At 71.9% G+C, this 57671-nt stretch carries 46 protein-coding genes and 1 pseudogene (2 of these 47 cut by a window edge); 27 read left to right on the top strand and 20 right to left on the bottom strand.

Annotated features, from left to right (window positions below; all coding sequences use genetic code 11):
* A protein-coding gene (locus OIB37_RS30125; protein ID WP_330460764.1) for a DUF3320 domain-containing protein crosses the window boundary here: on the bottom strand, positions 1 to 6641 show its 5' portion. The gene continues 133 nt to the left of window position 1, outside the view; only the first 6641 of its 6774 coding nucleotides appear in the window; its start codon is at positions 6639 to 6641; its stop codon lies beyond the left edge, outside the window.
* A 605-nt stretch (positions 6642 to 7246) separates the two neighbouring features.
* Between OIB37_RS30125 and OIB37_RS30130 the strand changes: the two genes are divergently transcribed.
* From OIB37_RS30130 to OIB37_RS30160, 7 genes are all read left to right on the top strand, one after another.
* Entirely contained in the window at positions 7247 to 8563 is a 1317-nt protein-coding gene (locus tag OIB37_RS30130) for an ABC transporter substrate-binding protein (RefSeq protein WP_330460765.1), read from the top strand.
* Positions 8564 to 8568: 5 nt separating this feature from the next.
* Positions 8569 to 9561: a carbohydrate ABC transporter permease gene (locus OIB37_RS30135; protein ID WP_330460766.1), complete on the top strand. Its 993-nt coding sequence runs from the start codon at positions 8569 to 8571 to the stop codon at positions 9559 to 9561.
* A gap of 22 nt (positions 9562 to 9583) precedes the next feature.
* Positions 9584 to 10423: a carbohydrate ABC transporter permease gene (locus tag OIB37_RS30140; protein ID WP_330462018.1), complete on the top strand. Its 840-nt coding sequence runs from the start codon at positions 9584 to 9586 to the stop codon at positions 10421 to 10423.
* A 29-nt stretch (positions 10424 to 10452) separates the two neighbouring features.
* Positions 10453 to 11817, top strand: a complete 1365-nt coding sequence (locus tag OIB37_RS30145) for a GH1 family beta-glucosidase (protein ID WP_330460767.1) — start codon at positions 10453 to 10455, stop codon at positions 11815 to 11817.
* A gap of 274 nt (positions 11818 to 12091) precedes the next feature.
* Positions 12092 to 12631 (top strand): hypothetical protein, encoded by a 540-nt coding sequence (locus tag OIB37_RS30150; protein ID WP_330460768.1) that lies wholly within the window; start codon positions 12092 to 12094, stop codon positions 12629 to 12631.
* A 96-nt stretch (positions 12632 to 12727) separates the two neighbouring features.
* The gene (locus tag OIB37_RS30155; RefSeq protein WP_330460769.1) at positions 12728 to 13375 is read left to right on the top strand and encodes a hypothetical protein; all 648 of its coding nucleotides are present in this window, start codon (positions 12728 to 12730) and stop codon (positions 13373 to 13375) included.
* A gap of 40 nt (positions 13376 to 13415) precedes the next feature.
* On the top strand, positions 13416 to 14177 hold the full coding sequence (locus OIB37_RS30160) for a YcnI family protein (protein WP_330460770.1): 762 nt from the start codon (positions 13416 to 13418) through the stop codon (positions 14175 to 14177).
* Positions 14178 to 14642: 465 nt separating this feature from the next.
* Here the strand turns inward: OIB37_RS30160 and OIB37_RS30165 are convergent, their stop codons facing one another.
* On the bottom strand, positions 14643 to 15434 hold the full coding sequence (locus OIB37_RS30165; RefSeq protein WP_330460771.1) for a CDP-alcohol phosphatidyltransferase family protein: 792 nt from the start codon (positions 15432 to 15434) through the stop codon (positions 14643 to 14645).
* 107 nt (positions 15435 to 15541) lie between these two features.
* On the opposite strand from OIB37_RS30165, the gene OIB37_RS30170 reads away from it, so the two are divergent.
* The 5 genes and pseudogenes from OIB37_RS30170 to OIB37_RS30190 all read left to right on the top strand — a co-directional run.
* On the top strand, positions 15542 to 16525 hold the full coding sequence (locus OIB37_RS30170; protein WP_330460772.1) for a zinc-dependent alcohol dehydrogenase: 984 nt from the start codon (positions 15542 to 15544) through the stop codon (positions 16523 to 16525).
* A gap of 114 nt (positions 16526 to 16639) precedes the next feature.
* Positions 16640 to 17038 (top strand): 6-pyruvoyl trahydropterin synthase family protein, encoded by a 399-nt coding sequence (locus tag OIB37_RS30175; protein ID WP_330460773.1) that lies wholly within the window; start codon positions 16640 to 16642, stop codon positions 17036 to 17038.
* Positions 17035 to 18216, top strand: a complete 1182-nt coding sequence (locus OIB37_RS30180; RefSeq protein WP_330460774.1) for a glycosyltransferase family 4 protein — start codon at positions 17035 to 17037, stop codon at positions 18214 to 18216. Before OIB37_RS30175 ends, OIB37_RS30180 begins: the two co-directional genes overlap by 4 nt.
* Positions 18217 to 18332: 116 nt before the next feature.
* Positions 18333 to 19280 (top strand): class I SAM-dependent methyltransferase, encoded by a 948-nt coding sequence (locus OIB37_RS30185; RefSeq protein WP_330462019.1) that lies wholly within the window; start codon positions 18333 to 18335, stop codon positions 19278 to 19280.
* Positions 19277 to 20449 (top strand): annotated as a pseudogene (locus OIB37_RS30190) (lysylphosphatidylglycerol synthase transmembrane domain-containing protein); the annotation flags it as partial. The gene OIB37_RS30185 and the pseudogene OIB37_RS30190, both read left to right, overlap by 4 nt.
* Before the next feature lie 95 nt (positions 20450 to 20544).
* Here the strand turns inward: OIB37_RS30190 and OIB37_RS30195 are convergent.
* Positions 20545 to 21351 carry a creatininase family protein gene (locus OIB37_RS30195; protein ID WP_330460775.1) on the bottom strand — a complete coding sequence of 269 codons (807 nt, stop codon included), beginning with the start codon at positions 21349 to 21351 and terminating at the stop codon, positions 20545 to 20547.
* Positions 21352 to 21389: 38 nt separating this feature from the next.
* On the opposite strand from OIB37_RS30195, the gene ribA reads away from it, so the two are divergent.
* Entirely contained in the window at positions 21390 to 22049 is a 660-nt protein-coding gene (gene ribA, locus OIB37_RS30200; RefSeq protein ID WP_330460776.1) for a GTP cyclohydrolase II, read from the top strand.
* Between the two features lie 50 nt (positions 22050 to 22099).
* On the opposite strand, the gene OIB37_RS30205 is transcribed toward ribA, so the two are convergent.
* The 3 genes from OIB37_RS30205 to OIB37_RS30215 form a co-directional block, all read right to left on the bottom strand.
* Positions 22100 to 23323 (bottom strand): serine hydrolase domain-containing protein, encoded by a 1224-nt coding sequence (locus OIB37_RS30205; protein WP_330460777.1) that lies wholly within the window; start codon positions 23321 to 23323, stop codon positions 22100 to 22102.
* Between the two features lie 117 nt (positions 23324 to 23440).
* Entirely contained in the window at positions 23441 to 24928 is a 1488-nt protein-coding gene (locus OIB37_RS30210; RefSeq protein ID WP_330460778.1) for an MFS transporter, read from the bottom strand.
* Between the two features lie 11 nt (positions 24929 to 24939).
* Positions 24940 to 25527 (bottom strand): TetR/AcrR family transcriptional regulator, encoded by a 588-nt coding sequence (locus tag OIB37_RS30215; protein WP_330460779.1) that lies wholly within the window; start codon positions 25525 to 25527, stop codon positions 24940 to 24942.
* Between the two features lie 115 nt (positions 25528 to 25642).
* On the opposite strand from OIB37_RS30215, the gene OIB37_RS30220 reads away from it, so the two are divergent.
* Entirely contained in the window at positions 25643 to 26080 is a 438-nt protein-coding gene (locus OIB37_RS30220) for a PPOX class F420-dependent oxidoreductase (protein WP_330460780.1), read from the top strand.
* 202 nt (positions 26081 to 26282) lie between these two features.
* On the opposite strand, the gene OIB37_RS30225 is transcribed toward OIB37_RS30220, so the two are convergent.
* The 7 genes from OIB37_RS30225 to tkt are packed head-to-tail and all read right to left on the bottom strand — an operon-like array spanning position 26283 to position 35253.
* Positions 26283 to 26876: a histidine phosphatase family protein gene (locus OIB37_RS30225; protein ID WP_330460781.1), complete on the bottom strand. Its 594-nt coding sequence runs from the start codon at positions 26874 to 26876 to the stop codon at positions 26283 to 26285.
* A 6-nt stretch (positions 26877 to 26882) separates the two neighbouring features.
* Positions 26883 to 27761: a phosphogluconate dehydrogenase (NAD(+)-dependent, decarboxylating) gene (gene gnd / locus OIB37_RS30230; protein ID WP_330460782.1), complete on the bottom strand. Its 879-nt coding sequence runs from the start codon at positions 27759 to 27761 to the stop codon at positions 26883 to 26885.
* A 6-nt stretch (positions 27762 to 27767) separates the two neighbouring features.
* Positions 27768 to 29456, bottom strand: coding sequence for a glucose-6-phosphate isomerase (gene pgi / locus OIB37_RS30235; RefSeq protein WP_330460783.1), 1689 nt, complete (start codon positions 29454 to 29456; stop codon positions 27768 to 27770).
* 1 nt (position 29457) lies between these two features.
* Positions 29458 to 30384 carry a glucose-6-phosphate dehydrogenase assembly protein OpcA gene (gene opcA / locus OIB37_RS30240; protein ID WP_330460784.1) on the bottom strand — a complete coding sequence of 309 codons (927 nt, stop codon included), beginning with the start codon at positions 30382 to 30384 and terminating at the stop codon, positions 29458 to 29460.
* Entirely contained in the window at positions 30381 to 32000 is a 1620-nt protein-coding gene (gene zwf, locus OIB37_RS30245) for a glucose-6-phosphate dehydrogenase (protein ID WP_330460785.1), read from the bottom strand. The genes opcA and zwf overlap by 4 nt, the downstream gene beginning before the upstream one ends.
* Positions 32000 to 33142 carry a transaldolase gene (gene tal / locus OIB37_RS30250; RefSeq protein WP_330460786.1) on the bottom strand — a complete coding sequence of 381 codons (1143 nt, stop codon included), beginning with the start codon at positions 33140 to 33142 and terminating at the stop codon, positions 32000 to 32002. The genes zwf and tal overlap by 1 nt, the downstream gene beginning before the upstream one ends.
* 35 nt (positions 33143 to 33177) lie before the next feature.
* Positions 33178 to 35253, bottom strand: coding sequence for a transketolase (gene tkt / locus OIB37_RS30255; RefSeq protein WP_330460787.1), 2076 nt, complete (start codon positions 35251 to 35253; stop codon positions 33178 to 33180).
* A 144-nt stretch (positions 35254 to 35397) separates the two neighbouring features.
* Here tkt and OIB37_RS30260 point away from each other — a divergent pair, with 144 nt between their 5' ends.
* Entirely contained in the window at positions 35398 to 36303 is a 906-nt protein-coding gene (locus tag OIB37_RS30260) for a helix-turn-helix domain-containing protein (RefSeq protein WP_330460788.1), read from the top strand.
* A 155-nt stretch (positions 36304 to 36458) separates the two neighbouring features.
* Positions 36459 to 37412: a hypothetical protein gene (locus OIB37_RS30265; protein WP_330460789.1), complete on the top strand. Its 954-nt coding sequence runs from the start codon at positions 36459 to 36461 to the stop codon at positions 37410 to 37412.
* A gap of 74 nt (positions 37413 to 37486) precedes the next feature.
* Here OIB37_RS30265 and OIB37_RS30270 read toward each other — a convergent pair whose 3' ends face one another.
* Positions 37487 to 38935, bottom strand: a complete 1449-nt coding sequence (locus tag OIB37_RS30270; RefSeq protein WP_330460790.1) for a glycoside hydrolase family 16 protein — start codon at positions 38933 to 38935, stop codon at positions 37487 to 37489.
* Between the two features lie 351 nt (positions 38936 to 39286).
* On the opposite strand from OIB37_RS30270, the gene OIB37_RS30275 reads away from it, so the two are divergent.
* The gene (locus OIB37_RS30275) at positions 39287 to 40624 is read left to right on the top strand and encodes a 6-phospho-beta-glucosidase (RefSeq protein ID WP_330460791.1); all 1338 of its coding nucleotides are present in this window, start codon (positions 39287 to 39289) and stop codon (positions 40622 to 40624) included.
* 168 nt (positions 40625 to 40792) lie between these two features.
* Here the strand turns inward: OIB37_RS30275 and OIB37_RS30280 are convergent, their stop codons facing one another.
* Both OIB37_RS30280 and OIB37_RS30285 read right to left on the bottom strand, forming a co-directional pair.
* On the bottom strand, positions 40793 to 42475 hold the full coding sequence (locus tag OIB37_RS30280; RefSeq protein WP_330460792.1) for a carbohydrate binding domain-containing protein: 1683 nt from the start codon (positions 42473 to 42475) through the stop codon (positions 40793 to 40795).
* A gap of 80 nt (positions 42476 to 42555) precedes the next feature.
* Positions 42556 to 43200, bottom strand: a complete 645-nt coding sequence (locus tag OIB37_RS30285) for a PadR family transcriptional regulator (protein ID WP_330460793.1) — start codon at positions 43198 to 43200, stop codon at positions 42556 to 42558.
* Between the two features lie 89 nt (positions 43201 to 43289).
* On the opposite strand from OIB37_RS30285, the gene OIB37_RS30290 reads away from it, so the two are divergent.
* A complete protein-coding gene (locus OIB37_RS30290; RefSeq protein ID WP_330460794.1) occupies positions 43290 to 44453 on the top strand; it encodes an FAD-dependent monooxygenase in 1164 nt (387 codons plus the stop codon).
* Between the two features lie 106 nt (positions 44454 to 44559).
* Here OIB37_RS30290 and OIB37_RS30295 read toward each other — a convergent pair whose 3' ends face one another.
* Positions 44560 to 45690, bottom strand: coding sequence for an ATP-grasp domain-containing protein (locus OIB37_RS30295; RefSeq protein ID WP_330460795.1), 1131 nt, complete (start codon positions 45688 to 45690; stop codon positions 44560 to 44562).
* Between the two features lie 318 nt (positions 45691 to 46008).
* Here OIB37_RS30295 and OIB37_RS30300 point away from each other — a divergent pair, with 318 nt between their 5' ends.
* Both OIB37_RS30300 and OIB37_RS30305 read left to right on the top strand, forming a co-directional pair.
* On the top strand, positions 46009 to 46914 hold the full coding sequence (locus OIB37_RS30300) for a metallophosphoesterase family protein (RefSeq protein ID WP_330460796.1): 906 nt from the start codon (positions 46009 to 46011) through the stop codon (positions 46912 to 46914).
* Positions 46862 to 47554: a 4'-phosphopantetheinyl transferase family protein gene (locus OIB37_RS30305; protein WP_330460797.1), complete on the top strand. Its 693-nt coding sequence runs from the start codon at positions 46862 to 46864 to the stop codon at positions 47552 to 47554. Before OIB37_RS30300 ends, OIB37_RS30305 begins: the two co-directional genes overlap by 53 nt.
* Positions 47555 to 47706: 152 nt before the next feature.
* Here OIB37_RS30305 and OIB37_RS30310 read toward each other — a convergent pair whose 3' ends face one another.
* The 3 genes from OIB37_RS30310 to OIB37_RS30320 form a co-directional block, all read right to left on the bottom strand.
* On the bottom strand, positions 47707 to 47934 hold the full coding sequence (locus OIB37_RS30310; protein ID WP_330460798.1) for a hypothetical protein: 228 nt from the start codon (positions 47932 to 47934) through the stop codon (positions 47707 to 47709).
* 448 nt (positions 47935 to 48382) lie between these two features.
* Positions 48383 to 48943, bottom strand: a complete 561-nt coding sequence (locus OIB37_RS30315; protein WP_330462020.1) for a toxin-antitoxin system, toxin component — start codon at positions 48941 to 48943, stop codon at positions 48383 to 48385.
* Between the two features lie 32 nt (positions 48944 to 48975).
* Entirely contained in the window at positions 48976 to 49632 is a 657-nt protein-coding gene (locus OIB37_RS30320) for a helix-turn-helix domain-containing protein (RefSeq protein ID WP_330460799.1), read from the bottom strand.
* Between the two features lie 241 nt (positions 49633 to 49873).
* Between OIB37_RS30320 and OIB37_RS30325 the strand changes: the two genes are divergently transcribed.
* The 7 genes from OIB37_RS30325 to OIB37_RS30355 form a co-directional block, all read left to right on the top strand.
* Positions 49874 to 50545 (top strand): MmyB family transcriptional regulator, encoded by a 672-nt coding sequence (locus tag OIB37_RS30325; protein ID WP_330460800.1) that lies wholly within the window; start codon positions 49874 to 49876, stop codon positions 50543 to 50545.
* Between the two features lie 129 nt (positions 50546 to 50674).
* The gene (locus tag OIB37_RS30330; RefSeq protein ID WP_330460801.1) at positions 50675 to 51673 is read left to right on the top strand and encodes a LacI family DNA-binding transcriptional regulator; all 999 of its coding nucleotides are present in this window, start codon (positions 50675 to 50677) and stop codon (positions 51671 to 51673) included.
* Between the two features lie 129 nt (positions 51674 to 51802).
* Complete coding sequence (locus OIB37_RS30335; RefSeq protein WP_330460802.1) at positions 51803 to 53161, top strand: ABC transporter substrate-binding protein; 1359 nt, start codon at positions 51803 to 51805, stop codon at positions 53159 to 53161.
* A 5-nt stretch (positions 53162 to 53166) separates the two neighbouring features.
* Positions 53167 to 54120 carry a carbohydrate ABC transporter permease gene (locus OIB37_RS30340; protein ID WP_330460803.1) on the top strand — a complete coding sequence of 318 codons (954 nt, stop codon included), beginning with the start codon at positions 53167 to 53169 and terminating at the stop codon, positions 54118 to 54120.
* Positions 54117 to 54992, top strand: coding sequence for a carbohydrate ABC transporter permease (locus OIB37_RS30345; protein ID WP_330460804.1), 876 nt, complete (start codon positions 54117 to 54119; stop codon positions 54990 to 54992). The genes OIB37_RS30340 and OIB37_RS30345 overlap by 4 nt, the downstream gene beginning before the upstream one ends.
* Positions 54993 to 55027: 35 nt before the next feature.
* Positions 55028 to 56644, top strand: a complete 1617-nt coding sequence (locus OIB37_RS30350; protein ID WP_330460805.1) for a glycoside hydrolase family 13 protein — start codon at positions 55028 to 55030, stop codon at positions 56642 to 56644.
* Between the two features lie 53 nt (positions 56645 to 56697).
* Positions 56698 to 57671: the beginning of a discoidin domain-containing protein gene (locus OIB37_RS30355; protein WP_330460806.1), read on the top strand. The gene runs 1204 nt beyond the window's last position; only the first 974 of its 2178 coding nucleotides appear in the window; the start codon lies at positions 56698 to 56700; the stop codon falls past the right edge of the window.

A 57671-nucleotide genomic window follows, 5' to 3' on the forward strand; every position in this document is an offset into this window, starting at 1 on the left:
AAGAACCGGGCGGTCTCCCTGGCGAGTTCCTCACGGGTCAGCCCGGGAGACTCGGAGAGGACGCCCAGCAGGGCGACCTGCCGCTCGGCCGGGGGAACGTGCGAGACCTTCTTGCGGTCGAAGTCCGCGCTCGGCGTACGGGCCGCGGTCACCGCACGGTCCGGCAGGTCCCACGCCGTTCCCGCCCGCGAGGCCCGCTTCCTGTTCCCCAGGCGCTGCAACGCCTTGCGGACACTGGCCTGGACGATCTGCCCGGCACGGTCCAGGTCCCAGGCCTCCCGCATCCGGCCGATCAGGACGTCCTCCTCGACGGGCCCCTCGACCTCGATGATCTGCCGGGCCACCTCGGCCACCAGACCGAGCGCCTCGGGCTCGCGCAGATCGATGCCGCCCAAACCGGTCCGATGGCCCAGGGAACGCCGCAGCTCGTACAGTTCCTCGCGGCGCATCGCACGGTAGGGCATGCTCCACTCCGAGCGGTCCGACTCCTCGACGGGAACGATCTCGACCTCGGCGGTCACCGGCTCGGACACCGGCGAGAGGGCCGCCTTCGCGGCCGGCGCGTGCGGATCGACGGCGCACGCGGCCTCGACCGCCTCGCGCAGCCGTCGCTGCGCGTCCCGGCGGTTGCGGTACCAGTCGGTGCCCCAGATCCGGTGCAGGTTCCAACCCAGACCGCGCAGGATCTCCTCCCGCAGCCGGTCACGGTCGCGGGCCGCGCGCGAGGAGTGGTACATCGCCCCGTCGCACTCGATGCCGAGCGCGTACGAGCCGGGGGCCCCGGGGTGCCGGACCGCCATGTCGATCCGGAAGCCGGCGACGCCCACCTGGGGCTGTACGTCGTAGCCCCAGCCGCGCAGGGTGTCGAGCACGTCCTCCTCGAACGGACTCTCCGGAGCGGCGTCCGCGTCGGGTGCCGCCGTGGCCAGGACCGCGGGTCCCTGCTCGGCGTACTGCAGATAGCGCTTCAGGTGCTGGACGCTCTTGTTCGCGCTGTCCGGGAGTTCCGAGCCGTGGAAGGAGGCCACGACCTCCATGCGGTGCCGCGCGCGCGTCACGGCGACGTTCAGCCGCCGCCAGCCGCCCTCGCGGTTGACCGGACCGAACTGGGCGCGCAGCTTGCCCTCCGCGTCGCGGCCGTAGCCCACCGACAGGATGATCACGTCGCGTTCGTCGCCCTGCACCGTCTCCAGGTTCTTCACGAAGAACCCGCCGAGACGGTCCTCCGTGAAGTACTCGTCGAGGTCGGGACGGCCCTTGCGGGCCCGCGCGACCGCGTCCTCGACGGCCTCGGCCTGCGCCTTGGAGAGCGTGACGATGCCCAGCGTCAGATGGGGCCTGGTCGAGAAGTGATGGATGACCCGCTCGGCGACCACCGCGGCCTCGCGGACGTTGTCACGCCGGTTGCTGCGGTCGTACACGCCGTCGGCCTTGTAGAAGGCGACGCCCACGTCGTGCCCGGCGGTGACCGCGCCCGGGAACACGACCATGGAGTCGTCGTAGAACTCGTGGTTGCTGAAGGCGATCAGGTTCTCGTGCCGGCTCCGGTAGTGCCAGCGCAGCGACAGTTCGCGCAGGACGCCACTGGCCTTGCACGCGTCCAGGATGGACTCGAAGGAGTCGGGCGCCTCCTCGTCCCACTCGTCGTCATCGTCGGAGTCGCCGCCGGTGCTGAAGAACGACGTGGGCGGAAGCTGCCGCGGGTCGCCCGCCACGATCAGGGCGTCGCCGCGGTAGACGGCGTTGACGGCGTCCTGCGGCAGGACCTGTGACGCCTCGTCGAAGATCACCACGTCGAAGCGGAAGTCCGGGGGCAGGTACTGGCTGACGGTCAGCGGGCTCATCATGAAGCACGGCTTGAGCCGCTGGACCACGTCCCGTGTCTCGTCCAGCAACCGCCGTACGGGCTTGTGCCGGCGCTGCAGCTTGGCCTGCCGGCTCAGGACCGCGGCCTGACCCGTCGTCGCCCGGCGGGGACGGCGCGCGTTGCACGCGGCGATCACCGTGGCGTGGGCGGCCTGGACCAGGCCCTGGTCCAGGCGCCGGTAGCGCTCCACCAGTTGGTCCCGGTCGGTGGCCCGAACGGTCGCGAGCCGGCTGTCGGCCGACAGCTGATGCTCCACCCACGCCCGCAGCACGGTGCGCTCCACGGCCACCGGAAACAGGGACGACGGTACGTCGCGGTCCGCCAGCTGGGCCGGCAACTCCTCGAGGCCGTAACGGCTGAGCACCTCGCGGGCCTCGGCGGAACGGATCCAGGCGTCGGGGCCGTAGGGATCGTCGGACATCCGGTCCAGGAGCGCCTGGGCGGAGGGGAACCCGGTCTCCAGCTCGGCGCGGATCTCCGCCGCCCGGCCGGGTTCGAAGCGGCCGGTGAGCACCTCGGTGCGCTCCAGCCAGTCGCGGTGGCGGCGTTCCACCGACGAGTCGGGTTCGGCGCGCAGCAGCAGGCGGGCGGCCTCGGCTGCCAGGGGAGCGGCCGCGCCGGTGCCGGACGCGGTGCGCCTGGCGGCGAGGACCCAGTCCAGCGCGCCCAGGACCGTCTCGCGGGAGGTACGGATCCCCTCGTACAGATCGCCGAGCAGGAGGCGGTGCTCGGCCTCGGCCTTCAGGAGGTCCTCCTCGGCGGCGCGTGCCGCCACCACCGCCGCCACCGAGGCCCGGGCGGAGCCCAGGGACAGCCGGGCCGGGCTCCCTTCCGGCAGACCGGCGGCACGAGCCACCGAGTGGATCAGGGAAGCCGCCTCGTCCAGGGGGTCGAGGTGGGCGCGCAGCCAGGCCATGCCCGCGGGCAGGGAGCGGGCCCGCAGGCCGGGGGCGGCGGGGGCGAGGGCCGGGGCCTCGGTGAACGCCTGCCAGTCGGCGCACTCCGCGCGCAGGCGCGCGGCCGACTCCAGCAGGCCCGGAACGACGGGCCGGCCGGCGCACAGGGCGCCGACGAGGCCGCCGCGCACGGCCGGTTCCGTCAAGGTGGGTCCGGCCAGCCGGTGCGCGTCGGACGCGGCGGTCAGCGCCGTCGCCAGGGCGGCGGTGCGGGGCCGGCCGCCGGGGGCGTACGCGCCCAGGAGGTCCACCGCCGCGGACGCTGCGGAATCCGCGGGCCGTGCCTCTGTGCCGCCGTCGGCCGCAGGCAGCCGTACGGCCCGGCGCAGCAGTTCCTCCGCCGCGGCGGTGCCGTCGTCGCCGGTGGCCGGCCGGTCCGCCAGGCGCGTGTCCAGGCCCTCGTACCAGGAGCCCAGCAGTTCCCGGTCGTGGGTCTCCTCGGCGGCGAAAGCCGTGCTCTCCCGCTGCGCCGCGTGCGCCGCGACGACCGCGGCGCGCGCCGAGGCGAGGGTGTGCCCCGCCTCCTGACCGAACTCCCGTCCCCCGACGGACCGTACGACGTCGACGTACCGTACGGCGTCCCGCAGGACCGGCACGTGCGCGCGCAGCCACGCGGCGGCGGCCGCCGGCCCGAGACGGCTCAGGGCCGCCGTGTCGCACTCACGCAGGCGCCGCTCCTGGAGCGCCGACGTCCAGGTGGCGAGATCGCTCCGGAGCCGGCTGCCCAGCAGGGGGAGGGCGGCGTCGGGCGTGCGGCCATAGGCGAGTTGGGCGGCCAGACGACGGCGCCGGTCCGGGTCGGCGACCACGGCCGGGGCGAGCCGATGGGCGTCCTGGGCCTGACGCAGCGCGCCGTCCAGCGCGTCGAGGTCGGGCAGGCCGTCGACGGCGTGAGCGCCGAGCAGTTCCGCGTGCCCGATGACCGCGGTCCGCACGGCTTCGTACGCCTGCCACCAGGCGGCCGCCTTGGGGAGTTCCGCCTGCAGACCGCTGCTCCAGGAGCCGTTGGCGCTGACCGCGCCCACGAGCTTGCGGTCGGCCCGGACCTGGGAGGACAGCCCGGCGGCGAAGCGGCGGCCGTTCTCCGAGAGGCGGTGTACGGCCTCGGGCAGGCCCGCGGTGTGCGGAGTGTCGGGTCCGAACAGGCTCCGCGCCTCCCGCCGGGCCCTGTCGAGGGCGTCCATGAGGCCGCGCAGTTCGTCCACGGCGCGGGTGGCCCGCGGCAGTACAGCGGGGTCGAACCAGGCCTCGGGCGCCCGGTGTTCCCCGGACGCCAACACGGACAGGTCCGCGACCGCCTGTGCCGCGGACGCGGTGTCCGACAGCTCGTGGCCGAGCAGTCCGGCCGCCTCCGTCATGCGGTCGGCGGTGCCGGACAGCATGACGGCGAGGCGGTCCCAGTGGGAGGCGAGCGAATCGGCCTCCTCCCGGGCCAGGACGGTCAGTTCGGCGCCGGGCGGCTCAAGAGTGCCGAGCGACACCTCCGCGGCCTCCGGCTCCTCGGGGAGGTCGGACGGGATGTCCGCCCATCCCGGCCCGGCGTGCTCCCGCGCGGTCGTCCGCGCCGCGACCGTACGGTCACGGCGGACCACGAACGCTCCCAGCGAGGCGGTCACGAGCTCGGTGGCCGCCCGCTCCGCGGCCGCGAGACCCTCCGGGGTGAGCCAGGCCTCCAGCGGGCGGTGCGGGACCCCGGACAGGTCCGCCAGCTCGCACAGGGCCGTCGCCTCGGCGAGAGAGCCGGGTTCGCCGACGCCCAGCAGCCGGGTGACGTCGCGGGCCGAGGCGATGGCGCCGCCCAGCAGATCCACGGCACCTCGGACGTCACGGGCGAGGTCCTGGGCCCGCTCCTCGGTCAGCCCGCTCAGATCCAGACCCCGCGGTTCGAGGGAGGACAGCGCCAGCTCGGCGGCGGGCGGTCCGGAGCGAAGCCGGGGAGACACCTCTTGCCAGCGGTCGCCGACCAGATCCCGCGCGGAGTGTTCGGCGTTGCGGACGTGGCGCAGCGCGTCGAGGAAGGCCTCGACCGGATCGGTCACGGTATGCGCGACGTCGGCATCGGTGAGCCACCACTCGGGAACCGGCTGCCGTTCACCGAGCAGGGCGAGAAGCAGGATCAGCCGGTCGACCTGGTCCGGCGTGGCGAACGGCGCGCCGTCACCGTTGAGCGCCTCGTAGCCGTGCAGGGCGGACAGGAGCCCGCTCAGGGCCGTGCGCGCCTCCTCCAGCGCGGGACCGGGATGGGACTGGCCGGGGCGCAGGCCGCGCCACGGAAAGCCCGGGTCGGCCACGGCCTGCCAGGAGTCCGCGACGGCGTCGGCGGCGCCGAGAACGCGTTCCAGGTCGGCGGTGGAGAGGGAAGCGGCGTCGAAGCTGCGGGAACCGCCGTCGTCCGAGGCGGAGAGATAGGCGACCGGAGCGTCGTCGAGCCGGCCCACCTGGCCGATGACGTCGTGCAGCGTGCGGCCCAGCGGGGATCGGGTCTCGTTCATCGCGGCGGCGTAGGCGGACAGCGCCTCGCGGTCGAGCCGTGCCTGGGCCCGTTCCTGGGCGGCCAGTTCGGCGGCCTGGGGCTGCTCGGACAGAGCCCGGCCGAGTTCCTGTGCCACGGCCTTGCGGCTGGTGTTGCGGCTGTGCAGGGCGAAGGCGTACGAGTCCAGCCCCACCGATTTCAGACGCTGGAGAACGACGTCGAGCGCCGCCGCCTTTTCGCTGACGAACAGCACGCTGCGGCCGGCGTGCATCAGCCCGGCGATGATGTTGGTGATGGTCTGGCTCTTGCCCGTCCCCGGAGGTCCGTCGAGCACGAAGGACCTGCCCGCCACGGCGGCCGCGACGGCCTGCCGCTGGGAGGTGTCCGCGTCCAGGACCAGCGGGGCGTCCTCCGGGGGTGCCAGCTCGTCGACGCGTTCCGCCGGCACCTCCTCGAAGTCGAAGCGGTCCGAGGCGAGCGCTTCGCCGGGGCCGACCGCCACCGCGCGCACCAGGTCGCTCGCCAGGAGCCGGTCCTCGTTCTCGAGCAGGTCCCGGTACATCGACTCCTTGTGGGAGGCGAAGAGCGCCATGACGGCCCGCTCCTCCACCTCCCACTGCGACTTGCCGGACACTGCCTTGCGTACGGCCTCGATCACCGCGGTCACGTCACGGCAGTCGGCCTCGGCGACGGGGCCCCAGTCGATGCCGAACTGCTCCAGCTTGATGGGCAGCGCCGGATTGAGCTGCGGGTCCTCGTCCTCGTAGGCCTTGAGCAGCACCTGCCCGGTGGGTGTGCGCACCAGTTCCACCGGAAAGAGGATCAGCGGTGCCTGGCTGCCGGTGGCGGCGCCGTCCTCACGCCAGTGCAGGATGCCGACACCCAGGTGCAGGGTCCACAGACCGTAGTCGTTGAACACCTGCGTGGCCTTGGAACGCAGCGAGCGCAACGCCCTCTGCAGGGCCGGGGACGTGGTCTTCTGCGTGACGACGTCGTGCTCACCGGGAGGCGGGAGTTCGCCGTGCTCCTCGTGCTCCTCGCGTTCCTCGGCCTCCCTGCCTTCTGCGTCTTCCGCGTTCTCTGCGTCTTCCGCGTCCTCTGCGTTCTCCGCGGGCAGTTCGTCCGGGAGCGCGGCGAACGGCAGCGCGCGGCTCTCCTCCAGCAGACGCACCAGGGCAGCCGGCTCGGGGGCCGACACCTCCAGTGTCGAGGTGCGGGTGTGCCGGAAGTTCAGCAGCCGGTTGCGTCCGCTGAGGTCCACGAGTGACGTTCGCCAGCTCGCGAGGACCGTCTTGAGACGTTCCAGGTCGCCGTCGCCCCCGAATGCACCCGGATTGGTCGTCACAGTTGCCCCTGCTCTCACGTTGCGCCACTCAGGCCCAGGGAGGGGAAGCACGGACTTCTCCCAGAGGGTCACGGCCGCGCGGGCAGGCCCGGCGCTCTCCGATTGATTCCCTCTGTGCGGCATGTTCGCCTTGTCGCACTCGCCCCCCGTGGACGGACGGATTCTATGGTGACGGTGTGAAAATCAGAAGTGGACCTTGTGAGTACCGGCCTTCGGGTGCCTGAGAGGGCCATCGCGAGTGCGGGCCCGCGAGTGTGAGGGCCCCTCAGGCGGGGGCGCTCTTCCGGGGGTGGCCCGCTGGGGTCGGTCTGCCGGGGCCGGTCACCGGCGGGCCTTCAGGGATCGGTGTTCCGCGTTCACGAAGTGAACGGCGTGGGGCGGGAAAGTGCTCTGAAGAGCACTCTTGCGCAACCCTTCGCCTCGGTCGAGTCGAGCATGGTCGGCGACTGTCGATCGGCCCCTGCCGCATCCCTTGACGGGTCTTCGTCCAAGGGTTTAACTCACGTCCTAAATTAAGCCATGAGGGGATTGGGGAGCCGAACGGAGTGCCGGCACCCGACACCACCCCCCTGGTTCTCGACTCCCGGAAAGGGACACCAGGAGCCATGCGCAGCATCCGAGCCGCGGCCGTAGGTGCCGTCACCATGTCTCTCGCCCTCGCGGCCACGGCCTGCGGTGGGGGTTCGTCCAGTGGCGGGGGGTCCAACGCCTCGCCGAAGACGCTGACTTACTGGGCTTCCAACCAGGGCGCCAGCGTCGCCGTCGACAAGCAGGTCCTGCAGCCCGAACTGGACAAGTTCGAGAAGCAGACGGGTATCAAGGTGAAGCTGGAGGTCGTGCCCTGGTCCGATCTGCTCAACCGGATCCTGACCGCGACCACTTCGGGACAGGGGCCGGACGCGCTGAACATCGGCAACACCTGGAGCGCCTCCCTGCAGGCGACCGGGGCACTGCTGCCCTGGGACGCCAAGAACTTCGGGAAGATAGGCGGCCGCGACCGGTTCGTCGACTCCGCGCTCGGATCCACCGGGGTCGAGGGCAAGGACCCGGCCGCGGTGCCGCTGTACTCGATGGCGTACGCGCTCTACTACAACAAGAAGATCTTCGCCGACGCCGGCATCACCAAACCCCCGGCCACCTGGGACGAGTTGGTCGCCGACGGCAAGAAGATCAAGGCGAAGGGCAAGTCCCCGCTCGGCGCGGAGGGGGCGAACCTCTCGGAGAACATCCACCACGTCTTCGTCTTCGCCAAGCAGCACGGCGCCGACTTCTTCACCGCCGACGGCAAGCCGGACTTCACCAACCCCAAGGTGGTCGAGGCGGTCCAGCAGTACGTCGGCCTGATGGCGAAGGACAAGGTCATCCCGGTCGGTGACGCCGAGTACGCGCAGAACCAGTCCGTCAGCGACTTCGCCAAGGGCAACCAGGCCATGCTGCTGTGGCAGTCCGCCGCCGCCAACCTCAAGTCCCAGGGGATGAGCGAGGACGCGTACGGCATCGCGCCCGTGCCCGTGGGCTCCGGCACGCCCGGCACCGGAACCCAGGTCAACTCGATGGTCGCCGGCATCAACCTCGCCGTCTTCCGCAACAGCCACAACCTCGACGGCGCCACGAAATTCGTGAAGTTCATGACCAGCGACGCCGAACAGAAGATCCTCAACAAGGCCTACAGCTCCATCCCGCCCGTCAAGTCCGCCCAGGAGGACCCGGCGTTCACCGCACCCGCCAACGCGGTACTGAAGAGCACCCTCGCCACCAGTGCCGCCGCGCTGCCGCAGGTCGCCTCGGAGTCGCAGTTCGAGACGGCGGTCGGCACGGCCGTCAAGGACCTGTTCGCCGACGCCGCCGCCGGACGCGCGGTCACCACCGACTCCGTCAAGGCCAAGCTGGAGAAGGCCCAGCAGCAGATGCCGGCGGCCTGAACGCGATGACGACCACCACCACCGCTCTCGACGAGCCGGTGCGCACAGCCTCCCCCGGTGCGGCGCGCGGCCCGCGCCGCACCGGGCGGATCCAACGCGTCGGGCTGCCGTACCTGCTGCTCCTGCCCGCCCTGCTCCTCGAACTCCTCGTCCACCTCGTGCCGATGGTCATCGGCATCGTGATGAGCTTCAAGGAACTCACCCAGTTCTACATCCGCGACTGGGGCAGCGCCCCGTGGTCGGGCCTCGGCAACTACCGGATGACGGTGGACTTCGACGCGCCCGTCGGCGAGGCGCTGCTGCACTCGTTCCTCGTCACCGTCGGCTTCACCCTCCTGTCGGTCGCCCTGTGCTGGCTGATCGGCACCGCCGCCGCGGTCTGCATGCAGGACACCTTCCGCGGGCGCGGCCTGCTGCGCGCACTGTTCCTGGTGCCGTACGCGCTGCCCGTCTACGCGGCCGTCATCACCTGGGTGTTCATGTTCCAGCACGACAACGGCCTGGTGAACCACGTCCTGCACGACCAGCTGCACCTCACCGGCAAGCCGTCCTTCTGGCTGATCGGCGACAACAGCTTCTACGCCCTGCTGACCGTGTCGGTCTGGAAGGGCTGGCCGTTCGCCTTCCTCATCGTGATGGCCGGCCTGCAGAACATCCCGCGCGAACTGTACGAGGCGGCCGCCCTGGACGGCGCCGGGATGTGGCAGCAGATCCGGCGCATCACGCTGCCGTCGCTGCGCCCGGTCAACCAGGTGCTGATCCTGGTGCTGTTCCTGTGGACGTTCAACGACTTCAACACGCCGTTCGTCCTGTTCGGCAGGGCCGCACCCGAGGCCGCCGACCTCATCTCCGTGCACATCTACCAAGCGTCCTTCGTCACCTGGAACTTCGGCACCGGCTCCGCCATGTCCGTGCTGCTGCTGCTCTTCCTGCTGGCCGTCACGGGCGTCTACCTGCTGCTCACCTCGCGCCGCGGAAGGAGGGCGGCGGATGCGTGACACGCCGGCCTGCAACTCGCCCATGGCGCCGCCCCGTTCGTTCCTGTGGACCCGGCGGGTCTTCCTCACCCTGCTCGCCGGCTTCGTCCTGCTGCCGGTGTACGTGATGGTCTCCAGCTCGCTCAAGCCCCTCGCCGACGTCACGGGCAAGTTCCGCTGGCTGCCCAGCGAGCTGACCTTCCGCCCCTACATCGACATCTGGTCGACCGTCCCGCTCGCCAAGTACTTCGCCAACTCGCTGATCGTCTCGGGCGCGGCCACCGTCTGCTCGGTCGTCATCGCCGTCTTCGCCGCCTACGCCGTCAGCCGCTACGACTTCCGCGGCAAGCGCGTCTTCACGGTCACCGTCCTGTCGACCCAGATGTTCCCGGGCATCCTCTTCCTCCTCCCGCTCTTCCTCCTCTACGTCAACATCGGCAACGCCACCGGCATCGCCCTGTTCGGCTCGCGCGGCGGGCTGATCCTGACGTACCTCACCTTCTCGCTGCCGTTCTCCATCTGGATGCTGATCGGCTACTTCGACTCGGTGCCCCGCGACCTCGACGAGGCGGCGCTGGTGGACGGCTGCGGCCCGCTCGGCGCGCTGCTCAGGATCGTCGTTCCGGCCGCGATCCCCGGCATCGTCGCGGTCGCCGTGTACGCCTTCATGACCGCCTGGGGCGAGGTCCTCTTCGCCTCCGTCATGACCAACGACACCACCCGCACCCTCGCCGTCGGCCTCCAGGGCTACTCCACCCTCAACGACGTCTACTGGAACCAGATCATGGCGGCCTCACTGGTCGTCAGCGTGCCCGTGGTCGCCGGGTTCCTGCTGCTCCAGCGCTATCTCGTCGCCGGTCTGACGGCGGGCGCCGTCAAGTGACCCACACCCCCCGCTCCGAAGGGACTTCCGTGTCCGAACCCATCGACCTCGCCGCACTCCCGCACGACTTCCTGTGGGGCACGGCCACATCGGCGTACCAGATCGAGGGAGCCGTGGCCGAGGACGGCCGTTCGCCGTCGATCTGGGACACCTTCTCGCACACCCCCGGAAGGATCGACAACGACGATCACGGCGACGTCGCCTGCGACCACTACCACCGCTGGCCCGAGGACATCGGCCTGATGCGCCGACTGGGCGTCAACGCCTACCGGTTGTCCGTTGCCTGGCCGCGGGTGATGCCCGAGGGCAACGGTCCCGTCAACGCCAAGGGCCTCGCGTTCTACGACCGGTTGACGGACGCCCTGCTGGACGCGGGCATCACCCCCTCCGTCACCCTCTACCACTGGGACCTGCCCCAGGTGCTCCAGGACCGCGGCGGCTGGCCCGAACGCGAGACCGCGGAACGCTTCGCCGCGTACGCCTCGGTCGTCGCCGAACGCCTCGGCGACCGCGTCAAGCACTGGGCCACGCTCAACGAGCCCTCCTGCTCCGCCTGGATCGGCCACCTCGAGGGCAGGATGGCCCCCGGCCTGACCGACCTCACCGCCGCCGTGCGCGCCTCCTACCACCTGCTCCTCGGCCACGGCCTCGCCACCCAGGCGATCCGCGTCGCGGCGCCCGGCGCCCGGATCGGCATCGTCAACAACCTCTCCACCGTGCACCCCGCCACCGACCGCCCCGAGGACGTGGCGGCCGCCCGCCGCCACGACGGCCACGTCAACCGCTGGTGGCTCGACCCGGTGCACGGTCGCGGCTTCCCCGCCGACATGGTGGAGACGTACGGCGTCGAACTGCCCGAGAAACCGGGTGACTTGGACACCATCGCGGCCCCGCTGGACTGGCTGGGCCTGAACTACTACTTCCCGGCGTACGTCACCGACGACCCCGAAGGACCCGCCCCGCACGTCCGCTCCGTACGCCGTGAGGACGTGCCGCGCACCGGCATGGACTGGGAGATCGACGCCGGCGGGATCGAGGCCCTGCTGCTGCGGCTCACCGACGAGTACGCCGCGCGCAAGATCTACGTCACCGAGAACGGCTCCGCCTACCCGGACCTGGTCACCCCCGACGGCACGATCGACGACCCCGAGCGCCAGGACTACCTGGAGCGCCACCTCGCCGCCTGCGCCTCCGCGGCCCGCAAGGGCGCCCCGCTGGCCGGCTACTTCGCCTGGTCCCTCCTCGACAACTTCGAGTGGGCCTACGGCTACACCAAGCGCTTCGGCCTCGTCCACGTCGACTACGGCACCCAGGCACGCACCATCAAGGGCAGCGGACACCGGTACGCGGACATCGTCCGCAGGCACCGGAACCAGGGACGCCGGGCCGCCTGAGCCCGGCCCGGACGGCCGGCGGGCGGGGGCGGGGGAGCCCACGCCCGCCGGTCCGGGGGCGCCCATGCCCGCCGGTCCGGGGGCGCCCATGCCCGCCGGTCCGGGGGGCGCCCACGCCTGCCGGTCCGAGGCCGTCGGGGGTCTGCCGTCACCTCGCACCCGTGCGGTCACGCGTTCGGGTGACAATTGCCGATGTGGGGACATGACCGGATCGCGGCTCGTTCGGATCAGTGACGACGCACGACCGGATCAGAGATCATCCACGGGGGCACTCATGGGTCTGTCCTTCCACCGGAATCCCGACGGCACGACCACGGGTCGCAACGACAGCAGCGGCTTCACCGTCACGAACGCCGACCCGGAGGAGGTGAAGCGGCGTGTCTACGAGGACGCCGGGTGGGAGTACCACCCCCCACCGCCTCCCGTACCTCCAGGGCATCACCGGTTCACGCTGGTCGATGACGCGTTCGACGCCGCCGACTGTGATGACCCTCGCTATGCGAGCCTTCAGGAGAATCCTCCCGAGGGATGCAGGCCGGCCACGTGGGGGCGCTTCGCGCTGAAATGCGAGCGGCCCGGCGCCACGCTCCTCGACGCGGTGGCGGACACCGTCGCCGAGATCCGGCGCGAGCACGGGGTGGTCATGAACAGCCTCGGTGTCGAGAAGCCCGGCGAGTGGTCCGGGGAGGGGCGAGACGGCTACCAGGGGGAGATCGTGGCTCACCTGCTGCTGGCGGCGGTATACCGAGCCCGGCTTGTGGGCTGTGGCCGCCGTCCCCTGGTGCGGCTGCTCGACGCGACGGGCATCCAGTGACGGGCGGCGAGTCCCGGCAGCGAGCGACGGGCGCCGAGCGGTGAACACGAGGACCGTCCCCACGCGTATGCACCGTGCGTGGGAGGATCGGCCGTCATGAGCGCATCGCCGGCAGTCCGGGGCCTGCGGGCCGCGGTGTTCGCCGCGGTGTGCGTGCTGCTCGCGGCCGCGGGGCACGGGCTCGCCATGGGCGTCATGCCGCGGCCGGGTGTCGACGGCGTCGCGTTCCTGGCCGTGTTCGGGCTGGGCTGGCTCCTGGGCGGCCGGGAGCGGTCGCTGCCCGGGATCGGCGCGGTGATGCTCGCGACCCAGGGCGCTCTGCACGCCGCCTTCGACGCGGCCCGGCCCGGCGCACCTCACGCGCCCGTGCGCATGAACACCATGCGGATGGCTGACACGCACGGCCACGTCATGCACGGCCATGCCATGGACGCCATGCACGTCACGCCCGCCGGCACCGCCCATGTGCACGCCCTCGCCGCGCACGCCACGGTCGCCCACCTTCTCGCCGCTCTCATAGCCTCCTGGTGGCTGCGGCGCGGGGAGGCCGCGCTGTGGGGGCTGCTGCGCCGGGCCGGTGCGCTCCTGCCGGGACTCGCCGCGTGGTGGGGGGACGTGCCGCTCCCCGTCTCCCGGCCCGCCCCGCTCCGCTTCCCGGCCGATGCCGACCTGCCCCGCCGGCTTCCGCTGCGGCACGGGGTGAGCCGCCGCGGACCTCCGGCACCGATCCCGTACTCGGCCTGACCACCCCTCACTCTTCACTCGTACGGAGATCCACCCACCCATGTCCACGACATACACGCGCAAGCACACCCGCACGCACAGCCGCGCCCGCACCACCCTGCGCCGCGCCGCGACCCTCACCGCCGTGACCGCCGCCGGGCTCCTCGCCGCGGCCGGTGCCGCCTCGGCGCACGTCACCGTCCACCCGGAGAGCTACGCCAAGGGAGCCACCGACGGCGTCCTCACCTTCCGGGTCCCCAACGAGGAGGACACCGCCAGCACCGGCAAGGTGCAGGTCTTCCTGCCCACCGACCACCCGGTGCTCGGGGTGCTGGTCCACCCGCGGGACGGCTGGAAGGCCAAGGTGACCACCACCAAGCTCAAGACGCCGGTGAAGACCGACGACGGCACCATCACCGAGGCGGTGTCCGAGATCACCTGGACCGGCGGGAAGATCGGCGCGGGGCAGTACGAGGACTTCGACGTCGCCTTCGGACAACTGCCCGAGGACACCGGACAGCTGACGTTCAAGACGCTGCAGACCTACTCCGACGGCAAGGTCGTCCGCTGGATCGAGGAGCCCGCCGCCGGCGACGACGAGCCGGAGAACCCCGCACCGCTGCTGAAGCTCACGGCGGGCGACGGCGACGCCGCCCCGGCGGCGTCGAAGAACGGCTCGGACAGCGCGCCCAAGACCGCCGCGGCGAGCGGCGCGAGCGACTCGACAGCGCGCGGGATCGGCATCGCCGGGCTGGTCGTCGGGGCGCTGGGACTCGCGGCGGCCGCCTTCGCGATCGTACGGAGCCGGTCCGCGCGGCCGTAGCGGACGCGGACGGCCGCGATCCGGGACGCAGCCGCGACACGGTCGTGAGTGGGGATGCGCCCGCGACATGGTGGTGAGTCGGGACGTACCCGAGACACGGCCGCGAGCTGGGTCGCCCCCGAGACACGGCCGCGAGTGGGGACGTACACGAGACCCGGTGGTGAGCCGGGACGTACCCGAGACACGGCCGCGAGCTGGGTCGCACCCGAGACACGGCCGCGAGTGGGGACGTACACGAGACCCGGTGGTGAGCCGGGACGTACCCGAGACACGGCCACGAGTAGGGGACGTACCCGAGACATGGCCACGAGCTGGGTCGCCCCCGAGACACGGCCGCGAGTCGGGGCGTACCCGCGACACAGCGGTGAGCCGGCGCGCACCCGCGACATGGTCGTGAGCCCCGGCACATGAGAAGGTCCCGGACCGGTTTCCGGTCCGGGACCCGCGGCCCCTGGTGTCCTGCGCTCAGCGCGTGGCCAGCTCCAGTTCGAGATCCAGCTCCAGCTCCAGCATCCGTGGCTCGGCGGCCGGTTCCTCCGCCACGGCCGGCCGGGAGTTGCGCCACAGCCACAGCACATCCCGGCCGAACGACCACACCAGCGAGCCCAGGGACAGAAGGACGACCGCGAGGTCGGCCGCCTCCGGCAGCAGTTCCGCGCCGGCCACGAGGAGACAGATGCCCTGGAGGGCGGCGACCGTCTTGCGGGCGAAGGAGGGAGGCAGGGGGGCGTTCAGCCAGGGGGCGACGCGGGCGGCCGCGACGAAGACGTAGCGCATGGCGCCGATCAGCAGGACCCACGGGCCCAGCCTCATGGAGACGTACACGCTGAGCACGAGGATCAGGAACGCGTCGACCTCCATGTCGAACCGGGCACCGAGCGGGCTGGAAGTGCCGGTGCGGCGGGCGACCTTGCCGTCGACGCCGTCCAGGATGAGGGCGACGGCCGTCAGGCCGACCAGCAGGGTGACCGGGGGCGAGCTCTCGAAGGAGTCCGCGACCAGCGCCGTCACTCCACCGACCAGCGTGGCCCGGCCGAGCGTGACCCGGTTGGCGGGACCGAAGGAGCGGAGCGCGGAGCGGTGCAGGGCGCGGGCCAGGACCGCCCAGGTGGCGAACGCGAAGGCGAGCCCGGTCAGCCAGCCGGCGGGACCCATGCCGATGGCCGTGCCGAGCAGGGCCAGCAGCAGGATCTGTATCCCCGCCCCCACAGCGGTCTCCTGCTGGAGCCTTGCGTCATACGTGTTGTTCAGGGCCACCGCACATCCTCCGGCCGAGTGACAGAGTCGATCAACGCCGCGTACTGTGCGCGGCCTGTGCACTTCTCGGTACGTGAACAAGTTCCCGATCGTTCAGGAGGATGCCGATGAACCCTTCGGCGCGCGCGTTCTGGCTGCGCTCACCCGGCCACGGTGAGCTGCGCGACGTCACCCTCGCGGAGCCGGCCGAGGGCGAGGTGCTGGTGCGCGCCCTGTACTCCGGAGTCAGCCGCGGCACCGAGACGCTGGTGTTCCGCGGCGGCGTCCCGGCCGGCCAACACGGCGTGATGCGGGCGCCGTTCCAGGAGGGCGACTTCCCGGCGCCGGTGAAGTACGGCTACCTCAGCGTCGGAGTGGTGGAGGAGGGGCCGGATGCGCTGATCGGCCGTACGGTCTTCTGCCTGTATCCGCACCAGAGCCGTTACGTCGTTCCGGTGAGCGCCGTGACCGTCGTACCCGAGCGGGTTCCGGCCGCGCGGGCCGTGCTCGCCGGGACCGTCGAGACCGCCGTGAACGCCCTGTGGGACGCGTCCCCTCAAATCGGCGACCGCATCGCGGTGATCGGCGGCGGCATGGTCGGCTGCTCGGTGGCGGCACTGCTCGCCCGCTTCCCCGGCATACGGTTGCAACTGGTCGACGCCGACCCGGCCCGGGCGAAGACCGCCGAGGCCCTCGGCGTCGACTTCGCGGCCCCCGACGACGCCCTCGGCGACTGCGACCTCGTCATCCACGCCAGCGCCAGCGAACAGGGCCTCACCCGCGCCCTGGAACTCCTCGCGCCCGAGGGCACGGTCGTCGAACTGAGCTGGTACGGCGACCGGAGCGTCACCCTGCCGCTCGGTGAGGCCTTCCACTCGCGCCGGCTCACCGTGCGCAGCAGCCAGGTCGGCACCGTCTCCCCGGCCGCCCGCGCCGGCCGCGGTTACGCCGAACGGATGGCTCTCGCCCTGGACCTGCTCGCCGACCCGGCACTGGACGCGCTCATCACGGGAGAGAGCGACTTCGAGGAACTGCCCGAGGCCATGCCACGTCTCGCCGCGGGCGAGATCCCGGCGCTGTGTCACCGCATCAGGTACGGCGACCCGGCCTGACCTGAGAAAAGAGTGAGGAAGAGCTGAACGCGGGGAAGCGAAGAGCCGTACTACCCGGCAACCCCCGTCATGAACCGAGGGGCATCAGACGCGCCGCACCTGGAGGGTCGTCCGTTGTTCAGCATCACCGTCCGCGATCACATCATGATCGCCCACAGCTTCCGCGGCGACGTGTTCGGGCCCGCGCAGCGCCTGCACGGCGCCACCTTCCTGGTGGACGCCACGTTCCGCCGCGAGGCGCTGGACGAGGACAACATCGTCGTCGACATCGGTCTGGCCACGAAGGAACTGGGCGCCATCACCGGCGAGCTGAACTACCGCAACCTCGACGACGAGCCGGAGTTCGCCGGGATCAACACCTCCACCGAGTTCCTGGCCAAGGTCATCGCCGACCGCCTCGCCGAGCGCGTCCACAAGGGCGCCCTGGGCGAGGGCGCTCGCGGCCTTTCGGGGATCTCGGTGACGCTCCACGAGTCGCACGTCGCGTGGGCGAGTTACGAGCGTGGCCTGTGAGCGATCTGACCGTCGAGAGGGCCCCGCTGGCCGGCATGCCCACGCGGGCCTCCGTCTCCGAGAACGTCGGGATCATCCCCATGTCCCTGCGCACCGTGCACTTCGTCATGCCGGGCGGTGTCGACGACCCGGCCGCGCCCAGCGGCGGCAACGCCTACGACCGCCGGGTCTGTCTGGACCTGCCCGGGTTCGGCTGGCAGGTCGTCCGGCACGCCGCGCCCGGCAGCTGGCCGAGCCCCGGCACCGCCGACCGCGACGGTCTCGCCCGCGCACTGCGGGAACTGCCCGACGACACGGTGGTCCTGCTGGACGGGCTGGTCGCCTGCGGAGTGCCCGAGGTCGTCGTCCCCGAGGCCGAGCGACTGCGGCTCGCGGTGCTGGTGCACCTGCCGCTCGGCGACGAGACCGGCCTCGACCCGGCCCTGGCCGCCGACCTCGACACCCGCGAGCGGTCCGTGCTGCGGGCGGTGCCCGCGGTCGTCGCCACCAGCGACTGGGCCGTCCGCCGCCTCGTCTCCCACCACGGCCTCGCCCCCGAACGCGTGCACCTGGCCACCCCCGGCGCCGACATCGCGCCGCCGGCGCCCGGCACCGACGGCGTATCCCACCTGCTGTGCGTCGCCGCGGTCACCCCGCGCAAGGGCCAGCACCGGCTGGTGGAGGCCCTCGCCGCGGTACGGGACCTGCCGTGGACCTGTGACCTGGTCGGCGGCCTCGGCCACGACCCGGAGTACGTCACCCACCTGCGTTCCCTGATCGAGCGGTACGGCCTCGCCGACCGGCTCCGGCTCACCGGCCCCCGCTCCGGCGCCGCCCTCGACGCCAGCTACGCCGCCGCCGACCTGATGGTCCTCACCTCCTACGCCGAGACCTACGGCATGGCGGTCACCGAGGCCCTCGCCCGCGGCATCCCCGTCCTGGCGACCGACGTGGGCGGTCTGCCCGAGGCGGTCGGCCGCGCCCCCGACGGCGGCGTGCCCGGCATCCTCGTCCCGCCGGAGGACCCCGCCGCGCTCGCCGCCGAACTGCGCGGCTGGTTCGGCGAGGCCGACGTGCGCCGCCGGCTGAAGGCCGCCGCCCGCGGCCGCCGCGCCGCACTCGGCGGCTGGCCGACGACCGCCCGCAGCCTGGCCGGGGTCCTGGGCCGGCTCCCCGGCACCCCGAGGAGGGCGGCATGAGCGACACGCACACGGTGACCGAGGGAATCCCCGCCCAGCCGGGACCGAGCGGGGCACAGACCTCCCGTCGGGGCCCGGGTGGCGCGCGCGAGGCGGGCTCGGACGAGGAGAGCCGGATGGACAGCGGACAGCGGGAATCCGGGGCCGCGGCCGGGGACTTCCCCGTCATCGCCGGTGCCGGGCCGGTCGGCCGCCCCGGTGAGCGGGCCACCGTACGGCTGCGGCAGGACGAGGCCGAGGAACCGGCGCGGTACGCGCCCGAGTGGCTGCAGTTGCGGGAGGTCGCCGACGCGGCCGCCCGGGCCGACGAGCTGCTGGAGCCGTTGCGGGACCGGGCGGCCGGGCTGCCGGACGGAACCGTGGTGCACGACCTCGGCTGCGGCACCGGTTCGATGGGCCGCTGGCTCGCGCCCCGGCTGGACGGCGCCCAGCACTGGGTCCTGCACGACCGGGACCCGTATCTGCTGCACTTCGCGGCGGTCGCCTCCCCGCGTGTCGCCGCCGACGGCAGCCGGGTCACGGTCGAGACGCGGCGCGGCGACGTCGCCCGGCTCACCCCGGACGCGCTGGCCGGGGCCGCTCTGGTGACGGCCTCGGCGCTCCTCGACGTCCTCACCCGCGAGGAGATCGAGACCCTCGCCGCCGCCTGCGTGGACGCCGAGGTCCCGGCGCTGCTCACGCTGTCCGTCGCGGGCCGCGTCGAACTCACCCCGTCCGACCCGCTGGACACCGAGATCGCCGAGGCGTTCAACGCCCACCAGCGCCGTGGCGGACTGCTCGGCCCCGATGCCGTGACCGTCGCCTGTGAGGCCTTCGCCGAGCGAGGCGCGACGGTCCGGGTCCATCCGAGCCCGTGGCGGCTGGGCCCGGCGGAGTCCGAGCTGACCGCCCAGTGGCTGCGGGGCTGGGTGGGCGCGGCCGTCGAACACCGGCCCGAACTGGGCGAACGCGCCGAGCGTTATCTGCGTGACCGCCTGGCCGCCTGCGAGTCCGGTGAGCTGCGGGTCGTGGTGCACCACAGCGACCTGCTCGCACTGACCCGGCCGGCGGGTGGTGCGGCATGAGCGGGCGGACGGGGGCGTCCGTGGGCGTGGGAGCCGGGCTCCGTACGGCACGGGCCGGAATCCACCTGTGCGTGACGAACGCGCGCAGGCCACGCGTGAGCCCGCGGGCCGACGACGTGGCACCGGCTCCCGGCACCGCGACGGCCGTACTGCCACGGCCCACGCGCGAGCCTGCGTCCCCCGACGCCCTGGACTGCGAGCCCGGTGAGTCCGGTGAGTCCGGTGAGGGGCACGCCGCCCCGGAGTCACCGGCGCGTCGCGGCCTGGGCTCCCGTGCTCTGCGGACCCACTTCGGCACCGTCGCCGGTGTGGCCATCCTCTCCCTGCTGCTGTGGCGGCTGGGCACCGGCGTCCTGCTCGACGGGCTGCGGCGCATCGACACGGTGACCGTGCTGGTGGCGCTGGGGGTCGGAGTGGTCACCACGGTGTTCAGCGCGTGGCGTTGGCAGCTGGTGGCCCGCGGGCTCGGGATCCGGCTGCCGCTGGGTCCTGCGGTGGCCGACTACTACCGGGCGCTGTTCCTGAACGCGGCGCTGCCGGGCGGGGTCCTCGGGGACGTGCACCGGGCGGTGCGGCACGGGCAGAGCGCCGGTGACATGCGGCGCGGTGTGAAGGCGGTGGTGCTGGAGCGGGTCGCGGGGCAGGTGACGCTGGCCGTGGTCGGTGCGGTGGTGCTGCTGGCGCTGCCGTCCCCGGTCCGGGCAGACGTCCGCGGCTTCGCCGCGCCGGTGGCCCTCGCCGCCCTCGGCGCGCTGGCCGTCGTCCTCGCCGTCCGGATGAACCGGGCCCCCTCCCGCCGCGGCGCGGACGCCGGGACTCGTCCGGGCCCGGTGCGGACCGGAGCTCGGGGGAGTTCCACCCTCGGAGAGGCACGCCGGGGCCTGCTGTCCCGGGAGAGCGGGCCGGGTGTCGCCCTGTCCTCCGCCGTCGTGCTCGCCGGCCACCTCGCGATGTTCGTCGTCGCGGCCAGGGTCGCCGGGGCCACGGCCTCGGTGCCGGTGCTGCTGCCGCTCGCGGTCGTCGCCCTGGTGGCCATGGGACTGCCGCTGAACGTCGGCGGGTTCGGCCCCCGTGAGGGTGCCACCGCCTGGGCGTTCGGCGCCGCCGGACTGGGGGCGAGCAACGGGGTCGCGGTCGCCGTCGTGTACGGCGTGCTCAGCTTCGTGGCGAGCCTGCCCGGCGCCGCCGTCCTCGTCGCCCGCTGGTACGCCGGCCTGCGCGGCTCTCCGGTCACGACCCCCGGCTCCCCGGGGACGGCCCCCGGCTACCCGCGCACGGCCCCCGGGTCCCCGGCCGGCTCCGACGTGAGCAGCCGGAAATACGGTCCGAACGCCTCCGTCAGACTGGCCAGCAGTTCCTTCCCCTTTTCCGCCGAACCCAGGGACGGGCGGCCGATGACACCCGATTCGGTATAGGCGGACATTCCCGTGGTGAGCAGATGACGGCGGTCGTCCGCGGTGAAATCGGCGGACTCGTAACCAGGGCGGACGAATTCGGGATGAGCGTGCAGCAGTATGGAGGTCTCGATTTCCCCCGCGTGCATGTCGGTGAGCAGCGAGGTGACCACCCCCGCCGTCTCCCGCGCCGCCTCCCAGTCCTCGGCGGCCGGGAACAGCGCCATCCGCTCCCCTCGCGCGGAGGCCTCCTGTACGACGTTGCCCAGCACGTAGTTGCCACCGTGCCCGTTGACCACGACGAGCGCGTCGACGCCGGAGCGGCGCAGCGACGCCGCGATGTCCCGGACCACCGCGTGGAGGGTCACGGAGGAGATGCTGACGGTCCCCGGCCAGTCCGCGTGCTCGTGCGAGCAGGAGATGGTCACGGGCGGGAGGAGGTGCACCGGGTACGCGGCGGCGATCTCCCGCGCCACGGCACAGGCGACGAGCGTGTCGGTCGCCAGCGGAAGGTACGCGCCGTGCTGTTCGAAGCTGCCGACGGGAAGGACGGCGACCTGAGGTGAGACGCCAGCCCCCCGCGCCCGTACGTCCTTCGTGGTGTCCGCCGGCATCACCCCGTGAGCCACTCCGTACGACGTCCCGTCCGCCGCCGTTCGCGCGCCCGAACCACTCATCTTTTCACGGCCTTTCGTCTCTGTTGAGGAATCAGATCATGACAGAAAACACCGGTGCCTTCGGCAAGAAGTCCTCGCGGCGTTCGGGTGCGGAACGCGTCGTGAATGCCCCGCTTCCCACCGTGTACGGGAAATTCCAGGCGATCGGCTACCTGGACCACGACCGCGGCGACGAGCAGGTCGCCCTCGTGTACGGCGATATCGCCGCCGAGAACGTGCTGACCCGGCTGCACTCGGAATGCCTGACCGGAGACGCGTTCGGCTCCCAGCACTGCGAGTGCGGCGACCAGCTGGCCTCCTCGCTGCGCGCGGTGGTTGCCGAAGGCAGCGGCATCGTCGTCTACTTGAGGGGCCACGAGGGCCGCGGCATCGGACTGCTGGCCAAGCTGCGCGCGATGGCCCTCCAGGCGGAAGGCCTGGACACGGTCGAGGCGAACCTGGCGCTCGGGCTGCCCGTGGACGCCCGCGACTACGGTGTGGCGGCCGAGATCCTGCACGATCTCGGGGTGCGCTCGGTCCGGCTGATGTCCAACAACCCCCGCAAGCGCGAGGCGTTGACGAAGCACGGCATCCGGGTCGCCGAGCAGGTGCCGCTGCTGATCGAGCCGTGCGAGAGCAACATCACCTATCTGCGCACGAAGCGGGAGCGCCTGGACCACCACCTGCCCCACCTGGACGCCGTCGCGCACGGCTCCTGACGGGAGGGCGGCGGCCCGCACGCTCCCGTCGGGGGCCGTGACCGGACCGGTCAGTCCGCCAGGGTCTCGTACACCAGCCGCCGCAGCTCCGGGAAGAGCTTCAGCTTCTTCGGCCGCACCTGGGTCATGAACTGCACCGTCAGGTCGTGACCCGGGTCGACCCAGAACGCCGTGGTGGCCACGCCGGTCCAGCCGTACGTGCCGAGGCGGGACGGGGACAGGGTGCGGGAGGGGTCGACGACGACGGAGACGTTGAAGCCGAACCCCAGGCCGTCGTTGCCGCGTTCCTGGTGCGCGGGAGCGCCGAAGGAACGCAGGACGGCGTCGTCGGGCAGCTGGTTGCGGGTCATCAGGGCCAGCGTGTCCGGCTCCAGCAGGCGGACGCCCGCCGACTCGCCGCCCCGGCGCAGCATGTCGGTGAACCGGTGGTAGTCGCCGGCGGTGGACACCAGGCCCCCGCTGCCGGACAGGAACCGCGGCCGGCCCCGCACCGGGAGCCCCGGGATCGGCTCGATACCGCCGTCCTCCGTCTCGCCGTACAACTCGGCCAGCCGTGCGCCCTGTTCGGGGGTGATGTGGAAGCCCGTGTCGGTCATGCCGAGCGGGCGGAAGATCCGTTCGGCGAAGAAGACGTCCAGCGGCTGCCCCGAGACCACCTCGATCACGCGGCCCAGCACGTTGGAGGCGACCGAGTAGTTCCACTGCGTGCCCGGTTCGAACTGGAGCGGCAGGCGCGCGTACACGTCCATCGTCTCGGCGAGGTCCGCGCCCGGTGGCACGGAGGAGCCGAGGCCTGCCTCGCGGTAGAGGGCGTCGACGGGGTGCTGATGGTAGAAGGCGAAGGTCAGCCCCGCGGTGTGGGTGAGCAGATGCCGGATCAGGATCGGGCCGGCTGCCGGACGCGTGCGTACGTCCGCGCCCGAACCGCTCTCGTACACGCGGGGGTTGGCAAAAGCCGGGAGGTACCGGTCGAGCGGATCGTCGAGGGACAGCCTGCCCTCCTCCACCAGCAGCAGCACCGCGACCGCGGTGACGGGCTTGGTCATGGAGTAGATCCGCCACAGCGTGTCCGTCTCGACCGGCAGGCCGGCCGCCAGGTCCCGGTGCCCGTACGTGGTGAGGTGGGCGACGCGGCCGCCGCGGGCCACGGCCACCAGATAGCCGGGCAGCCGCCCCTCGTCCACGTGGCGGGCGAAGTACCGGTCGAGGCGGCCCAGCGCCTTCCCGTCCAGCCCGGCCTCGGCCGGGTCGGCTTCCTGTCGCAACTGTGCCATCGCTCTCCTCCGGTCACGTTCGTACGCGTGCGGTCGTACGTGTGCGGCCGGCCCGGCCGGATCGGCCTGGCCGAGATTCGGCGTGGCCAAGATCGGCCCGGCCGGCCGCACGATGCCTCATCGTCGCGCAGGAACCCCGGGGGACACCCGCTCATCAGGGGTTTGTGTGATCGACGCGACGCCGCGACCCGGCAGCGCGCGGGCGGCCGGCACCGCGACCGCGGCCACGGCGGCGAGGACGAGCAGCGTGGTTCCCGCTCCCGCTCCCGCGCCCGCCAGCGCCGTGGCCGTGGCGACACCCACGACGGGGCCGACGTTCAGTGCGGTCTGCTGCAGCCCGCCCGCCACCCCGGCCGCCGCCACCTCGGCCCGCCGTACGACGACCTGTGTGGCCGCCACCATCACCGTGCCGAACCCGGCGCCCAGCAAGGCGAATCCGCAGCCCAGCGCGAGTGCTGTGGTCGACCGGGACAGCGTGAGCACGCCGAGCGCGAGCACCGCCGTAGCGGCCCCCGTCGTCCACCGTGCCCCGAACCGCCGTAGCAGCACGGGGCACAGGGGAGCGGAGAGCACCATGAGGAGTGCCAACGGCAGGCTGCGCAGCGCGCTGTGGAACGGGTCGAGTCCGAGCCGCCGTTGCAGGACGTACGTCAGCGTGAACACCGTGCCGAAGAGCGAGGCCGACGCGGCGACCAGGACGGCGAGCGCCGCCCCCACGACCGGCGAGCCGATCACCCCGGGCGGCAGCAGCGGGCTCGCGGTACGCCGCTCGTGCCACAGGAACGCGGCACCGGTGAGCGCGGCGGCACCGAGTCCGGCCGCGGTGGCGGCACCGGAGGCGGGCAGCGCGACCAGCGTGTGCACGAGGCAGGCCAAGGTCACCGCGAGCAGCAGGGCGCCGGGCAGATCGAGGGCGGGGCGGGAGGCGCCGGCCTCGGACGGGTGCGAGGAGGAGCCGGACCCGGACCCGGACGGGTGCGGGGAAGAGTCGGCACCGGACACGTGTGGGGAGGCGCCTGCCTCGGACGGGTGCGAGGAGGACCCGGACCCGGACCCGGACGGGTGCGGGTCGGGGGTGGCGCGGTCCAGGCCCCGCAGGGCCGCCAGGCCGAAGACCGGCGCCGGCAGCGCGCTCAGGAAGAACACCGCCCGCCAGCCCAGCCAGCCGACCAGCGCCCCGCCGGCCAGTGGTCCCACGGCCGCCGCCAGCCCGATCGCGCTGGTCCGCACCGCGAGGGGCGCCGCGAGCCTGTCCGGCGGGTACGCCGCCCGCAGCATGCCGAGCGTCGCGGGCTGGAGCAGCGCCCCGAACACGCCCTGCGCGGCGCGCAGTCCGATCACCCAGCCGATGCCGGGCGCGATGCCGATACCCGCCGACGCGACGCCGAAGCCGAGCATGCCGAGCGCGAACAGGCGCCGCTGCCCGTACCGGTCACCGAGCCGTCCCGCGAACACCAGCAGGCTCGCCACCGTCACCAGATACGCGGTACTGGTCCACTGCGCCTGGGCGAACGACGCGTCAAGTGACCGTTGCAGCGAGGGCTGGGCGACCGTGAGGACCGTACCGTCCAGGGCGACGAGAACGGCACCGGCCACACTGCTCACCAGAGTGAGGTTCACCGCTCGCCGTCCCGCGACCCGAGGTGGGCGGTCAGAGCCGTTTCCAGGAGCGGGCCGAAGTCCGTGTCACCGGTGGCGAGTTGCAGGCTGCCCCAGCGCCACAGCTGGGCGAGACCGTGCAGGTTGGCCCACAGGGCGCCCGCGACCTGCCGTGCCTCGGCGTCGGGGCGGACCTGCGCCACGAGGTCCGCGAGCAGCCCGAAGAGGGGGAGGCTCGTCTCGCGCAGTCCCAAGTGGCCGCTCTCCAGCACGTCATGACGGAACATCAGTTCGTACATGCCGGGGTGATCCAGCGCGAACCGGAGGTACGTCCGTGCCAGCGCGGTCACCTGCTCACGCGGACCGGCACCCGCGTTCTCGGCGAGCGTGGCCCCCACCCGGCCGGCCAGGTCGGTGAACCCCCGGCGGGCGATGGCGGACAGCAGCTCCAGATGGGTGGGGAAGTAGCGGCGCGGCGCCCCGTGCGAGACCCCCGTGCGCCGGGCGATCTCCCGCAGCGTCAGCGCCTCGGCGCCCTCGGCGGCCACCAGTGCCACACCGACGTCGACCAGGCGCGCCCGCAGGCTGGTGTCGGATTCAGTCATAGACAGTGTCTACCAGGATGGGTAGACACTGTCTACCCATCCTGGTGGTCCCCTTGTGTGCCCTGACCGCCGTACCGGGGGAATGCCGGGCCCGCCGCGAGAAGTTGACCTGGATATGACTCAGGACTCGACGCAGGACGAACTGCTCAAGCTGCTCTCCGAAGGGCACGGCGGGGTGCTGGTCACCCTCAAGAGCGACGGCCGCCCCCAGCTGTCCAATGTCAGCCACGCCTACGACCCCGACGAGCGCCTCATCCGTATCTCGGTCACCGACGACCGAGCCAAGACCCGCAACCTGCGCCGTGACCCCCGGGCCTCGTACCACGTCACCAGCGAGGACCGCTGGGCGTACACGGTCGCCGAGGGGATGGCCGAACTGTCGCCGGTCGCCGCGGACCCGCACGACGAGACCGTCGAGGAGCTGGTCCGGCTCTACCGGGACGTCCTCGGCGAGCACCCGGACTGGGACGACTTCCGGGCCGCCATGGTCCGCGACCGCCGCCTGGTGGTGCGTCTGCCCGTCGACCGGGCGTACGGGGTGCCCAGGCGCTGACCCGTGCGCCGGGCGCGCGGCACGCCGACGGCTCCGGACGCGCACCGCCGTCCCGCCGTGTTGCCCCCGGAGCCCGCTGTCGGGGCGGGCCGAGCGCGCCGGACCGGTTGCCGGCAGCACCGCGGCCCGGGTCACACGTGGTGACCCGGGCCGCGGGCGATGCGGTTGTGCGATTGCGCGGTGTGTGGTTACGCGCTCGCCGTCACGGGCGCGTGTTCCACTCGGCGATCACGGGCCGGCCGTGTTCCAAGGACAGCCGGCTGACCGTGCCGGTCGCCAGCTGGAACAGGCGGCCCTCGGACGGCGGCAGGCCCAGCCGGCGGGCGGCAAGCACCCGCAGGAAGTGGCCGTGCGCCACCAGGACCACGTCACCGTCGTCCGCGTCGAACGCCTTCTCCAGCCGGGCCAGGACCCGGTCGGCACGCGCCCCGATCTCCTCGGGCGACTCCCCGGGGTGACCCTCGGGGCCGGGCGGGACGCCGTCCCGCCACAGGTACCAGTCGGGACGGGTACGGCGGATGTCGACGGTGGTGATGCCCTCGTAGCCGCCGTAGTCCCATTCGTGCAGGTCGGGGTCTGTCGCAGCCCCGGCCAGGCCCGCCAGTTCGGCAGTGCGCACCGCGCGGGCCAGCGGACTGGTCAGCACGAGAGCGCGCGGCCGCTCGGCGAGGAGCGGAGCGAGGGACTTGGCCTGGTCCTCACCGTTCGGGGTGAGGGCCAGATCGGTCCAGCTGGTGTGCCGGCCCGACACACTCCACTCCGTCTCGCCGTGGCGGACCAGCAGTAGATCGCCCACAGCGGGTCAGTCCTTCTTCTCCACGGCGTGGCCGCCGAACTGGTTGCGCAGCGCCGCGATCATCTTCATCTGCGGCGAGTCGTCCTGACGCGAGGCGAACCGCGCGAACAGCGACGCGGTGATCGCGGGCAGCGGCACGGCGTAGTCGATGGCGGCCTCGACCGTCCAGCGGCCCTCGCCGGAGTCGTCCGCGTAGCCGCGGAGCTTGTCCAGGTGCTCGTCGTCGTTCAGGGCGTTGACCGCGAGGTCGAGCAGCCAGGAACGGATGACCGTGCCCTCCTGCCAGGAGCGGAAGACCTCGCGGACGTTGTCCACGGAGTCGGCCTTCTCCAGCAGCTCCCAGCCCTCGGCGTAGGCCTGCATCATGGCGTACTCGATGCCGTTGTGGACCATCTTCGAGAAGTGGCCCGCGCCGACGCGGCCCGCGTGGACGTAGCCGTACGGGCCCTCGGGCTTGAGCGCGTCGAAGATCGGGCGGAGCCGCTCCACGTTCTCGTCGCTGCCGCCGACCATCAGGGCGTAGCCGTTCTGCAGGCCCCACACGCCGCCGGAGACGCCCGCGTCGACGAAGCCGATGCCCTTGACGCCGAGTTCGGCGGCGTGCTTCTCGTCGTCGGTCCAGCGGGAGTTGCCGCCGTCCACGACGATGTCGCCGGGGGACAGCAGGTCCCGCAGCTCGTCGATGACGATCTGGGTGGCGGTGCCGGCCGGGACCATCACCCAGACCACGCGCGGGCCTTCGAGCTTCTCGACCATCTCGGCGAGGCTCTTGGCGTCCGAGAGTTCGGGATTGCGGTCGTAGCCGATGACGGTGTGGCCCGAGCGGCGCAGCCGCTCGCGCATGTTGCCGCCCATCTTGCCGAGGCCGATGAGTCCGAGCTGCATGTCAGTTCACTTCCCTAGAGAACGGTAGGCGGCGACGAGGGCCGTGGTGGAGGGGTCGAGGCCGGGTACGTCGGCGCCTTCGGTGAGCGCGGGCTCGATGCGCTTGGCGAGGACCTTGCCGAGCTCGACGCCCCACTGGTCGAAGGAGTCGATGTTCCACACGGCGCCCTGGACGAACACCTTGTGCTCGTAGAGGGCGATCAGCTGGCCGAGCACCGAGGGCGTCAGCTCGCCGGCGAGGAGAGTCGTGGTGGGGTGGCCGCCGCGGAAGGTGCGGTGCGAGACCTGCTCCTCGGCGACGCCCTCCGCGCGGACCTCGTCGGCGGTCTTGCCGAAGGCCAGCGCCTGCGTCTGGGCGAAGAAGTTGGCCATCAACAGGTCGTGCTGGGCCCTGAGTTCCTCGTTCAGCTCGTCCGCGGGACGGGCGAAGCCGACGAAGTCTGCCGGGGCCAGCTTGGTGCCCTGGTGGATCAACTGGTAGTAGGCGTGCTGCCCGTTGGTGCCGGGCGTGCCCCACACCACCGGGCCGGTCTGCCACTCCACCGGACGCCCGTCGCGCTGCACCGACTTGCCGTTGGACTCCATGTCCAGCTGCTGGAGGTACGCGGTGAACTTCGACAGGTAGTGGCTGTACGGCAGCACCGCCAGCGACTGGGCGTCGAAGAAGTTGTTGTACCAGATGCCCAGCAGGCCCATGAGCAGCGGGGCGTTGGCCTCGGCGGGCGCGGTGCGGAAGTGCTCGTCGACGGTGTGGAAGCCGTCCAGCATCTCGCGGAAGCGGTCCGGACCGATGGCGATCATCAGCGACAGGCCGATGGCCGAGTCGTACGAGTAGCGGCCGCCGACCCAGTCCCAGAACTCGAACATGTTGTCGACGTCGATGCCGAACCCGGAAACCTTCTCCGCGTTCGTCGACAGCGCCACGAAGTGCTTCGCGACGGCCTTTTCTCCCCCACTCTCGACTTCGCTCGAGCGGGAGGTGCCCCCACCGCCCAGGGCGGCGAGCAGCCAGGAGCGGGCCGAGGTGGCGTTGGTGATCGTCTCGATCGTGGTGAACGTCTTGGAGGCGACGATGAACAGCGTCTCCTCCGGGTCCAGGTCACGGATCGCCTCGTGCAGGTCGGCGCCGTCCACGTTCGACACGAACCGGAACGTCAGGTCGCGGTCGCTGTACGGACGCAGGGCCTCGTACGCCATCGCCGGACCGAGGTCGGAGCCGCCGATGCCGATGTTGACGACGTTCTTGATGCGCTTGCCGGTGTGGCCGGTCCACTCGCCCGAGCGGACCCGCTCGGCGAAGGCGGTCATCTTGTCGAGCACGGCGTGCACGGCCGGGACGACGTTCTCGCCGTCGACCTCGATCACGGCGTCCCGCGGGGCGCGCAGCGCGGTGTGCAGCACGGCACGCCGCTCGGTGACGTTGATCTTCTCACCGCGGAACATGGCGTCCCGCAGCCCGAAGACGTCGGTGGCCGTGGCGAGTTCCTGGAGCAGGGCCAGGATCTCGTCGGTGACCAGGTTCTTGCTGTAGTCGATGTACAGGTCGCCCACCCGGACGACGTACCGCTCGGCGCGGCCGGGGTCCGCCGCGAACAGATCGCGCAGCGACGGAACCCCCTTGGCGCGCTGGTCGGAGAGGGCCGTCCACTGGGGGCGGCGGGTGAGCAGGGGGGTGTCTGACGGAGCGTCGGACATGTCAGGCGTTCTCCTTGGCGGCCTCGCCCTGCAGGGCGATGGCGTACATCTCGTCGGCGTCGAGGCGCCGCAGCTCCTCGGCGATGAGTTCGGAGGTCTGGCGGACCTTCAGGGCGAGGGTGCGCGGCGGCTGGCCCGGCAGGGTCAGCGTGGCGAGCGGGCCTTCGGGCCGGTCGATGACGATCTCACCGGCCGCGGTGCCCAGGCGTACGGCCGTGACGACCGGACCCGCGGTGACGACCCGGTCCACGGGCACGTGCAGGCGGGCCTCCAGCCAGCGGGCGAGGAGCTCGGCGCTGGGGTTGTCCGCCTCGGCCTCCACGGCCGCCGACGTCACCTTCACCCGCGCCTGGTCCAGGGCGGCGGCCAGCATCGAGCGCCACGGGGTGAGCCGGGTCCAGGCGAGGTCGGTGTCGCCGGGCGCGTAGTTGCGCTTGCGGGTCTCCAGCAGCTCGAGCGGACGGTCGACCGCGTACAGGTCGGTGATCCGCCGCTGGGCGAGGGCGCCGAGCCGGTCCTTTGAGGGCGACTCGGGCGCGTCCACCGGCCACCACACGACCACCGGGGCGTCCGGCAGCAGCAGCGGCAGGACGACCGAGCCGGCGTGGTCGGACACCTCGCCGTAGGTGCGCAGGATGACCGTCTCGCCGGTGCCGGCCTCGGTGCCCACGCGGACCTCGGCGTCCAGCCGCGAGGAGGTGCGGTCGCGCAGGTTGCGCACGTGCCGCCGGATGACGACCAGGGTCCGCATCGGGTGCTCGTGCGAGGCGTCCTCGGCGGCCTTGATCGCGTCGTAGGCGTTCTCCTCGTCCGTGACGATGACCATCGTCAGGACCATGCCCACGGCAGGCGTGCCGAGGGCGCGGCGGCCGTCCACCAGCGCCTTGTTGATCTTGCTTGCCGTGGTGTCGGTCAGGTCGATCTTCATGGCCTGCGCCAGCTCCGTCCGTCTCGTGCGAGCATCTCGTCGGCTTCCCTGGGGCCCCAGCTGCCCGACGCGTACTGCGCGGGCGTGCCGTGCTTGTCCCAGTACTCCTCGATCGGGTCGAGGATCTTCCAGGACTCTTCCACTTCCTGGAGGCGGGGGAACAGGTTGGCGTCGCCGAGCAGCACGTCCAGGATGAGCCGCTCGTAGGCCTCGGGGCTCGACTCGGTGAAGGACTCGCCGTAGGCGAAGTCCATCGACACGTCCCGGATCTCCATCGAGGTGCCGGGCACCTTCGAGCCGAACCGGACGGTCATGCCCTCGTCGGGCTGGACGCGGATGACGATCGCGTTCTGGCCCAGCTCCTCCGTGGCGGTGGAGTCGAACGGCGAGTGCGGGGCCCGCTTGAAGACCACCGCGATCTCGGTGACCCGGCGGCCAAGACGCTTGCCGGCGCGCAGGTAGAACGGCACGCCCGCCCAGCGGCGGTTGTCGATGCCCAGCTTGATCGCGGCGAAGGTGTCGGTCTTGGAGTCGGGGTCGATACCGTCCTCCTCGAGGTAGCCGACGACCTTCTCGCCGCCCTGCCACGCGCCCGCGTACTGGCCGCGGACGGTGTGCTCGCCGAGGTCCTCCGGCAGCCGCACCGACTTCAGGACCTTCAGCTTCTCGGTGAGCAGCGACTCCGCGTCGAACGCGATCGGCTCCTCCATCGCGGTGAGCGCGAGCAGCTGGAGCAGGTGGTTCTGGATGACGTCACGGGCGGCGCCGATGCCGTCGTAGTACCCCGCGCGGCCACCGATGCCGATGTCCTCGGCCATGGTGATCTGCACGTGGTCGACGTAGCTGCGGTTCCAGATGGGCTCGTACATCTGGTTGGCGAAGCGCAGCGCCAGGATGTTCTGGACGGTCTCCTTGCCGAGGTAGTGGTCGATCCGGAACACCTGGTCCGGCTCGAACACCTCGTGCACGACCTTGTTCAGCTCCTCGGCCGACTTCAGGTCGTGGCCGAACGGCTTCTCGATGACCGCGCGCCGCCAGGCGCCCTCCGGCGCGTCCGCCAGGTCGTGCTTCTTCAGCTGCTGCACGACCTTGGGGAAGAACTTCGGCGGCACCGAGAGGTAGAACGCGAAGTTGCCGCCGGTGCCCCGGGAGGCGTCCAGCTCGTCGACGGCCTGCTTCAGCTGGTCGAAGGCGGCGTCGTCGCCGAAGTCACCCGGGATGAACCGCATGCCCTCGGCGAGCTGCTGCCACACCTCCTCGCGGAAGGGGGTGCGGGCGTGCTCCTTGACGGAGTCGTGCACGACCTGCGCGAAGTCCTGGTCCTCCCACTCCCGGCGGGCGAAGCCCACCAGCGAGAAGCCCGGCGGCAGCAGACCGCGGTTGGCCAGGTCGTACACGGCCGGCATGAGCTTCTTGCGGGACAGGTCACCGGTCACACCGAAGATGACCAGTCCGGACGGGCCGGCGATGCGGGGCAGCCGGCGGTCGCGGGCGTCGCGCAGCGGGTTGTCCCAGTCGGCCACCGGGGTGACCGGGACGCGCACCGCCTCGGCGGGGCGCGCCTTCGGCTCAGCCTTGGCGGCGGGCGCCTTCGGCTCAGCAGCCTTGGTCGTCATTACGCGTCCACTCCCTTGCTCTTCAGGGACTCGGTGACGGCGCCCAGCAGCTCGATCCAGGCCGCCTCGAACTTGGCGACGGCCTCGTCCTCCAGCTGCTGGACGACCTCGTCGTAGGAGATGCCGAAGCCCTCCACGGCGGCGAGGTCGGCGCGGGCCTGCTCGTAGCCGCCGGTGATCGTGTCGCCGGTGATCTCGCCGTGGTCGGCGGTGGCGATCAGGGTGGCCTCGGGCATCGTGTTGACGGTGCCCGGCGCGACCAGCTCGTCCACGTACAGGGTGTCCTTGTACGACGGGTCCTTCACACCGGTGGAGGCCCACAGCGGACGCTGCTTGTTGGCGTTGCCGCCGACCAGGGCCAGCCAGCGGTCGGAGGAGAAGACCTCCTCGTAGGCCTCGTAGGCCAGACGGGCGTTGGCAAGAGCCGCGCGGCCCTTGAGCGCGAGGGCCTCGTCGGTGCCGATCGCGGTCAGGCGCTTGTCGATCTCCGAGTCCACGCGGGACACGAAGAAGGACGCCACCGAGTGGATCACCGACAGGTCCAGGCCGCGCTCCTTGGCCTTCTCCAGGCCGGCCAGGTAGGCGTCCATGACCTCGCGGTAGCGCTCCAGCGAGAAGATCAGGGTCACGTTGACGCTGATGCCGAGGCCGATGACCTCGGTGATCGCCGGCAGACCCGCCTTGGTGGCCGGGATCTTGATCATCACGTTGGGGCGGTCGACCAGCCAGTTCAGCTGCTTGGCCTCGGCGACCGTCGCCACGGTGTCGTGGGCGAGACGGGGGTCGACCTCGATGGAGACCCGGCCGTCGCGGCCCTCGGAGGCGTCGTAGACCGGACGCAGGATGTCGCAGGCCGCCCGCACGTCGGCGGTGGTCATCATGCGCACGGCCTCGTCGACCGTGACGCCGCGCACCGCGAGGTCGGCCAGCTCCGCGTCGTAGCCCTCACCGGAGCCGATGGCGGCCTGGAAGATCGACGGGTTGGTGGTGACGCCCACGACGCCGCCGTTCTCCACCAGCGCGGCCAGGCTGCCCGAGGTGATCCGCTTGCGCGACAGGTCGTCCAGCCAGACCGACACGCCCTCGTCGGCGAGACGCTTGAGGGCTCCGGGGGTGGCGATTGCTTCGGTCACAGTGCTCATCTTTCTTCGTCGCGTGTTTCTTTGTCGCGGTGGGATCAGGCGCGGGCGGCGGCGAGCGACTCGCGGGCGTTCGCGGCCACGTTCTCGGGGGTGAAGCCGTACTCGGCGAACAGGGTGCCGGCGGCGGCGGAGGCACCGAAGTGCTCCAGGGAGACGATCCGGCCGGCGTCACCGACGTACCGGTACCAGGTCAGGCCGATGCCGGCCTCGACGGCGACGCGCGCCTTCACGGCGGGCGGCAGGACGCTCTCGCGGTAGGCCTGCGGCTGCTCCTCGAACCACTCCACGCACGGCATGGACACCACGCGCGTGCCGGTGCCCTCGGCCTCCAGGGCCTCCCGGGCGGCGACGGCGAGCTGCACCTCGGAGCCGGTCGCGATGATGATCACCTCCGGGACCTCGGTCGAGGACTCGACGAGCACGTAGCCGCCCTTGGCCGCGTCCTCGTTGGGAGCGTACGTCGGCACGCCCTGACGGGTGAGCGCGAGGCCGTGCGGGGCCGGGTCGGTGGCGTGCCTCTTCAGGATCTCGGCCCAGGCGGTCGTGGTCTCGTTGGCGTCCGCCGGGCGGACGACGTTCAGGCCCGGGATGGCGCGCAGGGAGGCCAGGTGCTCGACCGGCTGGTGGGTCGGGCCGTCCTCGCCGAGACCGACGGAGTCGTGCGTCCAGACGTACGTCACCGGCAGCTGCATCAGGGCCGACATGCGTACGGCGTTGCGCATGTAGTCGGAGAACACCAGGAAGGTGCCGCCGTAGATGCGGGTGTTGCCGTGCAGGGCGATGCCGTTCATCTCCGCGGCCATCGAGAACTCGCGGATTCCGTAGTGGACCGTACGGCCGTACGGGTTCGCCTCGGGCAGCGGGTTGCCCTTCGGCAGGAAGGAGCTGGAGCTGTCGATGGTGGTGTTGTTGGAGCCGGCGAGGTCGGCGGAGCCGCCCCACAGCTCGGGCAGCACCGGGCCGAGCGCCTGCAGCACCTTGCCGGAGGCGGCGCGGGTGGCGACGGACGTGCCCTCCGCGAACACCGGCAGGGCGTCCTGCCAGCCCTCGGGCAGCTCACCCTTGCTGACGCGGTCGAACAGCTCCGCGCGCTCGGGGTTCTCGGTGCGCCACTCGGCGATCTTCTTGTCCCAGGCGGCGTGCGACTCGGCACCCCGGTCCAGGGCGCGGCGGGCGTGGGCGAGGACCTCGTCGGAGACCTCGAAGGACTTCTCCGGGTCGAAGCCGAGGACGCGCTTGGTGGCGGCGATCTCCTCGGCGCCGAGCGCGGAACCGTGGGAGGCCTCGGTGTTCTGGGCGGTCGGGGCGGGCCAGGCGATGATCGTGCGCATGGCGATGATCGAGGGACGGCCGGTCTCCTCGCGCGCGGACTTCAGCGCCGCGTACAGGGAGGCGACGTCGATGTCGCCCTCGGCGGTGGGCTCGATGCGCTGGGTGTGCCAGCCGTAGGCCTCGTACCGCTTGAGGACGTCCTCGGAGAACGCGGTCTCGGTGTCGCCCTCGATGGAGATGTGGTTGTCGTCGTAGAGGAAGACCAGGTTGCCGAGCTTCTGGTGGCCGGCGAGCGAGGAGGCCTCGGCGGAGACGCCCTCCTCCAGGTCGCCGTCGGAGACGATCGCCCAGATGGTGTGGTCGAAGGGGGAGGCGCCCTCGGGGGCCTCCGGGTCGAACAGACCGCGCTCGTAGCGGGCGGCCATGGCCATGCCCACCGCGTTGGCGGCACCCTGGCCGAGCGGGCCGGTGGTGGTCTCGACGCCGGCGGTGTGGCCGTACTCCGGGTGACCGGGCGTCTTCGAGCCCTGCGTGCGGAACGCCTTCAGGTCGTCCAGCTCCAGCTCGTAGCCGGACAGGAAGAGCTGGGTGTACAGGGTCAGGGAGGTGTGACCCGGGGAGAGTACGAAGCGGTCGCGGCCGGTCCACTCCGGGTCGGCCGGGTCATGCTTCATCAACTTCTGAAAGATCATGTACGCGGCAGGAGCCAGGCTCATCGCGGTGCCCGGGTGGCCATTGCCGACCTTCTGCACGGCGTCGGCCGCGAGAAGACGGGCCGTATCCACGGCGCGCCGGTCGAGATCGGTCCACTCGAAGCTGTCGGATGTCTGCATGGTCATCTTCAAGAAGTCCTCGTTCAGTGCATGATCGCTGGTCTTTCGCGTTCAAACTTAAAAGTCAGACTTTTTTGAGGAAAGGTCGGGGTGTGTCAGCCTGTGGTGAATCTGGGACACCGATCGCCTGATAGGAGCGGCAAATCAAACATGGCGGACAGAACGGCCCAAGCTGTGAACCATGCCACAGACGGTGACGGGATCAGGACCTTCCCCTTCCCGTCCGACCTGGCCGTGGGCGGCGTCGGCATGCAGATCGGAACCATGGGCGCCGACCGCACCTGGCACGCCGACGCCCCGCTGCACCGTGTTCACCGCATCGACTTCCACGTGATCCTGCTCTTCACCGGCGGTCCGGTGCGGCACATGATCGACTTCACCGAGTACGAGGTGTCGGCCGGCGACCTGCTGTGGATCCGCCCCGGACAGGTCCACCGCTTCTCCCGGACCAGCGACTACCGCGGCACCGTCCTGACCATGCAGCCCGGCTTCCTGCCGCGTGCCACCGTCGAGGCCACCGGCCTGTACCGCTACGACCTTCCGCCGCTGCTGCGTCCCGGCCCCGAACAGCTCGCCGCCCTCGACGCCTCCCTCGAACACCTGCGCCGCGAGTACGAGGACACCACCACCCTGCCGCTGAGCCTGCACACGGCCGTTCTCAGGCACAGCCTCACCGCGTTCCTGCTGCGCCTCGCCCACCTCGCCGCCAGCTCGGCGGAGGCGGCCCGACAGCAGGCGGACACCACCTTCACCCTGTTCCGGGACGCGGTCGAGCGGGGCTTCGCCACCAACCACAGCGTCAACGCCTACGCCGACGCGCTCGGCTACTCCCGCCGCACCCTCGTGCGCGCGGTGCGCGCCGCCACCGGTCAGACGCCGAAGGGCTTCATCGACAAGCGGGTGATCCTGGAGGCCAAGCGCCTCCTGGCCCACACCGACATGCCGATCGGCCGGGTGGGCGCCGCGGTCGGCTTCCCCGACGCGGGCAACTTCTCCAAGTTCTTCCACCTGCACACCGGTCAGACGGCGGTGGCGTTCCGGGCGGAGTTGCGTTAGCGCCTGCCCGGCGGGCACGGCCGGTCGCTCTGTCGGGGCGCCGGGGCCCCATTGGTCACGATCAGGTCTCTCTTGCCGCGTGTGGGCAACTTCGCGATTTCTTCACGAGTCGCACACACGCAAGGCACGGCTCCAGCCCCAGGGGGGACCTGACCATGAATCAGCCGCAGCATCCGCTGCCCGGCGGCCGGGAGGCGCGGCGCTCGCACCTCCCCTTCCGCGTGACCGGGAGGAAGTGGCGCGAGGGCCTCGGGGTCGGCGCGCTGATATGCGCCCTTCTCACCGGCTGTGGCGCCGCCGACGACGGCGCGCCCGCGGCGAAGCCGAGGCCCACCGTGACGGTCACCGCGACCGTCACGGTCACTCCGGCACCGATGACCAGCCAGGTGAACAGCACGCTCGCCGAGGCGACCGAGGCCGCCGAGCGGCACGGGTACCGGGTCGTGGCGCACGACGCGAGCGACAAGGACGCCTCCCCGGGCGACGACTGGACGGTGTGCTTCGAGAAGTACACCTACGACAGCGTCGCGTTCGGCGCCGTGACCTCCGACGCCCCCTGCCCCGCGAAGGACGGCCGGCCGATCCCCTGGCCGTCCATGCCGACCGCGGTCGGCCGCACCTACACCCACGCCGTCGACGCCATCGGCAAGGTGACGGACGGCGACATCACGGTCAAGGCGTCGTACAAGGACGAGGACGTCGACGGCGACGACGCGTCCGACGGCGAGTACGACGACTGGAAGGTGTGCTTCCAGTCGCCCGCCCCCGGAGCGCGGGTCGTCGGCGACCGCGACGTGACCCTGTGGCTGACCGAGGACGGCTGCCCGGCCGCCAAGGGCACCTACAAGGACAGGACCAACGACCCGGACTACACCCCGCCGGCCACCGCCGGCAGTACGGGCGGCACCGGCTCCGCCGCCTCGTCCGGCACGGGCGGCACGGGCGGCGGCAGCGCGGGCACGACCTGCGAGATCGTCTCCAACGCCGGAAACTGCTACGACGCCGGCCAGTTCTGCCGCAACAGTGACGTCGGCAGCTCCACCCACGCGGCGAACGGCCGCCTCATCCACTGCCGCGACGAGGGCAGTCGCAACCGGTGGAACTACTGACCCGGTAAGGCCGGTCGGGCCGGCGCCGCCGGGGGTCCGTCCCCCGGCGGCGCCGGCCCACGCGGGCTCCCCGGTCAGTGACCGAAGTCGAACCAGTTCACGTTCACGAAGTCGGCCGGCTGACCGCTGGTGAACGTCAGGTACACGTCGTGCGTGCCGGTCACCGAGGAGGTGTTCGCCGGGACCGTGCGCCAGGACTGCCAGCCGCCGGTGTTGCCCACCGCGAAGCTGCCGATCGGGGCGTTGGAGCGGCTGTCCAGACGCACCTCGACCAGCCCGCTCACCCCGGCCGCGGCACCGCTCGCCACCCGGGCATTGAACTGGGTGGCCGCCGTGGAGCCGAAGTTGACACCCTTGTAGAGCGCCCAGTCGCCGTTGGCGACGAAGCCCATGTCCTGGCCGCCGCCGGTGTCCGTGGTGGTCTCGGAGCTCACGCCGGACTGGCTGTCGTAGGACTCCGCCTGGATCGGACCGTAGGCGTCACGGTTGCCGGGCGGGGGAGTGGTGCCGCCACCGCCGCCCGAGGACTGGAGCACCTGGACGTAGTCCACGGCCATCGGGTGGTTCGGATCGGTGCCGCTGTCAGGGCCGCCGCCGAACGCGCCCGGGAAGCCGCCGCCCATCGCCACGTTGAGGATCACGAAGTAGCCGTGGTTGGTGGCGTTGGCCCAGGTCGTCGCGTCCACCTGGTTGGCCCGTACGGTGTGGAAGTTGACACCGTCGACGTAGAAGCGGATCTCCTCGGGGCTGGTCGAGCGGTCCCACTCCATCGAGTAGGTGTGGAAGCCGGACTGACAGGTGCTGTTGGGGCACGCCATGGAGTTGCCGATGCCGGTGGTCTCGTTGCAGGGACCGCCCGGGTTGGTGCCGCAGTGCACCGTCGCCCAGTCGTTGTTCAGGCCCTGGACGTTCTCCATGATGTCCAGCTCGCCGACGCCGGGCCAGTTCTGGTAGTTGCCCCGGAACGGGGAGCCCAGCATCCAGAACGCGGGCCAGTAGCCCTTGGCGGCCGCGCCGGTGACGTTGGGCATCTGGATGCGGGCCTGGACGCGCAGCTTGCCGCCGGCCGGCGGCTGGAAGTCCGTGCGGTTGGTCTCGATGCGACCGGAGGTCCAGTGGCCGGATCCGTCCCGGCGCGGGGTGATGAGCAGGTTGCCACTGCCGTCGAGCGCCACGTTGTTGGTGCTGGAGGTCATCGTCTCGACCTCGCCGGTGCCCCAGTTACCGGCGCCGCCCGGGTAGGAAGTACCGGTGTCGTACTGCCAGTTGCCGGTGTTGACGCCGGAGCCCGCCGTGCCGTCGAAGTCGTCCAGGAAGACCTGGGTCCAGCCGGTGGGGGGAGCCGGTGCGGAGGCGTCGGCCTGGAGGGTGCCGGCGGTGGCGGCGGCCGCCGCCAGACCCAGCGTGCCGAGGACGGCGACGAGGGCCCGGCGGACCGTGTACCGCGGCCTGCCGGCCACGGGTCTGCCTTCCGTGCGTGGGGGTCTGCCGTCCGTGTGCGAGGTTCCGGAGGTTTCACTCATGGGGGTGCCTCTCGGGTGCGGGATGGGACGCGCGAAGAGTCTGAGAGCGCTCTCAGGGTGCGGCCAATGTGCTCCCCGACCCGTGGGCCGTCAAGAGTTAAAACAGTGAAAGTCCTTTCCTGGCACGGCAGTTCACCCTCTGAAGCCGACCGCGCGACGGATGCGGGCCGGATGCGGGCCGGCCGTGACCGCGAGGGCGAGGGCGACGCCGGTGAGTGACGCCCACGTGGGTCGGCCGAGGCGCCCGTACGCGCGCCGGCCGGGCCGGGTGACAGAGTGGTCCGGAAGCGAAGACAGCGACGCGAGCGGCGGGATCGCCGGGAGCGCCGGGCGTGGCGGAAGGGTGCGGACGTGAGGCTGACGATTCTGGGCGGCGGCGGGTTCCGCGTGCCGCTTGTGTACGGCGCGCTGGTGAACGACCGCGCCGAGGGGCGGGTCACCGAGGTCGTGCTGCACGACCTGGACGCCGCCCGGCTGCGCGCGGTCGGCCGCGTGCTCGCGGAACAGGCGGCCGCTGTCCCGGACGCGCCCACGGTGACCGCCACCACCGACCTCGACGAGGCTCTGCGCGGCGCCGACTTCGTCTTCTCGGCGATCCGGGTCGGCGGTCTGCGGGGGCGCGCCGAGGACGAACGGGTGGCCCTCGCCGAAGGTGTCCTCGGGCAGGAGACGGTCGGCGCCGGCGGCATCGCCTACGGTCTGCGCACCGTGCCCGTAGCCACCGAGATCGCCCGGCGCGTGGCACGGCTCGCCCCGGACGCCTGGGTCATCAACTTCACCAACCCGGCCGGCCTGGTCACCGAGGCCATGTCCCGGCACCTCGGTGACCGGGTCATCGGCATCTGTGACTCGCCGGTCGGCCTCGGCCGCCGGGTCGCCCGTGTCCTCGGGGCAGCCCCCGGCGAGGCCTTCGTCGACTATGTCGGCCTCAACCACCTCGGCTGGGTGCGCGGCCTGCGCGTCGCCGGGCGCGACGAACTCCCGCGCCTCCTCGCCGATCCCGCCCTGCTGGGCTCCTTCGAGGAGGGCAGGCTCTTCGGCACGGACTGGCTCCAGTCGCTCGGCGCGATCCCCAACGAGTACCTCCACTACTACTACTTCAACCGCGAGGCCGTCCGCTCCTACCAGGAGGCCGGGCAGACCCGCGGCGCCTTCCTGCTCGACCAGCAGGCACGGTTCTACGACGAGGCGGCCGACCCCGCCGCCTCCGCGCTGCTCGCCTGGGACCGCACCCGTGCCGAGCGCGAGGCGACGTACATGGCCGAGAACCGGGAGAGCGCGGGTGCCGGTGAGCGCGAGGAGGAGGACCTGTCCGGCGGCTACGAGAACGTCGCCCTCGCCCTGATGCGGGCCATCGCCCGCGACGAGCGCGCCACCTTGATCCTCAACGTCCGCAACCGTTCCACGCTCGCCGCCCTCGACGCCGAGGCGGTCATCGAGGTCCCGTGTCTGGTCGACGCGAGCGGCGCCCACCCCCTCGCCGCCGACCCGCTGCCCGAGCACGCCACCGGACTGGTCTGCTCGGTCAAGGCCGTCGAACGGGAGGTGCTCGCCGCCGCCGAGTCCGGTTCCCGCGCGACGGCGGTGAAGGCCTTCGCACTGCACCCGCTGGTCGACTCGGTCGGCGTCGCCCGCAGGCTGGTCGAGGGTTACACCGAGGTCCATCCGGGCCTGGCGTACCTCAAGTAGGCCGCCCCCGCGTCGACGAAGCACGCGGGGCCGCTCCGCCGAGCGGCCCTCCGGCGCTGTCGCCGCACGCCGGCCTGGATCGGATCAGCCGGGTGCGGCGGCAGCGCGGTCGGGTCAGCCGGGTTGATCAGCCAGGTTGGTCAGCCGGGTTGGATCGGCCGGGGCGGGTCAGCCGGTGAAGCCGGCCGTGATGGAGGTGAACTGCCAGGTGCTCTGGCTGATGCCGGAGCAGTTGCTCACCACGCCACCGCCGGGGCAGGACCGGTCACGGTTGACCGCCCAGTAGGCGAGGCGGGCGATGTGGTGGGAGTTGGACCAGTCCCTGATCTGCGTCCAGATGGCGGGAGTCGTGTTCTCCTGCTGGTCGGACAGGCCGTTCATGCCGGAGATGCCGATGTGGGAGTACGCGGTGGCGTCGTCCCAGCCGAAGGTGGACTTCAGCTTGGCCTTCAGGCCCTCGGCCGCGTTCACGGTGTTGCCGTACATGTCCGAGCCGCCGCCGAAGTCGAACGGCATGATGGTGAAGACGTCGATGTTGGCGCCGAGGGACTGGGCCTGCTCGATGAGCCGGTTGCCGTAGTAGGTCGGGCCGGTGGTCGAGGTGCCGAAGGTGACGATGGTCCTCAGGCCGGGGTTGTTGGCCTTGACCGTCTTCAGCGCGGTCAGGATCTTCGCCTGCACGGCCTCGTTCTCGAACTCGTCCGTGTTCTCGATGTCCATGTCGATCGCCTTGAGCGAGTAGGCGTCGATCACCCGCTGCAGGGCACCGGCGAGCGCGCTCGCCGAGGAGCAGTTGGCGCCGAGCTTGCTGCCCTGCCAGCCGCCGAAGGACGGGACGACGTCACCGCCCGCCGAGCGGATCTGGTTGATGGCGGTCTGGTCCGCGCCGCCGGTCAGCGGACGGCTGCCGTCCCAGGCGGGGTTGCAGCCGCCGGAGTCCAGCATGAACGCCATCGTGAACCACTTGACGCCGGTCGCGCTCATCACCGTCGTGGGGTTCGGCGGATCGCCCCAGCCCTCGTACAGGTACGGCGCCGCCTGCTTGAACCCGGTGCCGCCGCCGGTTCCGGCGTTGGTCGTGACGCTCACCGAGTTGGAGGCCGCGGAGGTGTTCCCGGCGGCGTCCCGGGCCTTCACGCTGAACGTGTACGCCGTGCTCGGCGACAGTCCGCTGACCGTGGCGGAGGTACCGGACACGCTCAGGACCTGGCTCGACCCGCTGTAGATGTCGTACGCCGTCACGCCCACGTTGTCCGAGGAGGCGTTCCAGGACAGCGACACGCTGGAGGACGTCTTGCCGGTCGAGGTGAGTCCGCCGGGCGCGGTCGGCGCCTGGGTGTCACCGCCGCCACCGCCCGGGCCGTCCAGGCTGATGTCGTCGGCGTCGTAGGCGCCCTGCGCGTACCAGCCGTGCACGTAGACGGTGGCGCTGGTCTGCGAGGCGCCGGTGGTGAAGGCGACGCTGAGCTGACTGTAGGCGGACGGGGACGTCGTCCAGGTGGACGCGCCGCCGTTCACGCCGAGGTACACGTACGAGCCGCGCACCCAGCCGCTGAGCGTGTACGTCGTGTTCGGCTGGACGGAGACCGTCTGGCTGCACTGCGCGTTGTCGCTGTCGGTCACGGCGCCCTGCAGGGCCTTGGAACCGCCGTGCACGGGGGAGGAGACGACCGAGCCGAGATTGCCGGTGCAGGACCAGGGGGACGTACTGCCCGACTCGAAGCCGGGGTTGGTCAGGATGTTGGCCGCCTGGGCCGTGCCGGGCAGGGCGATGGCCCCGCCTAGCGCGAGAGCGGCCGTGCCGACCAGGGCGAGGATCCGGCGTCTGGGACGCCCGAGGATGTGGCGCACGCGATCTCCCTGTGGGGACGGAGGTGTGGGGGAGTGCGGTAGCGGTGCGCCCCTTAAGTTGGTATGGACCAATCCAACTGTCAAGAAGATACGCGGAATTGGTCCATACCGGGGAAGGATTCCCCCTCCGGCGCGACGGGCGTCGCCGCGGGTCCGGCGGCCCAGTCGAGGGTGCCGTCGGACAGATCTTCCACGACCGAGCGCAGCCATCGCTCCTCGGCCGTCGTGACGGCGCGCAGATACTCGAGTTCGAGGACGGACACCCGCGGCAGGCCGTCCGCGGCCCCGGCGGCCAGTGCGGTGTCGAGGGCGGCGCCCGTCTCCGCCACGCGCTCCAGTCGCCTCGCCAGGATCTCCCGCGCCTCGGCCGGCGCGAGCATGAGTACGTAGGACAGTGCCGCGGGGAACTCGGGGAACTCCTGCCGGGGTTCGGCGAGCATCCGCTCCAGCCACTCGCGGGTGACGGCCCGGCCCGATGCGGTGATCTCGTAAACGGTCCGCTCGGGGTACTGCTGGTCGCGCTCGGTGTGGCGGACCGCGATCAGGCCGGCCGCCCGCAGGCGCTCGATCGTGCGGTAGAGCCCGGCGCGCTGGCCCACGTTGACGACCTGGTCCTTGCCCCACTGCCGGATCAGCCGCTGGATGCCGTACGGGTGCAGGGGTTCCTGGTGGAGCAGGGACAGCACGGTCAGGGCGAGCGGGGAGCTGCGTACGGGGCTGGTCATGGCGCCGATCGTATCCACGGGGAAACCAGTTGACCAGATACTAGTTTCACTGCAACTATCAAATGGTCGAGCCGACTTGGGGAGGGACCATGGGCAAGGTCAGGACGGCGGCGGTCATCGGGGGCGGGATCGCCGGACCCGTCACCGCGCTCGCGCTGCGCAGGGCGGGCATCGAGGCGGCCGTCCACGAGGCGTACCCGGCCGCGGTGGACGACACCGGCGCGCTGCTCAGCCTCGCGCCCAACGGGATCGACGCACTGCGGACCGTGGGCGCGGACAAGGCCGTCGAAGCCGTGGGGCAGCCGGTGCCGGGAGTGGTGATGGCCGACGGCGACGGCCGCCGCCTCGCCGAGTTCCACGGCTTCCCCGGCCTGCCCGTCACCCGGGCGATGGCGCGCGCCGACCTGTTCCGGGCCCTCGCCGGCCACGCGCGAGCGGCCGGCGTCCGCATCGAACACGGCAGACGGCTCGTGAGCGCCGAACAGGACGAGCACGGCGTCACCGCGACGTTCGCGGACGGTACGACCGTCACGGCCGACATCCTCGTCGGCGCCGACGGCATCCGCTCCAGCGTCCGCACTCTGATCGACCCGCACGCGCCCGGCCCCGAGTACGGCGGCGTGCTCAGCTTCGGCGGCTGCGCCTCCGGCAGCGGTGTCGAGGCCGAACCGGGCAGCATGTACTTCGCCTTCGGCCGCGCCTTCATCGGCTACTGGGGTCTGCCCGACGGCCGTATCGCCTGGTTCGCCGGGCTGCCCAGCGCCCGGCCGTCCACCTCGGCGGAGGTGAGGGGCGTTCCCGCGGCCCGATGGCTCGAACGGCTCGCGGAGCTGTACGCCGGGCACACCCCGGGCCGGGATCTCGTCGCGCACACCGCGCCCGGCGACCTGATCGCGGTCGGCCCGATGGAGCGCATGCCGTCCGTGCCGCACTGGCACCGCGGCCGTATGGTCCTCGTCGGCGACGCGGCGCACGCCCCGTCCTCCAGCTCGGGGCAGGGCGCCTCACTGGCCGCCGAGAGCGCCGTCGAACTGGCCCGGTGCCTGCGCGACCTGCCCACGCCGGAAGCCGCGTTCACCGCGTACGAGGGACTGCGCCGCGCGCGCGTCGAGATGATCGGCTCGGACGCCGCCGCGAAGAACAAGGCGAAGGCCGGACAGGCGGGGGCGGCGCCGGCCCTGCCCGCCCCGGAGCAGATGTTCGCCCCCGTCCACCGTCACCACATCGACTGGGACGAGCCGGTCAAGGGGTGAACGGCCGCCCCGGGGGAGGCTGCCGGTCGGAGAGAGACACGGCCGGCCCTCCGCTCCGAGGCGGCGGGGCGGGGGCGGGGATGGGGATGGGTGGGCGCGACGCGCGCTAGAGCGGCAGTGCCTCGGCCGTCGCGGCGGCCGGTTCCACCCGGGCCGCGGGCATCGCCGGCAGCAGCACCTCGGCCTCCTCCGTCCGCTGGCGCGGCAGCGGAGCCGCGGCGCGCAGCGGGCGCGGTCCCGAGACCACCGCGTAGTCCTGCCCCAGGAACGGCGGCTCGATCACACCGGGATCCTCGCCGAGCGCCAGCTGCACAGCGGCCCAAGGGGCGTTCACCCCGCACTGCGACAGCTGGTGCAGGCCGCCCGCCGCGCGCGTGTTGACGTCCAGCAGCACCGGACGGCCCTCGTACATGCGGAACTGGATGTTGGACAGATAGTGCAGCCCGAATCCCTCCGCGATCAGCCGCGCGGGCTCCAGCCACTGCTCGCGCAGCGTGAAGCCGCGCCGCCGGCCCTTCTTCGTGCGGCCTATCGCCAGCCGGACCCGGTTGTCCGGACCGGTCAGGCAGTCGACCGACACCTCCGGCTCCTCCAGGCGCGGCATGACCAGCCAGTCGACCGGCTCCTCGGCCCTGCGCAGGGCGTCGACCACCAGGTCCAGCTGCACGTGCGGCCCGGGGAAGCCGCTCAGGTGCGTCAGCGAGAAGGGGGCGCGGGTGATGATCCGGAAACCGACGCCGCCCGCGCCGACGGCCGGCTTGAAGCACGCTTTGTGCCCGGCCGCCTCCAACTCCTCTACGGCAGAAAGGAGTTCGTCCGCCGTGCGAACCCGCCACCACGGCGGCACCGGGACGCCGACCGAGCGGACCGCCTCGTACGCGGTCGCCTTGTCCTCGAAGACGGCCACCGCCTCCGGCGTCGGCGCCAGCAGCGCCGTACCCACCGCCGCGAACTCGGCGCGGTGCGCCACGATCGCCGCCTGGTTCAGCCGGGGCACGAAGACGTCGATGCTCCGCCGCGCGCACTCCGCGAGGGCGTACTCGACGTACGCGGCCGGGGACAGGCCCTCCGGCTCCATCGCGGCCGTGTCGGCGGCGGCCAGCACGGGGGAGTCGGCGTCACCGTGGGTGGCATGGATCTCGACCGCGCGATCGCTGGGATTTCTCCGCAGCTGTTCAATGAAGAACACGTTCTCCGCGTACGTGCGGTTGAGCCAGACGCGTACGCGAGAGACCATGCGGGCCGCCTTTCACGGTTTTCGGGCACGACACAGTGGCCCGTGCCCGGGCAGGAGAGAGGAAGGGACACCAAACCGCCCTGGTTAAGGGGACGTTGGGCGGTGGTGTTGGGGCGATCATACGGCTTTCAAAGGCGTGTTCGTGCAACGCGGGTGTTACGGAATCCGCAGGGCCGCTCCGCGGCTCCGCGACCCTCGCGCGGTGGCCCGGCGGCGGTCCCGCGGCGCCCCGGCCGCCACCCGCCCGCGCAGGTGCTTGCCCCTCGCCGGGCGTGTGTGCTGTGGTGGTGGCGACGGCGGACGCGGAAGGGGCGCGCGGTGGAATCGACGGCCGGGGACGGACAGCTGCTGGCCATCAGCGACCTGCACATCACCTACCCGGAGAACCGCGCCCTCGTCGAGCGGATGCGCCCGCACACCGACGACGACTGGCTGATCGTGGCCGGGGACATCGCCGAGACCGTCGCCGACATCCGCTGGACCCTGACCACCCTCGCGGACCGCTTCCGCAAGGTCCTGTGGGCACCCGGCAACCACGACCTGTGGACCCACCCCAAAGACCCCGTCACCCTGCGCGGTGTCGCCCGCTACGAGCACCTCGTCGCCCTCTGCCGGGAACTGGGCGTGACCACACCCGAGGACCCGTACCCGGTGTGGGAGGGCCCCGGCGGACCGGTCGCCGTGGCACCGCTGTTCCTGCTCTACGACTACTCCTTCCTGCCGGCCGGATGCGCCACCGAGGCGGAGGGCCTCGCCTACGCGGAGAGCACCGGCATCGTCTGCAACGACGAGTACCTCCTGCACCCGGACCCCTACCCGTCCCGCGCGCACTGGTGCCGCGCCCGCGTCGCCGCGACCGAGCGCAGGCTCGCCGAGCTGCCGGCCGGCCTGCCGACGGTCCTCGCCAACCACTACCCGCTGGACCGGCACCCGATGGACGTGCTGTGGCACCCGGAGTTCGCCATGTGGTGCGGCACCACTCTCACCGCCGACTGGCACCGCCGGTTCCGCGCCACCGCCATGGTCTACGGTCATCTGCACATCCCGCGGACCACCTGGCTCGACGGGGTCCGCTTCGAAGAGGTCTCCGTGGGATACCCCCGCGAATGGCGCAAGCGCCCGGAACGCCCGGGACGGCCGCGCCGCGTACTGCCGATGGAGGTCGGGCCCGGTGATCGAGGAACTGCTCCCGGTGTCGGTGACGGCCGTGGAAGCGTTCGGTGACCCGGCCGGCGACCCGGAGGCCCAGGAGTCCGCGCTCTACCCCGAGGAGAAGCTCCTCGTGGCGCGCGCGGTGGACAAACGGCGCCGCGAGTTCACGTCCGTCCGCGTGTGTGCCCGGCGCGCCATGGAGAAGCTCGGTGTCCCGCCCCAGCCGGTGCTCACCGGCGAACGCGGCGCCCCGCGGTGGCCCGACGGGCTGGCCGGCAGCATGACCCACTGCGACGGCTACCGCGCCGCCGCGCTCGTACGCACCACGGACCTGGCCTCCCTCGGTATCGACGCCGAACCGCACGCGGCCCTGCCGGACGGGGTCTTTGGCGCCATCGCGGTCGGGCCCGAGCGGGAGAGGCAGACCACCCTGGGTGCCGGCCGGCCCGAGGTCCACTGGGACCGGTTGCTGTTCAGCGCCAAGGAGTCCGTGTACAAGGCGTGGTTCCCCCTCACCCGGGCGTGGCTCGACTTCTCCGAGGCCGACATCGAACTGGTCCCCGATCCGGGACACGCCACGCGCGGCGGGTTCCACGCCCGGCTCCTCGTCCCGGGGCCGGTGGTGGGCGGCACCCGCCGTGGTGCGTTCGAGGGCCGCTGGCTGGTCGAGGACGGCCTGGTGCTGACGGCGGTGTCCGTCCCGCACACCTGAGCGGACGGCGGACGGCGGACGGCTGAGGGCCGGAAGGCAGAAGGTGCACGGCGGACCATGGAGGACGCCCGGCTGACGGCGGGCGGTGGAGAACGCGCGGCTGACGGTGAAGGACGCACGGGGGGCGACGGCCGCCACGGCGTGCGTCCGCCTCACTCCTGTGGGCACCATTCGCGGACCAGCCGGAAGAAGTCCTCCTCGTTGCCCGAGAGGCCGGCCCGCGCCAGCGCCACCTCCGCCTCGGCGAGCACGGAGGGTGGTACGACGACGGGTCCACTGCCGCCGGGTGGTCCGTCGAAGACGGCGCGCACGGTGTGCAGCAGCCTCAGATAGGCCTGGACGGCGGTGCGCTCACGGTCGGTCAGTACGGCGGTGGGCATCGGTCGGCTCTCCCCGGTCGGCGTCACGGATCGCGCGCCCTGCGGCGCCGCGCACCGCGGTGTACGGCGCACATGTCCAGCTTGCCGCTCACCACTGACAACGCACCGGCTCCCGCCTCGCCGCTTCCCCCGACCGGCGGTCCGCGCGGCAGGGTTCGCCCGCTCAGCGGATGCGGAAGGGTGCCTGAAGCCGCGTGGTCCCGCGCGCGCCGCATGGTCCCGCGCGCCGCCGGCGGGCCGCGCCCGGCGGGAGGGGAGAAGGCGCCGGCGGGGAGAAGGCGCAGAGTGGCCGGCGAAACCCGGCCGACCGTCGGCCCGCCGTGCCGCCGTGCCGCGTGCCGCCGGAAACAGGTGTGGGCAGCGGCGGAGGGCGCCGGTGCGTCTGTGGGCGTGATCGGTACGGACACGGTGAGCGGCGTGGGTGGTCCGCCGGCCCCGGCCGGTCCGCTCAGTTCAGCCCGGAGAGCCCCGCGCCCCCCGGATACCCCAGCGACGCCTCGATGCGGCCCGCCACATCGTCCCGCTGCACCGGGCCGCGCAGGGCCGAACCCGTCATCCGGGTGCGGAGTTTGCTGGCCAGGAGCAGCCCGAAGGCCTCGGCCTCCCGTTCCTCGGCCTGCTCGAAGCGGGTGCGGGCGGCGATCCGGTGCACGGCGGCCTGGAGCGCGGCGCGGTCGGTGCCCTCGCCCAGCAGGCGGGCGGCGCCCTGCACGCCCGGTCCGGTGTGCTGGTGTGTGCCGTGGTCGGCCTGCATGTGCCACAGCTCGTGGCCGAGGATCACCAACTGGTGGTCGGGGGCGGTGCGTTCCTCGACGACCACCAGGTCACGGTCGGCCATGTCCAGCCACAGTCCGCTCGCGGTGCCGGGCGGGAAGGCGGCCGTACGGAACTGCACCGGCCGGCCGCGCCGACGGCTCATCGCCTCGCACAGCGCGCCGTACAGCTCGTGCGGCGGGGTCTGCGCGGGCAGGGTCAACTCCCCGGCCAGTTCGGTGCACAGCCGCCGCATCTCCCTGCCGATGCCCACAGTCCTCCTCCGGCTCACGACTCGGGCCGTTTGACGCTCTCCAGGAGCATGTCGAGCCACTCGGCGACCTTGTCCCGGTGCTGGTCGGTGGGCAGTTGAGCGGCTCGCCAGGCGATCCCGCGCACCCCGTGGTCCTGGAGCAGCCGCTCCAGCGGATCGTCGGCGGCGCGGGCCGCCGCCCGCTCCCGGTCGGCGAGCTTCTGCAGCAGTTCCTGCTCGGTGCGCTGCAGCGCGCCCGCGAGCGCCTCCGGGTCCTCGGCCGTCAGGAAGCCCGCGTGGACCCGGAAGAACCGCTGGAGCGCGTCGCAGTGCTCCATGGTGGGCCGCCGGTCGCCGTTGATGAGGGCGCCGGCCTGCTGGCGGGACATGCCCGCGCCGTCGGCGATCTCCTGCTGGGTGTACTTGCGGCTGCCCGGCTTCAACCGGGTGCGGCGCAGCAGGTCGAGGCGCTGCAGGAAGCGGGCCTGGACGTCGGGTTCACCGGCCGGGCGGCCGCCGAGCAGGGCCTTGACCACCGGCTCGGGGACACCGCAGGACACGGAGAGCCGTGTGATGTCGAAGACCTCGCCGTGCGGCACGCCGAGCCGGTCGGCGAGCGCGGTGACGCGGGCGACGACGGCCGGCAACTGAGCGGTCGCCGTGGCGCCCGGTTCCTCGTAGCCATCCGTCACCGACAGAACTCCTACGTCTCTTGAGGGTTTCTGATGCGTCCGTAGCTTTTCGTGTGTGGTCGCCGTGAACTTCCCGGAGAGTATCGGGTGCTTCGAACTCACATCCAGGTCTCGCCACAACTGTGGCGAATTTCAGCCGTCAACCGACATGAAATGCCACGATAGTTGACACGGCTCACGTCGGAGCAGCAGGATCACAGAGCCGCGAGAAGGCCGCAGAGGCAAGAGGGGTGACCTCCCGATGGCACATCAGGCAGGAGGGCAGTGGCCGGCGCCGCGGCCCGTCCCCGACAGCTTCGAGACCCAGGCGTATCTCCAGGACTACGCCGCACTGGTGGAGGCCGCGCCCTTCCCGTCCTTCGTCGTGGACCACGGCTGGAACGTGCTGATGGCCAACGTCGCCTTCGAGACACTCTTCCGCGGGGTCGGCGCACATCCCACGGCCATGCCCAGGGACAACTTCCTGCGGTTCGTCCTCTTCCACCCGGAAGCGGGCCAGATCCTCGGCGAGCACGAGCCGGGCTGGTGCCTGCCGATGCTGGCCCAGCTCAAGGCCGCCGTGGAGGGCCACGGTCACGACCACGACGTGCAGGCGATCCGCCGGGACGTCGGGCACGACCCGATCATGGAGGCCGCCTACCGGCAGGGCCTGCCGCACTGGATCCGCGCCGTCGGCGAGTCGGCGACCCGGCTCGACGGCGCCGTACGCCTCCTGCTCCACCCGGACCCGCGCCGCGGCCCCACCGAATGCCGCATCGTCGACGAGACGCCCCCGGCCCTGCGGGACCTCGGTCACCGGCGTCTGACCATGATCCTGCGCGACGCCCGCCGTCCGGCGTCGGCCCCGCGCAGGGCGCGCCGGTCGGCCGCCGGGGGAGCGCATCTGACGGTCGTCCCGTCGTCCCAGGACTGACCCGGCCCCGTCGGCGTTCAGGTCGCCGACGGCGCCGGGTCGAACACCCCCCGCGCCCGTAGTCGCCTCACTGTCGTCCGTGATCCGTTTACGCAAACGGCTTGCGTCGCTTGCGCTACTCTTGCGCACATGACGCGACGACTTGCGGAAGTGGCGAAGAAGGTCGGAGTCAGCGAGGCCACGGTCAGCCGGGTGCTCAACGGCAAGCCCGGAGTCTCCGAAGCCACCCGGCAGGCGGTCCTCACCGCCCTCGACGTCCTCGGCTACGAGCGGCCCACCCAGCTGCGCGGCGAGCGTGCCCGGCTCGTCGGCCTGGTCCTGCCCGAGCTGCAGAACCCCATCTTCCCCGCGTTCGCCGAGGTCATCGGCGGTGCGCTCGCCCAGCTCGGGCTGACCCCGGTGCTGTGCACGCAGACCAAGGGCGGCGTCTCGGAGGCGGACTACGTCGACCTGCTGCTGCACCAGCAGGTCTCCGGCGTCGTCTTCGCCGGCGGCCTGTACGCGCAGGCGGACGCGCCGCACGACCACTACCGGCTGCTCGCCGATCGCAACATCCCGGTCGTGCTGGTCAACGCGGCCATCGACCACCTCGGCTTCCCGGCCGTCTCGTGCGACGACGCCGTCGCCGTCGAGCAGGCGTGGCGGCACCTGGCCTCGCTCGGCCACGAGCGGATCGGCCTGGTCCTCGGCCCCGGCGACCACGTGCCCTCCGCGCGCAAGCTGGCCGCCGCGCGTGCGATCGCCGGCGACCTGCCGGACGAGTTCGTCGCGCGGGCCATCTTCTCGGTCGAGGGCGGGCACGCGGCCGCCGCCCGGCTGATCGACCGCGGCGTCACCGGCATCATCTGCGCCAGCGACCCGCTCGCCCTCGGCGCCGTCCGGGCCGCCCGCCGCAAGGGCTGCGCCGTCCCCGGCCAGGTCTCGGTCGTCGGCTACGACGACTCGGCCTTCATGAACTGCACCGAGCCCCCGCTGACCACCGTGCGCCAGCCCATCGAGGCCATGGGCCGCGCGGCCGTGGAACTGCTGCACGCGCGGATCCAGGGCACCGCCGTACCCGCCGAGGAGCTGCTGTTCGAGCCGGAACTGGTCGTCCGCGGCTCCACCGCGCAAGTGCCGCGCGACTGAGATCGAGAAGGTCCAGCTCGCTGTCGATTAATTGCATATCGCGCGCGACATCTTGCGGCCCGCCGTTGTCGGTGCTTGAGTGTGCGGCACCCACCGCTCACCGCTCCCGCCTCCGAGGGGTCCACCGAGATGAGAAGCACCGGGTTCCGCCATCGTCGTACCGTCCTGGCCGTCGGCGTCTGTTCCTCGCTCGCCCTCGCCGTCTCGGCCTGCGGGTCGGGCGACGAGGGATCGGCGGGCGGCAAGACCCGCATCACCGTGAACTGCGAACCGCCCAAGAGCGCGAAGATCGACCGCGGGTTCTTCGACGCGGACACCGCCGCCTTCGAGAAGGCGAACCCGGACATCGACGTCGTCGCGCACGACGCCTTCCCCTGCCAGGACCCCAAGACCTTCGACGCCAAGCTCGCCGGCGGCCAGATGGAGGACGTGTTCTACACGTACTTCACCGACGCCCGGCACGTCGTCGACATCAACCAGGCCGCGGACCTCACCCCGTACCTCAAGGAACTCAAGAGCTACGACAGCATCAGCAAGCAGCTGCGGGACATCTACACCGTGGACGGGAAGGTCTACGGCATCCCCCGCACCGGCTACTCGATGGGCCTGATCTACAACCGCGCGCTCTTCCAGAAGGCCGGCCTCGACCCCGACCGGGCGCCCGCCACCTGGGACGAAGTACGCGCCGACGCCACGAAGATCGCCGCACTCGGCGGCGGCACCGTCGGCTACGCCGACTACAGCGCGCAGAACCAGGGCGGCTGGCACTTCACCGCCGAGCTGTACTCCCAGGGCGGCGACGTCGTCAGCGCCGACGGCAAGAAGGCCACCGTCGACACCCCCGAGGGCCATGCCGTGCTGCGGAACCTGCACGACATGCGGTGGACCGACGACTCCATGGGCAGCAAGCAGCTCCTCGTCATCAACGACGTGCAGCAGCTGATGGGTTCGGGCAAGCTCGGCATGTACCTCTCCGCGCCCGACAACATCCCGATCCTGGTCAAGGAGAAGGGCGGCGACTACAAGGACCTCGCCCTCGCCCCCATGCCCGGCGGCAAGGGCACCCTGATCGGCGGCGACGGCTACATGTTCAACAAGCACGACACCCCCGCCCAGATCCGCGCCGGCCTGAAGTGGCTCGACCACATGTTCCTCACCCCGGGCAAGGGCTTCCTCGGCGACTACGCCCGCGCGAAGAAGACCGACTCACCCGTCGGCCTCCCCGAGCCGCGCCTGTTCACCGGCGCCGCCGACGCCAAGGACCAGCAGGTCAAGAAGGCCAACGCCAATGTGCCGGTGGAGAACTACCAGGCCTTCCTGGACGGCAACCAGAGCCTCCGGATGAAGATCGAGCCGCCGTCCGCCCAGCAGATCTACTCCGTCCTCGACGGTGTAGTCTCCGCCGTCCTCACCAAGAAGGACGCGGACATCGACCAGCTCCTCAAGGACGCGTCCGGCAAGATCGACAGCATCCTCGCCCGGAGCTGACCGCCATGACGAAGACGGCCGAGCGGCGCGGCGCCGACCGGGGGACCGTGCGCCCGGTCCCGGCGCCCGCGCCGGCGCGGGGACCCGGGCGACGCCGGCTCCGCGACCAGGTACAGGCCTACGGCTTCCTCCTCGGCGGCCTGGTCTGCTTCACCCTGTTCTCCTGGTACCCGGCGATCCGCGCGGTCGTCATCGCCTTCCAGAAGTACACGCCGGGCTCGGCCCCGGAGTGGGTCGGCACCGCCAACTTCACCCGTGTGCTGCACGATCCGGAGTTCACGGCGGCCTGGCGCAACACCCTCACCTTCACCCTGCTCGCCCTCCTCCTCGGCTTCGCCGTCCCCTTCGTCCTCGCCCTCGTCCTCAACGAACTGCGCCACGCCAAGGCCTTCTTCCGGGTCGTGGTCTACCTGCCGGTGATGATCCCGCCGGTGGTCAGCGCCCTGTTGTGGAAGTGGTTCTACGATCCCGGGGCCGGCCTCGCCAACGAGACGCTCCGCTTCCTGCACCTGCCCACCTCCGACTGGTCCAACGGCGCCGACACCGCGCTCGTCTCCCTGGTGATCGTGGCCACCTGGGCCAACATGGGCGGCACCGTCCTCATCTACCTGGCGGCCCTGCAGTCCATCCCCGGCGAGCTGTACGAGGCCGCCGAACTGGACGGCGCGAACCTGCTCCAGCGCGTCCGGCACGTCACGGTCCCGCAGACCAGGTTCGTGATCCTGATGCTGATGCTCCTTCAGATCATCGCCACCATGCAGGTGTTCACCGAGCCGTTCGTCATCACCGGCGGCGGCCCCGAGAACGCCACCGTCACCGTCCTCTACCTCATCTACAAGTACGCCTTCCTCTACAACGACTTCGGTGGAGCCTGCGCGCTCAGCGTCATGCTGCTGCTCCTGCTCGGCGCCTTCTCCGCCGTGTACCTGCGGCTCACCCGCTCCGAGGGGGACGCATGAGCACCCGCACCCTGATCTCCCCGGCCACCCTCGCCCGGCCCCGCGGCAAGGCCGTCTACTGGACCGTGTTCACCGGCGTCGTGCTGCTCTTCGCGCTCGCCTTCCTCTTCCCGGTCTTCTGGATGGTCACCGGCGCGATGAAGTCCCCGGACGAGGTCGCCCGGACCCCGCCCACCCTCGTCCCGGAGCACTGGCACCTCACCGGCTACACCGACGCCTGGGACCTGATGCAGCTCCCGCAGCACCTGTGGAACACGGTGGTGCAGGCGGCCGGCGCCTGGGCGTTCCAGCTGGTGCTCTGCACGGCCGCCGCCTACGCCCTGTCCCGGCTGAAGCCGGCCTTCGGGAACGTGGTCCTCGGCGGCATCCTCGCCACCCTCATGGTCCCGGCCCAGGCGCTGGTCGTACCCAAGTACCTGACCGTCGCCGACCTGCCGCTGATCCACACCACCCTGCTCAACGACCCCCTCGGCATCTGGCTGCCGGCCGTCGCCAACGCCTTCAACCTCTATCTGCTCAAAAGGTTCTTCGACCAGCTGCCGCGCGACGTCCTGGAGGCGGCGGAGATCGACGGCGCGGGAAAGCTGCGCATCCTGTGGTCGGTCGTCCTGCCCATGTCGCGGCCCGTCCTCGGCGTCGTGTCCATCTTCGCGCTGGTCGCCGTCTGGCAGGACTTCCTGTGGCCGCTGATGGTCTTCTCCGACACGGACAAGCAGCCCATCAGCGTGGCCCTGGTCCAGCTGTCGCAGAACATCCAGCTCACCGTGCTCGTCGCCGCGATGGTGATCGCCAGCATCCCGATGGTGGCCCTGTTCCTCGTCTTCCAGCGGCACATCATCGCCGGAATCAGCGCGGGCAGCACCAAGGGCTGACCCGGCCGGCACCCCGAGACAGAAAGGCACGCACCGTGGGACAGCCCACCCCTGCCCGCAACTTCCCTACCGATGGGAACTGGTGGCGTTCCGCCGTCATCTACCAGGTGTACGTCCGCAGCTTCGCGGACGGCGACGGCGACGGCACCGGAGACCTCGCGGGAGTCCGCGCCCGCCTGCCCCACCTCGCCGGACTCGGCGTGGACGCGCTGTGGTTCAGCCCCTGGTACCCCTCACCCATGAAGGACGGCGGCTACGACGTCGCCGACTACCGTGCCGTCGACCGGGCCTTCGGCACCCTCGCCGAGGCCGAGAAGCTCATCGCCGAGGCATCTGAACTGGGCATCCGCACGATCGTCGACATCGTGCCCAACCACGTCTCCGACCAGCACCCCTGGTTCCGGGCAGCGCTCGCCGCGGGCCCCGGCAGCCCGGAGCGCGAGCTGTTCCACTTCCGGCCCGGACGCGGCGCGCGGGGCGAACTCCCGCCCAACGACTGGCCCTCGCAGTTCGCCGGCTCCACCGCTCCGGTGTGGACCCGCCTGCCCGACGGCGACTGGTACCTGCACCTGTTCACCCCCGAGCAGCCGGACCTCAACTGGGCCCACCCGGCCGTCCGCCAGGAGCACGAGGACATCCTGCGTTTCTGGTTCGAGCGCGGCGTCGCCGGGGTCCGCATCGACTCCGCGGCCCTGCTCGCCAAGGACCCGGACCTCCCCGACCTCGCCACCCACTCCGGCCCGCATCCCTTCGTCGACCGCGACGAACTGCACGACATCTACCGCTCCTGGCGGGCCGTCGCCGACGCCTACGACGGCGTGTTCGTCGGCGAGGTGTGGCTCCCCGACGCCGAGCGCTTCGCCCGCTACCTGCGCCCCGGCGAACTCCACACCGCCTTCAACTTCGCCTTCCTGTCCTGCCCCTGGGACGCCGGACGGCTGCGCGCCGCCATCGACACCACCCTCGCCGAACACGCTCCCGTCGGCGCCCCGGCCACCTGGGTCCTGTGCAACCACGACGTCACGCGCACGGTCACCCGGTACGGCCGCGAGGACACCGCCTTCGACTTCGCCACGAAGGCCTTCGGTACCCCGACCGACCTGGAACTCGGCACCCGCCGGGCCCGCGCCGCCGCCCTGCTCTCCCTGGCGCTGCCCGGCTCGGTGTACCTGTACCAGGGGGAGGAACTGGGGCTGCCGGAGGCGGAGATCCCGGTGGAGCGCATACAGGATCCGATGCACTTCCGATCCCAGGGCGCCGACCCCGGCCGTGACGGCTGCCGGGTACCGCTGCCCTGGACGGCCGGCGAGCCGTACGCGGGATTCGGCTCACGCGAGGAGCCGTGGCTGCCGCAGCCGGCCGGCTGGGCGTCGTACGCGGCCGACCGCCAGCAGCGGGACCCCTCCTCCATGCTCGCCCTCTACCGTGCGGCCGTCGCCGCCCGCCCCGTCTTCGGTGACGGCCCCCTGACCTGGCTGCCCGCCCCCGACGGCGTCCTCGCCTTCTCCCGCGCGGACGGCGCGCGGTGCGTGGTGAACCTCGCCCCCACCCCCGTCGACCTCCCCGCGCACTCCGAGCCCCTGCTGACCAGCGGCCCCCTGGACGACGCCGGCCGGCTGCCACAGGACACGGCGGCCTGGCTGCGCGCCTGAGCCGCACCCGCACCACTGCTATCCCGGCACCCCCACCACGAAGGGATCAGCACATGCACACCAGCACCGCCAGACATGTCAGGCGCATGCCGGCAATCGGCGCGGTCGTCGCCCTCGCCGCCGGAATGCTCGTCACCGTGGCCCCCGCCGCGCACGCCGCCGCCGGCGCCACGCTCCCCTTCACCTCCGTCGAGGCGGAGTCGGCGAGCACCACCGGCACGAAGACCGGCCCCGACAACACCCAGGGCACCGTCGCCTCCGAGGCCTCCGGCCGTCAGGCCGTACGGCTCACCTCCGGTCAACGGGTCGAGTTCACCGTGCCTCGCGCGGCCAACGCCGTGAACGTCTCGTACAACGTCCCCGACGGCCAGTCCGGCTCCCTCAACGTGTACGTCAACGGCACGAAGATCGCCAAGACGCTGCCGGTGACGTCCAAGTACTCCTACGTCGACACCAGCTGGATCGCGGGCGCGAAGACGCACCACTTCTTCGACAACGCCCGCCTGCTGCTGGGCCAGAACGTCCAGGCCGGCGACAGGATCGCCTTCGAGTCCACCGGCACCCAGGTCACCGTCGACGTCGCCGACTTCGAGCAGGTCGCGGCGGCGGCAGGCCAGCCCGCCGGCTCGGTGTCCGTCGTCTCCAAGGGGGCCGACCCCAGCGGAAACGGCGACTCCACCCAGGCCTTCCGGGACGCCATCGCCGCCGCCCAGGGAGGAGTGGTGTGGATCCCGCCCGGCGACTACCGGATCACCTCCTCGCTCAGCGGCGTGCAGAACGTGACGCTCCAGGGCGCGGGCAGCTGGTACTCGGTCGTGCACACCTCCCGCTTCATCGACCAGTCCGGCTCCTCCGGCGGCGTCCACATCAAGGACTTCGCCGTCATCGGTGAGGTCACCGAGCGCGTCGACTCCAGCCCCGACAACTTCGTCAACGGCTCGCTCGGCCCCAACTCGTCCGTCTCCGGCATGTGGCTGCAGCACCTGAAGGTCGGGCTCTGGCTGACCGGCAACAACGACAACCTGGT

It is taken from the genome of Streptomyces sp. NBC_00820 (assembly GCF_036347055.1).
Lineage (GTDB): Bacteria > Actinomycetota > Actinomycetes > Streptomycetales > Streptomycetaceae > Streptomyces.

Coding starts and splice junctions, on each gene's coding strand:
- OIB37_RS30325 (WP_330460800.1), top strand. CDS start 49,874: ATGGCACATCAGGCAGGAGGGCAGTGGCCGGCGCCGCGGCCCGTCCCC.
- OIB37_RS30290 (WP_330460794.1), top strand. CDS start 43,290: ATGGGCAAGGTCAGGACGGCGGCGGTCATCGGGGGCGGGATCGCCGGA.
- OIB37_RS30155 (WP_330460769.1), top strand. CDS start 12,728: ATGAGCGCATCGCCGGCAGTCCGGGGCCTGCGGGCCGCGGTGTTCGCC.
- OIB37_RS30340 (WP_330460803.1), top strand. CDS start 53,167: ATGACGAAGACGGCCGAGCGGCGCGGCGCCGACCGGGGGACCGTGCGC.
- OIB37_RS30295 (WP_330460795.1), bottom strand. CDS start 45,690: ATGGTCTCTCGCGTACGCGTCTGGCTCAACCGCACGTACGCGGAGAAC.
- OIB37_RS30150 (WP_330460768.1), top strand. CDS start 12,092: ATGGGTCTGTCCTTCCACCGGAATCCCGACGGCACGACCACGGGTCGC.
- OIB37_RS30130 (WP_330460765.1), top strand. CDS start 7,247: ATGCGCAGCATCCGAGCCGCGGCCGTAGGTGCCGTCACCATGTCTCTC.
- OIB37_RS30220 (WP_330460780.1), top strand. CDS start 25,643: ATGACTCAGGACTCGACGCAGGACGAACTGCTCAAGCTGCTCTCCGAA.
- OIB37_RS30330 (WP_330460801.1), top strand. CDS start 50,675: ATGACGCGACGACTTGCGGAAGTGGCGAAGAAGGTCGGAGTCAGCGAG.
- ribA (WP_330460776.1), top strand. CDS start 21,390: ATGACAGAAAACACCGGTGCCTTCGGCAAGAAGTCCTCGCGGCGTTCG.
- OIB37_RS30170 (WP_330460772.1), top strand. CDS start 15,542: ATGAACCCTTCGGCGCGCGCGTTCTGGCTGCGCTCACCCGGCCACGGT.
- OIB37_RS30160 (WP_330460770.1), top strand. CDS start 13,416: ATGTCCACGACATACACGCGCAAGCACACCCGCACGCACAGCCGCGCC.
- OIB37_RS30260 (WP_330460788.1), top strand. CDS start 35,398: ATGGCGGACAGAACGGCCCAAGCTGTGAACCATGCCACAGACGGTGAC.
- OIB37_RS30195 (WP_330460775.1), bottom strand. CDS start 21,351: ATGAGTGGTTCGGGCGCGCGAACGGCGGCGGACGGGACGTCGTACGGA.
- gnd (WP_330460782.1), bottom strand. CDS start 27,761: ATGCAGCTCGGACTCATCGGCCTCGGCAAGATGGGCGGCAACATGCGC.
- tkt (WP_330460787.1), bottom strand. CDS start 35,253: ATGACCATGCAGACATCCGACAGCTTCGAGTGGACCGATCTCGACCGG.
- opcA (WP_330460784.1), bottom strand. CDS start 30,384: ATGAAGATCGACCTGACCGACACCACGGCAAGCAAGATCAACAAGGCG.
- OIB37_RS30185 (WP_330462019.1), top strand. CDS start 18,333: ATGGACAGCGGACAGCGGGAATCCGGGGCCGCGGCCGGGGACTTCCCC.
- zwf (WP_330460785.1), bottom strand. CDS start 32,000: ATGACGACCAAGGCTGCTGAGCCGAAGGCGCCCGCCGCCAAGGCTGAG.
- OIB37_RS30215 (WP_330460779.1), bottom strand. CDS start 25,527: ATGACTGAATCCGACACCAGCCTGCGGGCGCGCCTGGTCGACGTCGGT.
- OIB37_RS30335 (WP_330460802.1), top strand. CDS start 51,803: ATGAGAAGCACCGGGTTCCGCCATCGTCGTACCGTCCTGGCCGTCGGC.
- OIB37_RS30285 (WP_330460793.1), bottom strand. CDS start 43,200: ATGACCAGCCCCGTACGCAGCTCCCCGCTCGCCCTGACCGTGCTGTCC.
- OIB37_RS30315 (WP_330462020.1), bottom strand. CDS start 48,943: ATGCGGCGGCTGTGCACCGAACTGGCCGGGGAGTTGACCCTGCCCGCG.
- OIB37_RS30265 (WP_330460789.1), top strand. CDS start 36,459: ATGAATCAGCCGCAGCATCCGCTGCCCGGCGGCCGGGAGGCGCGGCGC.
- pgi (WP_330460783.1), bottom strand. CDS start 29,456: ATGTCCGACGCTCCGTCAGACACCCCCCTGCTCACCCGCCGCCCCCAG.
- OIB37_RS30205 (WP_330460777.1), bottom strand. CDS start 23,323: ATGGCACAGTTGCGACAGGAAGCCGACCCGGCCGAGGCCGGGCTGGAC.
- OIB37_RS30140 (WP_330462018.1), top strand. CDS start 9,584: ATGGCGCCGCCCCGTTCGTTCCTGTGGACCCGGCGGGTCTTCCTCACC.
- tal (WP_330460786.1), bottom strand. CDS start 33,142: ATGAGCACTGTGACCGAAGCAATCGCCACCCCCGGAGCCCTCAAGCGT.
- OIB37_RS30310 (WP_330460798.1), bottom strand. CDS start 47,934: ATGCCCACCGCCGTACTGACCGACCGTGAGCGCACCGCCGTCCAGGCC.
- OIB37_RS30345 (WP_330460804.1), top strand. CDS start 54,117: ATGAGCACCCGCACCCTGATCTCCCCGGCCACCCTCGCCCGGCCCCGC.
- OIB37_RS30270 (WP_330460790.1), bottom strand. CDS start 38,935: ATGAGTGAAACCTCCGGAACCTCGCACACGGACGGCAGACCCCCACGC.
- OIB37_RS30135 (WP_330460766.1), top strand. CDS start 8,569: ATGACGACCACCACCACCGCTCTCGACGAGCCGGTGCGCACAGCCTCC.